Origin of the sequence: Dorea acetigenes, from assembly GCF_025567385.1 — a bacterium.
GTDB classification, from domain to species: Bacteria; Bacillota; Clostridia; order Lachnospirales; family Lachnospiraceae; genus Claveliimonas; species Claveliimonas acetigenes.
Genome location: NZ_JAOQJU010000011.1, coordinates 1 through 57,671 on the forward strand (window position 1 = coordinate 1; position 57,671 = coordinate 57,671).

Consider the following 57,671-nt stretch of genomic DNA (forward strand, 5'->3'; position numbering starts at 1 on the left):
CTGCACGGAAGAAACCGGAACTGCCGTCAATGTTACGGCCGCCGCCATAACAATTGCCGTAAAACCCGCAAATGCAGATTTTACTTTTTTCATAAGTTTCATTCTCTTTCCTTCTTTAAAAATAGGTAATCGTTTACCTTTTATAATAAAAATACGTATATATACGTATTTTTATTTCAGCTTATACAGTACTTCTTTCCATAATCTCATACGGTAATATCATATCTGTTAATGGGATTTTATTCTCTATATATCCAATCAACATACTTGCAGCCTGCTTTCCCATTTCATAGGCATCTTGTCTGACTGTGGTAAGTTCTGGATTTAAGTATTTTGAAATATATATGTCATCAAACCCTATGATTTTTATATCCCCGGGTATTTCTTTTCCCAATTTCTGACATGTACTAATTGCCCCAATTGCAATTGAATCATTTCCACATACGATACAATCAATTTCGGGATCTCTTTGTAACAAAACCATTGCTCCTATATTCCCCGTCTCTACAGAAAAATCCCCCAAATAATGGAGTTTTTTATCAAAATCTATTCCCATTTCTTTTAGTCCCGTTATAAATCCTTCATACCGTTCTTTACTCGGAGACATTAAAACATCAGATGTAATATACGCAATTTTTTTGCATCCTTTATTAACAATATATTTTGCTACATCACGCATTGCCGAAAAGTTATCAATTCCAACACTTCCCATATTCTGGTTCTTATCAATTTTTCTGTCAACAGCTACAATTGGAATAGATATATCCCAAAGCAACCTTTTACTTGTTTCATAATCAGAACTAACATATATAATGCCATCTACCATTTTAGATTTTAATATATTTAAAAATTTTTCTTCTTGTATCGAATTATTATCTGTACTGCAAAAGAACATCGTATATCCATGAACAAATGCCTCATCCTGTGCACCTTTCGCCATTTCCGGAAATGCATGACCAATATCTGGTATTACCAACCCTATTGTTCTTGTGCTTGCCTCTTTTAAACCTTTAGCCATACTATTGGGGATGTATTCCAAATTCTCGATTACTTCAAATACTCTCTGACGAGTTTCCTCTGAAATATGCTTATCTTTTCCATTAATAATCTTTGACACTGTAGCAATTGAAACATCTGCCTGCATAGCAACATCTTTAATTGTGACACGATTCCTTTTTATCATTATGACGCCCTTAGTTAAACGATTACCTTGTTTTCTTTACTATACTAAAAAACAACTAGTTTGTCAATATTTCCATCAACTCTTTGACCTGTACTATAAAAGTCAACTTCAAAATCCACCACAGGTAGAAGCAAAAAAAGAAGCCCCACAGCCTTTTTGCTGCAAAGCCTCTTCTTTTTTCTAATAATAATCCGTCTTACGCCTCTTTTTTCTGTTTTGCCATGGTTTTTATACCATCTACAGCAAGTACAACAGCCAGAACAACCAGAAGCGCTGCAATAATCGCACGCACATAGCACCATGTCACGCCTGCGCCTCCTGCTGCAATTCCCGCAATGTTTGACTTCAGCGTAAAGCAAAGTGATGTAATCGTTACCACCAGCATAAATGCCATTGGGAACAGGAACATCTTGTTATTCTTTCCTGCTTTTCCAAGCCAGGTTGCAACCGCCAGCAGACCAAGAGCTGCAAGAAGCTGGTTGGAAGCGCCGAAAAGCGGCCAGATATTCGCATATCCTGTAAGTCCAAGACCAATTCCCAGTACAACCGTTATCAGCGTTGCTACAAATGGATTGGTAAGAACCTTCTTATATCCTGTCACATCCTTGTAAGTCTCGCCCGGCTCAAGCCAGAATTCCTGGAACATGTAACGTGCAAGACGTGTCGCTGTATCCAGAGATGTCAGACAGAATACGGATACCGTAAGTACCAGTAATGTATAAGCAATCTCCTCTGTCCCTGCAAGTCCCGGAATAGAACCAAGCATCTTAGAAATACCTGTTGCAAATACAACGGTAGGCGTTACCGTCTCGCCTGATGCATAATTTGCCCAGATATATCCAACTGCGCACAGAGAAATAATTGCCAGTGCACACTCAATCAACATACCGCCGTATGCAATCGGCTGAGCGTCCTTCTCATTATTCAGCTGTTTTGCCGTTGTTCCAGAACCAACCAATGAATGGAAGCCTGAGATAGCACCGCAGGCAATCGTTACAAACAACGCCGGGAACATATAGCCAAGAGAAGTGCCTGTTGGCGCCAGCGTATCCTTAAAGCCTGTAAATGCCGGAATATCCATATGTGCTCCACCTGTAAAACCACATCCGATGATTCCCACTACAGCAACAATCATCATAAAGTAAAGCAGGAATGAACTTAAATAATCCCGAGGCTGAAGCAAAATCCATACCGGAGCCACAGATGCCGCCAGGATATAGATTCCCACAATAATCATCCACGCCGTATTGCTCAGGTAAATCGGATGCCAGTTCATACCAATCACCATGCAGGCAATAATTGCCACAACACCGATAACAGTGGAAACACCCAGGCCTGCATTTCTTCTATATACCAGAAAACCAAAGGCAATCGCAATAATGATGAAAAGAATAGAAATCATCGCTGTGGTTGCATTTGCAGCGCTGGCTACCTTATCCACCGCACCACTCTCTGTATAAGTTGCCATGAAAGTATTTGCCACGATAGAACCGAAAGCCGCTACAACCAGAATCAATGTCAGGTAAGAAAAGATGATAAATAATTTCTTCGCCTTGGATCCCATGGTTGTGGCAATTACCTCGCCAATAGATTGTCCCTTATTACGGATGGATGCAAATAATGCACCAAAATCATGAACCGCCCCAAAGAAAATACCACCAATCAATACCCACAGAAGTACCGGAACCCATCCAAACACTGCCGCCTGGATCGGACCGTTAATCGGACCTGCTCCTGCAATGGATGAAAAATGATGTCCCATCAGCACCGGAGCTTTCGCCGGAACATAATCCACACCGTCCTCTTCCGTATGGGAAGGTGTCTCTCTTGAAGGATCAATCCCCCACTGCTTGGAAAGCCATCTGCCGTATGTAAGATATGCAACGACAAGAATCGCAATTCCAATAATCAACACTGCTACGCCATTCATACAAATTCCTCCTCTTTCTCTAAATGTAATCATGTATATTGCTAGAAAGGTTAGAAAATTCCAGCCTTTGAGTAGCCCTTCACCATCTCTTTCGCCGCCCGGTTTCCAAGAATTTTCCGATTCTTCACATCGAACACCAGCAGACGGGCTTCACTGTATCCCCGGAGTCCCATCCGGTAATTCTTAAAATATTTGAAGTTCCTGATTTCCTTTGCCGCATCATCCGCCACACCACCGTCACAGATGAAAATTCCCGTCATATACGAATACATATGATCCTTCTCCGTACACTTCCTGCCACCGCGCACAAGTTCTGGCTCAATGTAAGACACGATCTGCTTCCTGAACCGTTTCAGATCTTCCCCGTCCAAACGATCTAAACAACGAAAAAACGTATGCTCAAAGCAATTCGCCCGCCATAACTCTGCCGTTTTCACAAGGACATATTTCGCGCTGGTTACACAAAACTTTGCATACGCATCGTAGATGTCCCCATCGACATCAAAAGGTCTTTCTATATCGTAGCTGGACTTATGGAAATCAAGCAGCCGCTCTAATAGATCTTTTCCTTCCATATATAATTATATCTCCTTACTATCACTTTACTTTGATAAAGTAATTATAAAAATACTATAAAATAATACCACCATTAAATAGAAAATGCAATAGTTTTAGAGCACGCTCTGTTATTTTTTGTATCAGTTCAGCCATAAGTCGGATTGTGGGTGAATCATGCTTGCATGAATGAACACACGATCCGGCTTATGAGCGGAACGCCATTTTATGAGCAAAAATAGCTGCATAGCAGCGGAGAAGCATCGTAGATGCGTTTTGCGAATGGCGCGGGCTGAACTGTTACATTTTTTCATTGACTCTTTAACCGGTACTATATAAAATATTTTTAGTGTTAATGTCAAAGGAGAGTTTCCAATATGAAAAAAAAGATTTTACTGATTGCCACAGGCGGCACCATAGCATCCCTTCCTACCGAAAACGGGCTGGCGCCGGCCCTGACTTCGGGGGAGCTTCTTGCTTATGCGCCGGATATGCGCATCCCCTGTGAGATAGATTCTATTCAGATCTGCAGCATAGACAGCACGGACGTCACGCCTGAGATATGGCTCCTGATTGCCCGTACAGTAGAACAGCACTACGAAAACTACGATGGTTTTGTGATCTGCCACGGAACCGACACCATGGCATACTCTGCGTCTGCACTTTCCTATCTGATTCAGGATTCCGCCAAACCGATTGTATTTACCGGGGCACAGAAACCCATCAGCATGGAAATCACCGATGCCAAAACCAACCTGCGGGACAGCATCTTATACGCCTGCCAGGAAGATTCCCACGGAGTATCCTTGGTCTTTGACGGCAAGGTCATTGCCGGAACCCGCGCAAAGAAAGTCAACTCCAAAAGCTACCATGCCTTCGCCAGCATCAACTATCCCGAGCTTGCCGTTATCCGCGATGAGCGCATGATTCGCTATATTCCGGTTCCTGCCCCGGCAAAACCGGTAACCTTCTACCACAATATGAAGGAATCCGTATTCCTGTTAAAGCTGACTCCCGGCATGTCCGCAGATATCCTATCGGCTATTTTTGAAAAATATGACTGCATCATCCTGGAGAGCTTCGGCGTGGGCGGCATTCCCCACGGTCTCCTGGACGAATTCTACCGGATTCTTCACTCCTGCCCGGCAGGTGAGAAAATTGTAGTAATGACAACCCAGGTGGTCGGCGAAGGCAGTGACGTAGGCATATATGAGGTAGGACAGCGGGTAAAACAATCCATCGACTGCCTGGAAGCCTATGATATGACACTGGAATCCGTTTTCGCAAAAATGATGTGGCTTCTGGCAATCCCCGGACTCACCTGGGAGGAACGTAAAGAGCGGTTCTACCAGACCATAAATTACGATATAGCACCTCCGATGTAACGCACATAACCCCAATACAACAATACCTAATTTACTCAGCAAGGGCAGGTGTGGCTTATATGCGTCACACCTGCCCCTGAATTTTATACCGTCTATTTATTTTCCATAAACCGCTGTATAATAGCAGCGCACTCTGCACGATTCAGGTTCCCCTGCGGCCTGAGCATTCCCTGGTCGCCTTTAAGCAATCCTTCTTCCACAGCCCATCTTACCGCATCTTCTGCAAATCCGCTTACAAGATTACTATCCGGGAATCCTTTCAGGCTGTCCCTTCCGGCAGTATCCATTTCCTTGGCAGATGCATACCGATACAGCATTGTCACCATCTGCTCTCGGGTTATACTATCCGCCGGTCCGAAGTATCCTTTCCTGTCGCCGCCAGTATATCCGGTAACAATTCCCTGTTCACTCGCCCACATAACTGCATCTGTATAGAATTCATTGCGTCCTACGTCCTTGAACACGGTCTTATACTCCGTTTTCGGGCTTCCTTCCATTCGATACAATACAACCGCAAACTGCGCACGGCACAACTCTTCCGCCGGTCCAAAGCGCAGCGCCTCCATTCCGGTCATGATTCCTTTCTGATATACATAGCGTACATATGTTTCGTACCAACTGCCAGCTCCTACATCCGTAAATGGAAGCTCTTTAGGCGGATCCGTCGGGTCATCTGTGGGGTCATCCGCAGGATCGTCTGCCGGGTCATCCACAGGATCGTCTGCCGGGTCATCCGCAAATGCAGCACACATCAGCAGATAAGTGTCCGCAGCCGACACATTCTGTGCACCATCGGCATAATCGGTTTCCGTGAGCGCTTGAATCTGATACCCTGTGCTCTTCAGATTCGTAAGGGACAACATCCCCTCCCCTGTTGATGCCAGTACCACCAGATAGGAACCGTCATCATAGGTCTTACATTTACTCAGATCAATCTCATAATACATCGCCGTATGCGTCTTACATGAAATCACCTGTGGTTCCGCTCCTTCTGACAGAACCGTAAGCTGCGCCGTCTTATCCTTTTCATCCGCCGCTTTCTTTACTTCCGCCTGTAGGGTAAACGGCACATCATCATCTGCGCCGCCCACCGGAACTGCGCAGAATGCAATCGCATTTCCCTTCCTAAGATATACTTCATTGTTCGGTCCGTTTTTCAGAATCTGCTCTAAGTCCCCGGTTCCATCAGCAGAGCCTTCCACCATCACAGTCCCGCCATGGTAAATGGAGATTCCCTGCGCTGAATCAAACACCGCCAGAGATACAGATGCTTCCTTTGTCGTGTCATTCGACGGTTCATCGTTCTCATCCTTCTTACCGGTCAGTATCTCATCCAGGTTTTCAAAATGAACCTTGCCAAGCAGAAGCTCCCGAATCTCTGCAATATCTGCCTTCGCTTCCTTCTCCTGATAATACTGGCCGACCTCTGCCTTTAACGATTCTCCTACTCCGGCCGGGTGATAGATGCGGATACCGTCAATATAGACCACTGAACGGACTGCCTCTTTAGTTCCTGCCCGCATTGCTCTTATGGTAGCCGTATAGGTTCCATATTCCAGATCCTTCACACTGATAATCGGGAGCTGATACAGATTGCCATTCTGATAAACAGTATCTACAATCTGGCTCTTTACCACCTTCTTATCTGCATCCCTTACTACCAGTGAAATTCCCGCCGTATCTGCGGTACTTCTTCCAACCACGTCAAAGCCCGTTCCATTAAAGGTAAATGTCATCGTGCCGCGGTCAGTACTGTCAGCCTCAAGCCGCGTGCTTCCGCCCGCACTGTCCGGTGTCTCTTCTCCATATACCGCATCATACCCATATACATCCTTCTGATGATTCGACTGGAGCATATCTTGGGTAGTTCCTTCTTTTCCGGAAGCCCCGCTCACTGTTATTGCGGAGAAATCATCTTCATAATAGACAACGGTTGCAGGCACAACGGTAAGCGACGCCCCGACTGCCACGCCGTCTTCTGCTGTACGTATCTCGGTGTCTGCATTCTTCTTTACTTCCACCTGATACTCATAGACATCTGCATCCTCCATAAATGCTGTTGGCGTATAGAGAAGCTTCTCTTCCGTACATTCCAGCACGGCGCCATTTGCATCTACTTTCATCTGCCAGTCATCCTGTGTGCCAGACACGCGAAAACCTTTCAGAATTGCCATATCTGCAGTTCCGGATTCCGCATCCGCCTGCGCAGGAAGATTTATACCTGTCATGCCATAAGCATTTGTTCCAGCTATCCGGTACAGGCCAAACGCATCCTCCCCAGACGCATTCAAGTCTGCCGTCAATCCGTAATCCAACACATACGCTTTATGATCTGCAGCGTAGACATTGACGTGAATGGTAACCTGTTCTCCGTTTGTTTTCTCATAAACAACTGTAAATTCTCCGCAGACATTTCCCGTAAATGTAATTGCATTTTCTGCTGCTTCACAGACCGCACCGTCATCCACCGAGATAATCCGCTGTATCTGCTGCGCCGGAATGCTTGCCTCTATCCCCCGTGCTGCATAAAATTGTACCGGAGTCTCCTTCTCATCTTCTACTACAATCGTCAATGACACATCTTTTGTACTCAACTCTTCTGACAATGTCATATTCAGAATCGGCGTCCCATCTGCCGCAAAATTCAATGACTTTGCCCGGGCGTGGCGGCATGGATCACTCAGGGCATCGTCTCCCCTGCTTACATACTCACAAGTTCCGAAATTACCGTCAGCATCTACCGCATTGGAACAATTCATCGGTCTTGCATGGTATACGATTACAGGATTTCCATCTTTATCATAGGTAAATGAATTGTGTCCCGGGCCACACTGCGGGTCATATCCATCCACCTCAAAATCTTCGCTTTTCAGAAGCGGCGTCGGATATTTTGTCCAGGAATCCGGATTCAGAAGATCTGCGCCTTCCTCGGCCGTCACCATTCCTACACAGTAAGTATAATCAACCGCCGCCCCTGAGAAGCATAAGTGAATCTTTCCGTCATGCTTCAGCACTGCGGGTCCTTCATTAATAATCGTTCCTCCTTCCCACTCCCACGCGAAATCAGGAGTGGATACCAGCATAGAATCACTGATTAACTGCCACGGTTCATCCGGATTGATCTCTGCCAGATATATTTTGGAGATTCCACCCGGCTTCTCCGCCCATGCCACATAATGTCTTCCTGCACTTTCAAAATACGTCATATCCAGTGAAAATTCTGAGAATGCACTTCTTCCGTCCATTCCCGTATCCCCGGCTTTTGCCGTCACCTGATGGAGGTTCGACTCATCCGCCGTCTTCCAGCTATCCGGATTCATGGGATCATCACCCACACATTTCAGCATATGCGGACGGATATCCCATACCGTACCGGTCGAGCGGCTTGCCGTAAAGATCATATACCAACTTCCACCAATATAGTGCATCTCCGGCGCCCAGATATAACGATGGGCTTTTTCTGATTCTGACGCAGACCAGATCGTCACTTCTTCTGCATCCGCCAGCCCCTCTATTGTATCTGCGTGGCGAAGAATAATTCTGTCATATCCGATCCCGCTGTCTCTCTCCGTATATCCGCAGACCGGATAGGAGGCTGTAAAATAATAACTTCCATCTTCTGCTTTTACCACATACGGGTCTGCTCGCTGTTCTACCAGAACATTTCCGTAATCCGGCTGTCTGAGCGTTCCCCTCACCGTATACGTTCCGGGTGTGGATGTATCCACATTCGCCCAGTCCGTCTCGTTCCAGTCTATCCCAAAATCTTTCGTGGTTCCGTCGCTGTAGGACGCCGTCGCTTTGGACGGTCTGCTAATTGTTGTCTTATCCGTCCCTATCTGCACCGTAACCGTCTCGAATGCAGAGACAGATGTATTTACCACACGGCTGTACTTCTTAAGAATTGCATCGTATTCTTCTTTTGTTACCTCGAATACACCGCATTCAATCGCACCTTCAGGAAGCTCTGCATTTACCGCCGCCTTCTGATATATCGTCTCTTCCGGCTGGGTAAATTTCTCAAAGTCTGTTGTGTATACAACGTAAGATTTGCCATCACTTGCTTCATAGCAGAACTCATAAGCATTTCTTTCTTCATTATAAATACAGTTCACATTCCAGATATTCTTTCCGCTTGCATCCAGTCTTACATAACGTGAGTTTGTAAAGCTAGTCAGATTATCCGAATCATAAAGAAATACATACCCGCTGCTGTGGTTATCATCCGCTATGACCCCGTAAGTTCCATCCGCTTTGCGGAAGAATACCGGACTTCCCATCATCTTTGTTCCTTCAGAAGGATAGAGAATTGGTTGGTTGTTATAAAGCGCCTGATAGCTCTGTCCCTTATCCTCACTATAACCGATATGAAGTGCGTCTGTGCGGTCCGTATTGCCGCTTCTTACATAAGTAAGGATTCTTCCATAGGGTTCCTGGGCGACTGTCAGGTGAAATACTTTCTCCCTCGTTACGCCCTGATAAGTTACAGAAGCAGTCAGAGTTACCGCCTTATCTCCGGTTCCATTGTCCGGTCTTGTTACCTTCCCTTCTTTTGTCAAAAGGGCTTCATTATCCGACGACCATGTAACTGCAGCGCCGTCTCCGATACTGGACGGAAGTTCGATGTCCGCCGTCAGGGTTGTCGGACTGATATTCAATCCTTCCATATAATAGGTAAGCCATCCGTCCGGTGTATCTGCCAGAACAGTTAAAGGAAATTCTTTGGTTACCGTTTTCCCGCCAAGCGTCAATGCTGCAGTCAGTGTTACCTCCTGGTTCTGATTTGTTGGAAGCGTTACCTTCCCCCTCGCATCCAGATAATCACTGTTACTGCTGCTCCAGGTGATTTTGGCACCATTGACTCCGGTTGTGGGAAGGCTGATATCTTCCATCACATATTCATATGGAAGTGTCAGACGATCCACATCCTCCTGCAGAGCCTTATCAAGCGCTGTCTCATCCCCAAGACCTTCATAATAAATATTCGCAACACCTGCTTGGTCCATACTATAGGTATATACCCGGACATCCCGGACGCCGCCCTTATAAAACGGGTCGGGATACGTGGACTTCCCGATATAAGATACAAGATTCTCGCCAAAATCACTCACATTCCGGCTCGTTTCTACCGTACCAATCAAGGTATTATTATAATATGCCGTAATGCTTCCCGGCTGAATAATCGTCGTATATAACGCCCACTGCGCATCTGTCGCCGGACCTTGGATGCCCTGCGCGGCAATGGTCGGGCTGATGCCATACTCTGTATGATACGGTGCTCCTGTATTCTCTGAATTTGTAATAACAGACTTATAATACCCGGCAGGATTACACGGATTTAGAAGCCAGTAATTGGAAGCATTTCCAAAGAACATTGCCGAATAATTGCCGGCCCCGGTTTCATTTTTAAGCCACAGGGAAACCGTCAGTGTATTCCGGTTATCAAAAGTCCCCGACGGAATCTCCACATACGAAGCCTCGCTATTCACGGAGCCTCCCGGCAGCGTCAGCGCATCGCCCGCAATGCTGTAGCCGGTTCCCCGGATCGTTCCGTCATGTCCGTTTCCTGAGATGTCAGTAACCGTCGTTCCGCTGGTTCTGGAAAAATCATAATGCAGATAGGGCTTTCCGCCCTCTGCCGGAACGAATGCGGTAAAAACTTTCGTATCCGTTACATTCCCCAATGCCACTTCTGCCGTAAGGGTAACTGTCTTGTCTTCTGCCGCCGGGGTCACCGTACCGTCATTACGGATAACAGACGGTTCGGAAGATTCCCATGTAACCACGGTTCCGTAGCCTGCGGTATCTGCAAGCGTCAGATCTGATGTCACACCATTTAAGTTATCTACCGTCAGATTGTCAACAGCCGTCTGTACCACAATCTCTTTTGTATTGTCTGCCGGAGCCTCTCCCATAATCGTCCGGATTTCTTCTTCGGAAAGAGCGTCCCCGTAGATGCATACATCCTGGAAGCTTCCCTGAAATGTCCAGTCATTCATATAATTCGACCGTCCGATATAAGCGAAAAGATTTGTACCGAAATCTGACACCTGCCTGCTTTTCGCCGTTGTCCCAATTCTTTCCCCATTGATGTATCCGGTTATTGACGTGGGTGTAATGACAGTCGTGTAATGTGTCCAAACATTCTGGTACTGTTCCGTAGGAGTCTGATTCAATCCCGCTTCTGAGTTATAGGGCGCTCCTTCATTCACAGAATCTGTAAATACCGATTTGAAATTCTTCTGCGGACTGTAAGGATTAAACAGCCAGTAATTCACCGGCATATGATTCTTTGCTTCTGTGCCGAAGAAAAGCGCCGACCAATTTCCCGCGTTTACACCGGATTTTATCCATGCCGATATGGTCAGATACTCTTGTCCGGCAAACATTTCTCCCGGAATACTAACATAATTCGTATTACTATCCGTTCCTCCCGGAAGAACCATTCCCGCATCAGCGCCGCTTCCAAATGACACATTGCCCACACTGGTTCCGTGGCGCCCATTCCCTGAACGGTCCTGTACGTCTGTCAAAAGCTCGTACCGCGCCAAAAGCTTTTCCGCTGTTTCTGCCGCTTTGACCGGACTGCTAACCATCAGGCTTCCGGCCGCCAATGCAATAGTAAGAACGACTGCTAAAATTCTTCTTTTTCCTCTATTCCTCTTCATCCTCTTCCTTCTCCTGTTTTATAAGTCTGACATATTCCTTCGTTAATCTGCACAAATATTCTGGTTTTTCTTCCATATTCCCCTGTCCTTCCGCCTGCACAACCGCACCGCAGACAGCGCATACTTTCCGGTATTCACAGACAGAGCACGCTCCGGGAAGCCGAAATCCGCCGATTTTCTCCCCAATCTCTTTCCACCGCTCCGTGAAATTCTCTGCTTCCACTTTTACGCTCGGCTCTGTCATCATGCCGCAGCCCCGAAGCTTAAAATCCCACGTAATCCAAAAGACGCTTCTTCCTGCCATGCACTGCATCTTTTCATCTACCGGGCAATCTCCCCGCATCTCGGGGACTCCCTTTAAGACCCCTTCCTTCCGCGCTTCCCAGTAGCCTCCCCGGAAGCGGAACTGTTCGCTTCTCCACTGCAGGTATCCGGCTTTCTCCGGTGTCATGCGGCAATCCGCCGCCGGACAGTCCGTCTCTTTCTTTCGCACCGGCGGAAACATATACGAAGTGATTCTTGCCGGGAGGTCATGTTCCGCTATGAAAGCCTGGATTCTATCCTGCTCCTTTGCATTTTCTTCTGTGAAACTCACATTGATGCTGACATGGATACCCGCTTCCTTCAGCATCAGGATTGCTTCTGTCGCCCGCTGATATCCGTCCCTATAACCGCACAGTTCCCCGTACGCCTCCGCAGAACCGCCATACAAAGTAACATTCATCTTAGACGGCGGCATTTTTTTCAGCCATTCTACTGTTTCCCCGGTAATCATCGTTCCATTGGTGTTAATGGTAATCAAAAGTCCCATCCGGCACAGACCTTCATAGATCTCCCGGAAATCCGGCCGCAAAAATGGTTCTCCGCCGGTCAGCAAAAGAAACAACATCCCTGAATCCCTGCATACTTTTCCCAACTGAAGCCACTCTTTTGCCGTGCGAAGCTTGCCGGCCCGCTCCTGTTCTTCCTTAGACATCCGAATATAGCACATTTTACAATTCATATTGCAGCAAGGCGTCAACTCAAAGGTTCCCCCTATCGGAATATGCTTATATGCCGCTTTGGAATACAAATATTTTCTAATCTGTGGATTCTCCATTCTCTTCCCCTTCCGGCTCCTGCGTCTTCTTCATGCCTGTAATCTTGCTGGCGCCGTCCTTGTAATGTTCCGAAGTAATCTCCTGCGTCTCTCCTGCAGGGATTTCTCCCAGCGAAATCCTATATGCAATTCCCCCCGGATAGGCATAGCCGCCCAGCCAGTTCTTATAAATGATCTGCACACCGTTTACAGTATTCTCTCCCTGATTGGTTACATAGATTTTCCCATCCTTCTCCTCTGTATCCAGAACAGAAAGCTCTGTATCCGTTTCAAGGAAACCGAAATTATCTCCGACTACTTTATATTCCGCATCCTTCCGGAACGTCTTTCCTTCCAGTTCCTGAGCCAGAACCGTTCCGCCGGAGGGAAGCGCTGACACCTGGAAATGATACGTCTCTCCCTTTTCATCTTCAATCCAAAGCTGCATGACTTCCAGCGTGTCTTCTGCTATATTTGTCAAAATAAGGCTGAACACATCTTCCTTCTCCTGATCCCCGCCATCCTCATAAAACACACCGGCATAGCTTCCGGCATATTCAAGCAGAACTTCCGGATTACTGAGGTCGCCTTCCAATACTTTTTCCGCTTCCTCCCCTTCAAATCCCGGGAACAGATCTACGGTCATCGTTACCTCCGGTTTATCTGAAGATCCTGCCGTCTCCGTATCCTTCCTTCCGGCCATCTTCCACACAATCACAAGTACTGCCACACAGATAACACTTCCTGCAAGAACCAGAATCTTTTTTCGTCTTCTATTCTTTTCTGTCTTCAATGTTCCTCTCCTTCTCTTTCGATTTCCTTGCGCGCATTTTCCCGGTTATACTCCATCCTGCCGGAATCTTCTGCGCAAATCCTCCACTGCACTGGCGTCTTTCCTGCATTGAAAGGTATATACCGGGATCTTCTCTGCAGCCGAAAATAAAAGTTCCGCCTGCTTTTTTTTCATCTTCTCATCCATATAGGCAAATGTACTTTCCCGCATAAGCGGCAGAATACATCTGCTTTCCTTCAATTTCTGAATCTGATTCCTTTCTCCCTGGCTCAGAATAACAATCGCCCGCACCGGCGACTGATAATTCCGGTAGACGCCGGAAGAACCGGCGTAAGGAGAGCCTGCCGCAAAGATTCTTCCCTCCTTCTCATAAAGAACCGCCCGGTCGCCATTCATGGTAACGCCGCCGCCATACTGTTCCCACAATTGCGCCTGGGTAGATTTGCCGATTCCGGAAGGGCCTGAGAAAAGAACCGCGCCTTCCTCCGTCTCCACATAGGCGGCATGAAGCAGGATTCTTCCCCTGGTGTAAAACATTTCCTCAAACGCCATGTAAAAGCTCCAGTTCTTCGCTCTCTTAAAATCCTCCTGCACTTCTTTCGGAAGATAGAGCCGGTATTGGTCTGCACATTCCCGCCTCCGTACCAAAGTTACCTCTCTTTCTTTATGAACCTTACTGTAGGGAAAGGTACGGTAACGGTACTGTCCGTCTTCTGTAATCCGGCAGAATTCCCCTGCATATAACTCCCGCTCTCCCCTCCTGTCACGAGAAGGCCTGCCTGTAAGAACCTCATACAGAATCTCCGGTGTTCTCGGCTCTTCCAAAAGGAATGCCCTGTATCTTTCTTCTAACTCCAACGGCATCCCTGTTATCCAGCGAAATGAAATTCCCGCCACAGAAAAATCATACTGGTATTTCATCCTCTTCCCTCCAAAAAAGCAAAACGAAACAGAAACAAATCCTGCTTCTGTTCCGTCTTTCTCTTTAAATATTACGAAGTATATATTGCATTATCTGCGGGTCCGTGAAGACAGATACCATCGTATTCTTCATGGCTATATGGAATTTCGCATGAATCCGAAAAAATCCCTATCGAAAATGCATCCTCCATAAGCGGATTATTTGTTGATGTACATTGATTGTCCATCATCGTAACAATCGCCCCGCATCCGGACGCAGTCGCAATTATTTCACTAGCCGAAAATTCTTCAATCATAATCCTGGGTTTCTGATATGTTTTTTTCATAATTCTCACTCCTCCTCATCTGTCAGCAGACTCTGCCGCTCCTGGAACCGCTGAATGATTGCTGCGCACATTGCACGGTTGGTATCTCCCTGCGGATTGATCATACCATTATCACCTTGGATCAGTTTTTCAGAAACTGCCCACGCAACACCCTTGGCGGCAAATGCACTTACCTGCCTGCTGTCTTCAAAGCCTGACATATCAGAGGAAGCTTCCATACTCTCTCCCTTATACTGTGCATACCGATACATCATAACTGCAATCTGTTCACGGGTAATCGGGTCTGTCGGTCCAAAACAGCCCGCCCGGTCACCGGAAGTATAACCTGTGATTACACCGATATCCTTCTGGCTTGCCCATATAACTGCATCTGTATAGAACTGATTATCCGCAACATCCTTAAAGGTCTCCTTGTACGCTACCTTCGGACTGCCTGCCATACGGTACAAAATCACTGCAAACTGTGCTCTGCAGATGGTCTGATCCGGTCCGAAATACGTCTTATCCAGACCTGTCATAATTCCCTTCTTATACACATAGCGGACATAGGATTCATACCAGCTTCCGGCCGGGACATCCACAAAGGGAAGCGCCTTACTATCATCATCCGGTCTGATATCCGGCTTCGTATCCGGCTCAGCGTCCGGCTTCGTATCCGGCGTCGTGTCTGAATCTGCGTCCGGCTTCGTATCCGGCGTCGTGTCCGAATCAACGTCCGGCTTTGTATCCGGCGTCGTGTCCGGAGCAACATCCGGCTCCTCCGCTTTACTTACGAACATCGCCTTCATAAGACTATAGGTATCTGCCGCAAGCGTTGATGGCTCGTTCGGATTCTCTGTAAGATCAGAACCGGCAACCGGTGTCAACGTATAGCCTTTTACTTTCAGATTTGTAAGCGAAACCATACTCTCTCCCGTAGATGCCAGGATTACCAGATAGGATCCATCCGCATACCGCTTACAATTTGCCAGATCAATCTTATAATACATCGGTGTATAAGTCGTAAGTGTAATCGTCTGTGCCTTCTCATTATCAGCTGTAAGAACTTTTATTTCTGCAGATGATTTCTGATCATCCGCCACCTTCTTCGCCTCGATCTGTAAGGTTCTGTCTGCTTCTGGAATTGCACTGCCTGCTTCCGGAACCGCACGGAATGCGATTGCATTACCTGCGGCAAGATATACCTCATTGTTCGGTCCGCGCTTCAGTATTTTCTCTAAACTGTCAATCGCATCAATTGGCACGGTCGTATCCGGATTCTCAACCTGTGCATTTCCTGCATGGTACATCACCACTCCAAGTTCCGGATCCACTGCCACAAGAGAAACAGCAGAGCCACTTGTAGTCGTTGTTGTTCCTGTCGTACTGTCATCCCCGGAACTATCCATGTTCTTTAAAATTGCGTCCAGATTCTCAAACTTAACAGACCCAAGAAGGAGGTCTCTCACTTCTTTAATATCGGCCTTATATTCGGAGCCCAGATAATATTGGCTTACAGCTGTGTTCTTTCCGTCCTTTGTATTTGCAGGATCGTAAATACGGATTGCATCTATATATACATAGCTGTTGGTAACTGTCTCATCCGCCCTGTTCTTCGTCCTCATTGCCTTAATCGTCACATCATACTGGCCGTATGCAAGATCCTTGATGCTTACCATCGGAAGCTGATACAACTTACCATTTGCGTAAGAAGTATCTACAATTGTGCTCTTCTCAAGCTTGCCCGGAACACCTTCGGTATCCGAATGTTCTCTGACTATTACCGCAAGGCCTGCCGTATCTATCGTGCTTCTGCCTATCAGGTCAAATCCTCTTCCCCGGAAGGTAAATTCCATCGTTCCTCTATTGGCGGCATTAGACGCATCAAGCCTTGTGCTACCTTCGGCGCTGTCCAAAGTATTTTCTCTGCTCTCATAAAGAGTCTTTATTTCATCCGCCTCAAGCGCCCGGTCGTAGATACGCACATCGCGGACGTCACCTGCAAAATAGTCATCACCATTTCCTCTATAGGGAGATGTTCCAATATATCCCACCAGGTCTCTCTGCAAATCTGCAAGACTAATTCCTGTTGCCGGATTCTCAGCTACTTTCTCTCCATTACAGTAAAGAGTCATTTTATTCGCTCCAAGAACCACTGTATACAAGGCAAGTTCACCACGCTTGGCAGCAGCGGTTATGGTTTGTGGGTTGTTATGCCAGGAACCAAGTGTAATAACTGAACTTATATTGCTGCTAGAATCATCTGGCTTCAGCGACCAATAGTGTGTCGGCCAGTTCCCATCATTGCTTCCGATATACATTGCAATATAATTTCTTGTAACATCTGACTGATTCTTCATCCACACAGACACTGTCATATCCGTCTTATCATTCGTAAGCCCTGTCGGAAGCTCTACGTAAGCAGCATCGCTGCCTGAAGCTCCTCCCGGTAATGTCAGTGTATCGCCGCTTATCTTCGCTCCCGACTGCCTGATATATCCATTGTTACCTTTTCCGGAAATATCAGCCACCGGTGTATTTGCTGCAACCGTTCCGTCCGCATTCGCCGTCACAGTTGAGAAATCATAATGTACAAGCAAGTTCTCCTCAACAACCGAAGCATTCGTATTCGTGCTGTATACGGCATCATATCCATATACACCCGTCTGATCATTCGACTGCATAAGCTTACCGCCTGCTGCCTTCTGGTTATCTCCTGTCACTGTAATCGCCTGAAAATCATCCTCATAATATACTACCTCTGCCGGAACCATCGTTATCGTTCCAGCCATACGTACGCCGTCTGCAGAAGTTGCTTCCGGGGCGTCCATATCAGTATCCAATGACTTCTTTACATCCACACGATAATTGTACACATCCGCATTCTCCATAAATGCGGTCGGCGTATAGATCAGCTTTGTGCCATCCAACTGAAGCGTTGAAGTATCTGTATTTACCATTGTAGTATTTTTTCCATACGCATCCCAGGCGTCAGCCTGTGCATTGCCCTGGCTGATACCCATAAACTCATTCGCCGCTGTTACACCACTAATGCTCAGCCCGGTATCTCCGACAATTTCATATTTTCCTGCCGTGCTTGTCTCACGGATACCAACACTGCTTCCCTTCGCATTCAGATCTACCGGAAGGCCATAATCCAGTACATATGCATGGTTCTTCGGTTCATACACATGCACGGTCGCTCTGGCCGGGTTACCATTGACATCTACGTAATCAATGACTACATTTTCCTGCAGCTCGCCTTTAAATTTGATTCCACTATTGGCGCCTGAAGCATCCTTCTCAATATCTGCAGTACAATAAACAATAGGAGAGTTGGTAATTTCCTGTATTCCTGGAATCGGAAGGAACGTCTCATGATCCTTCCATGCATAAAACTCGCTGCTGCTCTTTGTCATATTTGAAATAACATCAACAGTCCCTGGTCTTATATCTCCATCAACTGTGCCGCTTATATGATCATTTCCTACCGTCTGGTATTCTTTCTCATAAGTTCCCGCCGCAAGATCTTCCCGGAACGTATAAGCTGTCAACGCCAGCGGTTGTATCATCTCCCTCGTAAACGGTATAATCTCCTACATAGACGAATGCCTCGCTTCCGGAACCAAAGAGATTGGACAGCGTCAGTTGGAACTTAAAGGTATCTTCACTTTGTTCATCCCCATACATCTCTTTTTTTATCGTAACAGCATTCGTCTTTACCGTATTAACATACGCTGCGGTTAAGTTGACAATTTCCACTCCGTTTTCACTCAGCGATACACTACCGTCTTTATCATACAGTGCAAACTGCCCTTCTGTGTTACCGTCATACGTTGATTTTTCGTCGTCAATAACGTACCCTTCACTGCTTCCAAGCACATTTTTATGTGAATCATACAAATTCCAACTGGTGGCATATTTCTCCGAATCCGCTGTCTGGCTTACCGCAAATAATGTTCCTGCTTCATCCAAAAACCCTGTTGGATTATCTTCTGTAGCCACTCTCTGAACCAGAAGAATGGAATCTTCTCCTTTCACCGTTATATGCCCCTCTTTGAGCGTGTCTGTGGAATAACGGGTCCCGTCATTGTATGCAACCTCTTCCCCATCTACCGGCTGAAGCCCTTTGCCACTTTCCTTATAATCAGAGGAAACGTCCAGTCCAAAGCTTTCCTGCTTGATAATCTCTGCCATCCGATCTTTCAGAGCGTCGTTGACGCCATCCGTATTTACCGTATTTGTAATGGCAATGGTATTTTCCTGCGGGAAGTTAAAACGAATCTTTAAGTTCCCTTCCAGCTTTCCTCTTTCCGTATAATAGATTACCGCTTTATGCTCGACAGACGGGTCAGAGAAATCCAGCCCAAGTTCTTCGAAAGTCTTCGTTACTGTACTGCCTGCCGGTCCTGCAGCATCATTTCTTCTTGTCACTGCTTCGTCATAAGTCTCAATAGTTCGTGCATAAGTAGTTACGGTCTGTTCTGCAAAATCAACCACACCTTCACATTCTCCGTGAGAACCGCCGATGTCAAGCGCTAGCTTCCCGTCGATATAGAGGAAGAAATCATCATCCCCATTGAATTCAAACCTGATAGGAACACGCTCTCCTGAACCATTTTTACTTGAAAGCTTTCCATCATATGTAGAACGGAAATTAAAAGCCATCTTTGCCGCGAATCCGCAATTCGCCACATCCTTGTCATCGCCATTTTGATTGAATGGAAGGAAGCTTATTCCGTCATGGCCGACATAGCCGTTTCTTGCATCATAACACCGGTTATCGGGAACCCATGTAACCGTATTATTAGGATCTTCTGAAATATGAATGGTTTCTTTTCCTGCATCACCGCTCTGGAACTCATAATAGTCAATCCCGGTTGCTTCATCTGTCACCGTTTTAAATGGCATCAGCACATTCTCATAAATGTTCATATAGACGCTTCCCTGCTCATCTGCCGCAAGTGCATCACTAACATCATTAAAATACGGCGTCAAAGCGTCATTCATAGTCAGCGTATCATTCTCTCCAAGATTCGGATCCATACTTCCCTGCGCCGCCAGCTGGGTATACTGGTGTGCATTATATCCCCATATTGATCCGTAGAAGTTTTCCCCATATTCTTTAAAGGAAACGCCTTCGCCCGGTTCGTACTGGTACTCCATCAGATGGGAATTATTATTCGGGTCTTCGTCATAATCTCTGTACGCTTCATCCAGGCTGTAGAAATCTCCCCAGTAAATCGGATGGAAATTATAAGATTTCAGATCTCCTGTAAGCGTAAGTTTCTCTTTCCAATACTTGTCAACCGCCTTATTGAACTGTACAAATTCAGACTCGCTGCTGACAATCTCTCCCGCTTCATTCCGTTTCATAACATAACTGTTAGAATTGTAATTTCCTTTTCCCTCTCGCTCCGGGTCTGACAGATAATCATACCACGTAGATTTTACCGTGAACATCTGCTTCCCGTTTTCATCGAGAACTTCCTTCTGTTGAGACTCGACAACATTGTATACGGAAATATCCACGGTCTGAGACTTCCCGCCATACGTAATGGTAACCGTCTGATTTCCAAGTTCTGACTTGTAGCCCGTCACTTCATAATCTTCCGGCGCAAGAGTCACGCTAGAACCATTCGCCAAAGTAACTTTCACATCCAGATACTCCTGCAGATGCCCGGCAAGTACCTTGATTCTGCCATCAGGAGCAACTTCTGCCCCTTCTTTCGGAGATACCGTCAACGCATTGACCTCCGGGTGAATTGCCTTGTCATAAATCTGAAAATTATCGATATATCCGCCGTAATATTCATAGATTCCGCCGGGATGTCCCCAGTTTGCTTTGCCAATCTGCGCAATCCCGCCGTTTTCTCCAATAATATCCTGCAGCGGGTAATAACTTCTTATCTCATCCTTCTTCTCGCCATTTACATATAAAGTCGTCTTTTCGCTGCTGATCACAAGATCAATGTGCCTCCACGAAGACGCAAGCCCGGCCGTATCTACATCGATCGAAGGCAGCCGGAATCCTGACGCTGCATTATCCCAGTAATGCACATACATATGCCTGCCGGCTTCCTGGATACCAATATATTTTTCTTTCAGATACTCCTGTGAAACAGTGTTTTCCGCCGCATAAAAAGACCACTTCCCGGTGGAAAGATCCACATAGGGTTTACTGTCATAGGAAATCGTAATCTCTTTCTGCCCTTTTAACGGAGAAGCCCCATTCTGCAAAAGATTCAGATAGGTTCTGTTCTTTTCTGCAAGAAACAGCTCCGTACTGCCGTCACCGTCCGTATCATAGACAAGGAAAGGCCTTGCAACCGCTCCCGCCCCTGCAAATCCTGTCTCTTCATCATCAAAAGTGAAGTCTGCAATTTTCTTGGCAGCCGTTGCTGCCTCTTTATTTCCATATACTGCCGACACCTCGTCCGCTGTCAGCGCACCGTCATATATACGGAAATTATCCAGCATACCATTATAGAATTCACCGTCTCCCCAGTTGGCGCGGCCAATCTGAAAGATCCCGCCGGATTCGCCAAGGATATCGGCCAATGTCGCTGCATTCTCTGCTGCTTCGCTGGCTTTCACCAATTCGCCGTCAATATAAAGCGAAGTACAATCCGCATCATACACCACCGCTACATTTTTCCATTCTCCCATAACCGGAGCCTGATTGGTACGCACATCAAGATCTGCCTTTCCGGAGTTCTGATCTGCCTGACGGATCACATCTGTTGAGCCACTATTCTCATCCACAGCTATATAATTCGGATTTCTCCAATCTTGAGCATCGATATCTTTCGCAGCGTAGAATGGCCAGTCATTTGTATAACTGTTGCCTTCAAAATAACTGTCGAATACGATTGTTGCCGTCGTAAGTCCATGAAGAACCGGCGTCCCATCTGCCTTCGTCACATACAGTGTCTGCTCTTTTCCGCGAAGGTCAAGAGCCTTACCATCTGTTTCCCTGATCTGCATGATTCCGTCGCTGTCGCCTGTTACAGAAGCCTTGGCAGCTCCGCCTGAGAAGCTGTCTCCTTCCATGCTTTCGAAATCAAAATCAGCGAGAAGCGGGATTTCACTTACATCCGCTGTACCTGCAACCTGCTCCGCTGTGAGTGCGCCATCGTACACCTGGAAGTTATCAATATAACCATTATAGAATTCTCCTTCACCCCAGTTCGCCTTTCCGATCCAAAAGACGCTGTTCTCACCCAAAATATCAGACAATGGTGTAGCGCCTGTATTTTCTGTTGTCGCAATCTGTTCACCATCCTGATACAAGGTAATGGTTGTTGCATCCACGACAACTGCTACCTTTTTCCACTGGTTCGAAGCAAGCGCTTTACCGCTATCCGGAAGCAGCAGCATAGAACCCGGATCTGTTCCCAGGAGGCCATCGCCGGTCTGGCGTCCGGCTCCATACCTTTCTACTCTGCTCACTCCCTCTATAATGCCAAGATAGTTTAAGTTCCCTTCCTTTACCGTACCTTTATCCCCCGTCTGTATTGGGCGTATTCGCATCACTGTCTGCACAGAATGCCCATGACTGTCCAGTTCCCAGGTAATAGCTGTCATACATAATCGTGACGGCATCTTTTCCGGTAAGCAGCGGGGTTCCATCTGCCTTCGTCACTGTCAAATACTTATCCTCGGTCAGATCCAGATAATGATCCGTTATTCTGTCTGTCAGCGTATAGCCGCCGTCCGTCATTGCCGCAGCTTCTGTGCCATAGGAATCCGTAAATTTTAAACCGTTCAGCGCCGTGCCCGTCACGCTGTTAAAATCCAGCGAAACCATCGGATTCTCTGTTGTGCCATCCGGCCCTTTGGGCGTCTGCGCCGCCGCCGGAAGCTGAATACTGGTTGAAAAAAGTGCCGTCGCCAACAATGCGGCGCCTATTCTCCGTCCTGCCTTCCTTTTTCTCTCCCTCACTTTAATCTCTCCTTTACTTTGCTTTAACATTTGTATATTTATTTTATTGTATCTTTTCTTCAGCAAAAAAGCTACATACTTTAGTATGCGATTTTTCACTGTTTTTTCTATTAATACAGATAATCCTGTATATTCTTTTTATTTTCTTCTATATTTATCTCCAGGACAGCCATTCCCTCATAATCAGCAAACTGATAAGTGCCCTCTGCGGGGACGCTGATCTGCTGCACTTTCAAATTCTCCTCTGCCAGTACTTTTTCTGCCATATCATAGATATCGGCAATTGCCATATTGGTCTTCACCTGCGTCATGCAGAAATTAATCAGGGAAAGAACTGCCGCCGGATCTTTCTCCTGCATCACCTTCCGGTAGATTCCGTTCAGCACGCTCCTCTGCCGCCTTGTCCTGCCGAAATCATTGTCAAGAGAGCGGTTCCTCGCATGTGACAGCGCCTGTGTTCCGGTGAGAAGATTTATCCCCTCCTGTGCATCGGGCATACCATTCGCACGGTAATACTCTGCTTCTTCCGCCGTAAAAGGCACTTCTATCCCGCCCAGATTGTCAATCACATTTACCAGATTATCAAAGCTGATCGTAATATAGTTCTGAATATCAAGACCGTACACCTTATTTATAGTATTAATCGTCAGCCCCACGCCTCCATAAGCGTAGGTATGCCCCAGCCTGCTCTTCCCATAACCGTCAATTTCCACCAGAGAATCTCTCAGGAATGACGCCAGCGTTGCCTTCTTTTCTTTTGCATTATAAGAAACCAGCATAATACTATCCGAACGTCCCATATCCGTATTAGGATCCCTGGAATCTGTTCCCACCAAAAGTACGTTAAATACTTCTTCGTCCTGTATCTCTTCCCTTGCAATCGCCACCTGAGAAGCCGTCGGGTCCACATCCTCCGGTTCCTTTACCGCTACGGAATCCTTGTAGATCTGCCGGAGCAAAAAAGCACACACACCGACAACCATCAGTATGATTGCCAAAAGTATCACGGCAAGAATCTTAATCTTCTTATGCTCTTTGAAAAACTTCACACTCTCTTCCTCCCGTTCTTTCCTGTAGCTTTTGCTTCGGCATACAGCGGATAAGCTTCTGATTCTTAAGTATCCGTCGTGGATTTTCTTCAAAAATCACCTGTAAATACTTCTCCGGATAATTTTCCTGCAGCATTTGGTACGTATCCTTCATGCAGGGTGTCCTCTGATAAGAACCGTGGGCGTCGCTTGCAATCACCGAGACCAGCCTTTCCTTCATCATATACTCTGCCGCCGCCCTGGCTCTCCGCCCAAAACGTCCATGAAAGCTTCCCTTATTCACCTGGATTGGATAGTGCTTTTCCCTCCATTCCTGCAGGATCCCGGGAATCTCCCGGACAAATTCATACCGCTCTGCATGGGCGATAACAGGAACCAGATTCATTGCCCTGATCCTGTCCAACACATCCCCTGCAAACCCCGGATCTTCGTCAAATGCAAATTCAACCAGCAGATACCTGCTTCCATTCAGCGTGAGTATCTTCCCATCCCGCAAAAGCTCCGGCAAATCCCAGGTGGCAAACACCTCGGCTCCCGGCAGGATTTGGATGGGAATCTCTGCCTGTTCTGCCGCTCCGGCCACACGCCGAAACAGTTCCCTGTACTCTCTGCCCGCATAATTTCCATTGCTTCCCGGAATATTGCAGTGGGGTGTTGCCGCAATTGCCGTTACCCCGGAATCCGCTGCCATCCTTGCCATATGCAGCGCTTCGCCTATGTCTGCCGCGCCATCGTCAATTCCGGGCAGTATATGTGCGTGTATATCAATCATTTTCTCCATCATCCCTCTTTAAAAATCCATCGCCATCTGTCCGGCTTCATCCTCTGACAGCTCTGTTATCTTTGTATCCATTACCCGGTACACTCTCCTGCACATACTCAGCACACTCGGCCGATGCGTCGTCACAATACAGGTTCTGCCGGAATCCCGACTGATAAGGTTCTTCAGTACCCTCCGTTCTGTCGCCACGTCCAGCGCTGAAGTTGCTTCATCTAACAACAGAACCGGACATTCCCGCAGCACGGCTCTTGCTATGGCAATCCGCTGCGCCTGTCCCTCCGAAAGACCTCTGCCTTTTTCCCCCACGCTGCTGTGGATGCCCTTCGGCAGTTTCTCCACAAATTCCCATGCACATGCAGTTTTCAGAGCTTCTATGATCTCCCCGTCCGTCGCATCCTCTCTCACCATTCGCATATTTTCAGCAATGGTTCCTGTCAGAATCGTATTTCCCTGTGGCACGTAGGCAAAAAGTTGTCTTGTATGCACACCCGCCTCTATCTGCCGCTCTCCGGACTTTATAAGAAAGACCTTTCCCGCTTCCGGGCGGATTAATCCAAGAATCAGACGAACCATAGTCGTTTTTCCCTCTCCGGAAGGCCCCACCAACGCTACGATTTCTCCCGGGCAGGCTCTGAATTGTGACTGTCCAATGACCTTCTTGCCCTGGACATAAGAGAATTCTACATTCTCCATTCGTACCTCTAGTCCGCCTGCCGTCCACAGGGGAACCTTCCATTCTCCCTCGCCGCACATTTCTTCCCATTCATGCCCCTTCGCATCTTCTTCCCTGGGAAGCTCCATAATCTCCCGGATGCGCCGGGCCGACACGGAACTGCTTAAAAAGCCCGGTATCAGTGACGCCATCTGATGAAATGCCGCCGATAGGCTGCTTCTTTGCTGCAAGAACAGAGTCATCGTCCCATAAGTAATATCCCGCGTCCACAGACGGAACAGGCAGTAACCGAATGCCACAAACTGTACCAGCATCCCTAACACCGACAAAGCCGCATTGGCCTTAATCGTAAAGAGGTTATATTTCAGGCTGATTTCTTTGAATTTTTCCTGCCATCCATGCATTTTTCCGTTATATCTGTCCGTAATTCCAAAGGATTTAATCGTATCCAGATTGTAGAAAGCTTCCGCCTCAAAAGTCATAAGATGGCTGCTCATCTCCCGGACTTCCCGCTGTAATCTCTCTGTTTCTTAATCAACAAACGGGAAGAAGCCAGCAGAAACGGAGCGCTTCCCATGGCGATGACTGCCATCACCCAGTCATAATGCAGAATCACAAAAAAAGTAGCCACAAACTTATAGATTGACAGAATAACTGTCGGGAGCCAGCTAATTGCATTACCGCTGACGGTCTTAATATCGCCGTTAAATCGATTCAGTAAATCTCCGTTGGTGAAATGGTTCAACTCCAGCCAGTCCGTGTCCATAATATGCCCGAAAACATCTGCCTGAATATCGTTGTTAATCAAGATACTCAGCTTTGTAGATACCCGGCTAATTAAACTGTCAAACAAGAGACTCAGCATGGAGCTGCCCGCCATAATGACAGCCAGTACAGCAAGCTTGCTTGTCTGATAACCGGTAATAATATCAATCAGATATTTTCCCGCCACACTTCCTGCAAGCCCCAGAGTAGTACTGAGTATTCCCAAAAGCACATAGACGGCTATCGCGCCTTTGTACCGGATACTATAATGGAAGCTCCATTTCCAGTCCTCTATGATTTCTGAAAATGTACCATTTTTCCAGTGGGAAATCAGCATAGCCAGAGAACTGCCTTCCGGATTCTTCTGTTCTTTCATTCTTGTCCGCATCCTTTCCCGCAGCTTCTAATCATCATTCAGAACACAGCCGATAATATGTACATTGTGCTCCGCAAATTGTTCCAGACAATTCAGGATGAAATCAGCCCTTGCGAAATCCTTCTTTACCACCAGTACGATTCCATCCACATACTGCGCCAGGATTCCTGCATCAGCAAGAAGTCCGATGGGCGCGCTGTCAAGAATTACATACTCCGCTTTATCTTTCAGAGAATCAATCAGCTCCTTCATCTTTGGGTTGTCCAGAAGCTCTGTACTGTCCGCGTCCGCATTTCCTCCGGAAACATACAGGAAATTCTCCAAATCCGAAAATCCCATCTTCTCCCCGTACTGTATGCACTCTTCTAAATCCAGTTCTCCCGTTAAATACTCTGCCAATCCCTTTTCTTTGCCGGCCTTTAATATCTCACTGTCTGAGGGATTTCTCAGATCGCAGTCAATCAGCGCTGTTTTCTTATGATTCTGCGCCAGGGACAAAGCCAGGTTGACCGCTGTCGTACTCTTCCCCTCATCTGCCAGCGCACTGGTAATCAGAATACTCTTCAGCCCATTTTCGTGGGCGCTGTATTCGATCCTATTGCGGATAAGCCGGAAAGCCTCCACAAATTCCTGACTGATTTTCTTGTCCATGATATTAGACGGCTGTTTCGTTCTCCTGCTCCTCGTTTTGCGGTGAAGCCTGGGAACCGTTCCAATACATTTCATATTGATCCGCCTCATACAGTCCTCTTCTCTCCGAACCGTCCTGTTAGCAAATGCCATAAATGCAGCCAGCAAAAGTCCCGCGCCAATCCCGGCGATTCCGCCTCTGGCTGCGTTTCTTTTCACATCCTTCGGTTTGTCCGCATGAGCCGGAATCCCCGTCTCATCCAGCATCTCCATATTCACTTTTCCCACAATCAATTCTGACACAGACGGGTAATTATTTACCACCGCTCTCAGAGTTCGATAGGCGCGCTCCGCATCCGTATCTGTCACAGAAAGGGTCAAAAGATTCGTATTCTCCACCACCGACGCCTTAATCCTTCCCGGCACTGCATCCACGGAAAGCTCTTTCGCCACCTTCCGCTGCAGCACACCGCTGGTAAGAATATGCGGAAACGTAGTCGCCATCTGCTCTGCCGCACTGTTGTCGAAGAAACTGCTGTTGGTATATGTCCCGTCCTCCTGCTCTTCGTAGATATTAATGGTAAATGTAGCGGAGGCCGTATATCTTGGCTGATATGTCATATTCACCCACAGGCCGGATACCAGAGCGCCAATTATTCCCAGTACGAGAACCATCTTCCACGTCCTTTTTAACATCTTAAGATAATCCGCTGCAAAGGCAGTCAGATCAATCATCTCTTCTTCCTTTACTTTGTGTACTTCATTTTGTCCGCCCATATCCCGACTCCCTCTTATCTGTCTCCCGGCGTGGAGAATCGTATTTCCCGTACCTGCCATACCCATAGCCATAGCCGTAACCGTAGCCGTAGCCATAACCAGAAACCAGCGAGCCTTTGCCGCTCATCACATCGTTAAACACACAGCCCAACAGGCCTTTGCCATAATCATTTAACAGATCAATTGCATCGTTAATATATTTTACCTGCGTCCCGTTCTGCTTCACTACAAGCAGGGATGCATCCGCATATCCGGCAAGGACTTCCGTGTCGGAGCGCTTGTATACCGGCGGTGCGTCTATAATAATCAAATCCATCTTCCGGCGCATCTGTGCGACAAATTCTTCCATTCTCCCGGAAGCCAGCAGCTCCGTCGCATGAACTGCCTTTGTCTGGTTCACCATTACGCTGTAACCGTACTTCTCCAAATAGCTGACCGCTTCTTCCGGATCGCCGCCTTCTGCCAGACATCCGCCCCAGTCAGCAGCCTGCTTTGGATTTAACGGCAGGCGCTTCAGCAGCTCACAATTCTTGATATCCCCCTCGATCAGAAGAATCTTCCGGGACTGCTTTGCCATCAAATACGCCAGATTCACTGCCACAGTCGTCTTGCCTTCTCCCGGCGCAGCGCTGGTAACCAGAATGACCTTGACATTCTCATACCGCACCTGATACAGAAGCTTCATCCGCATCTTCTTCATTGCCTCGGTATAGCCAAAGCTTACGGACGGCTCTGTAATCACTATTTTCTTTTTCTTCCTCTTCAGAAAATCCCTGATATTCCGATATTTTCTCTCATGGCACAGCACACCGAAAAGCGTGGTGTCCAGTTTCTCCGCAGCCTCTTTTTCATTCTTGACCGTGTCCTTCAGACAAGAAAGCATCGCCAGCAAAATCAGCATGACAGCCGTGCCAATGAGAAATGCTTTCTGCATAATCTCCTTCCCACGGAACACCTGATCCGGTGCCGCCGGATATCCGGGCTTTTCAAATATTTCCATTACCACTTCGCCCAGCACATTCCTGCCTACCTCTGGGTAATATTCCAGCATCCCCCGCAGAAGCTTAAGCGCAGTCTCCGGACTGTCCGCGGTCACAGACACCGATAACAGATTCGTCTCCGGCACAACCTTAATTTTCACCTTTCCGTCAAAACTGTCCATTCCCAGCCCGTCGCTTACCATCTTCTTCAATACGTTACTGTCCATGACAGACCGGAAAACCTCTGTCATCTTCTGCGTTTTCGTCAGATTTGCATATGCCCCCGTGCTGCCGTTCCGGGAAGAAACTACGAAAGTAGTTCTTGAAGTATAGGTCGGCTGATACAAAAGCCTGCCCCCTATATACGCAAGAAATGCCGCCGATATTCCGATAGCCACAGCCACCCACAAATCATGGAATACATCTCTGATTATACAATAAATATCAATCTCCTGTTGTCTCGTCTCTCTCTCCAAAATTCTAACCCCATTCCGCCTTAGTTCACGATTACGATCAGCCTGTTTTTTCCCATGTCTTTTTCGCCATATACAACGTAATCCACATAGTATACTCCCGGCGTGCTCACAACTACATTGGATTCGATCTGAAGCGTCCCTTCCTGATCTGCGCTGTCAAAATACTGTGCCGGATCAAAGCCCGTATTTGCTCCAATATAGATCAGGTATTCCTTAAGCTTCACCTGTATTTTTTCCGCCGACGCATTATATACCTCCAGCGGCAGCCTGAGTTCTGCAGTCCTGCCCGCGCTGTCCGTGACCCGGAGATCTACATACCGTATCCCCACCGTCTTTTCGTCAGAAGCATTCTTCATCGTATATTTAATCTGTCCGCTCAGATCTCCGTCAAGTAAGCTTTCTGCCTCCACCCTGTCCAGCACATTTAGCGTATCTCCTGCCTTGTACCGCAGAGAATCCTTAAGCTTAAACCAGGGTCCCTGATAATCGATATATTTCAGCGTGCGCTCAGCTCTTCCCACATTGCCCTTCTCATCAATCGCAGCATAGGTTATGGTTCGTTCATTCTCCTCTGTAATCTCTGATATCTGCTCCACTACCAGCGTACCGCTTACGTCGCCTGACAGATTATCCTCTGCTTTCACATCCGCAAGCAGTTTCTCTTCTCCATCTTCTACATGAAGCAGCAATTCCCCTTCCGGAAATGTAATCTCTGGCGGGACTCGATCCTGCCCCGTCTTCTCATATACCCGAAAAGCCACAAACATTACTGTTGACAGAAGCAGCACTACAATACTTATGATTCTGATCTTCTTCATTCGGCATCTCACTCCCTTTTCTACTGCAAAAGTCCCTTCTCTCTTCCCTTCACAAGCGCCTGGACTCTGCTGTTCACTCCCAGTTTTTTATACAGACTGTACAAATGTCCCTTTACAGTCGGTAATTTCAGATTCAGCTCCCGGCACATCTGTGCGTTCGTCATCCCAAGGCTGATATTCTGAAGCATAATCATTTCCATCATCGTAAGCTTTTCGTCCGTCTCCTGCGGCAATTCATGATAATATTTCCGGCTTTTACGGGCAAGACGTCTGAACGTTTCTATATAATCTGCCTCCGGCATCCGAAGGACATTTCCATAATTATATTTCTTTTTCTGCCGCCACCCTTCCTGAAAATTTGTACTCATCCATGCCGCATACTCATCCAGCGTCTCACAGCCGCAGATGCCATATGTTGTATAAAATCTCACGTACCGAAAATTCCCCGTTATTACAAAGGATTCTATCACATACCGCAGCGACTGGTTTTTCTTCCCTTCCTCCCTGTTTACCAACGCCAATAAAAACAAAGCTTCCGCCTGAAAGCGCGTACTATGATAGTTCTGGAAACAGGGCAGCAGCCTTTGCAGAATCGGTTCTGCCTTTTCATACTGATTCAAATGTACATAACATTTCGCCAAATACCACAATACAAGGTAATTTTCTTCGTTAATCTCAAGCACGGACTCACTGCGCATGTCATAGATCCATCTTAACACTTGCTCTCGTCCTTCTCCCTGTAGGGAATATACACTCATAACTGCTTCCATACTCTTCCTGCAAAGCGGATGATCTTCCCATCGCAGAATTTTCTTTTGCTGCTCAATAGCATCTGCCGTTCTCTCACCCGAATAACTTTCCCGAAGCATATATAAAAGAGACAGCTTTGCCAAGTCCTTCTGCCAGTTTTCTCCGGTTCGGACTGTAAAAAGATATCTCCAGTTTTCATCCTCAATATCATCCTGCCGGTTTATTTCAAAATAATACTCCATCTGCGCCAAAAGATAAAACGCCCATTCTTCCTCACCCAGGTATTCCTTCCAAATCCGGGCGCGTCTTCTTTCCTCTTTTTTCAGTACGCAAAATAAACCGGACAAATCTCTGATTCCACACAAGAAAGAACAGGAATTGCCAATCATATAGTAGATTCTCGCCCGTCCGTTCCTCTTGCCATAACTTTCCAGCTGTTCCAGCCAGTCTTCCAGAGTTTCTTCCGGATCCATATATAATAAATTCAAATAAACTTCTTCCGCTTTCTCATCGGTTCCTTCCGCCGCACGCCGCACTGCTCTGCGGAATCCTTTCATGTCCCGCCGGGCAATACAGTATACTGCCTGCAGGTAACAACACGCCGACGACAAGTCTTTCCACTCCATCACTTCCCCATACGATACCCCCAGGGAAGGAACCAGAGTATAATTTTGAAGCATACACCGTCTGTATTTCTCTCCATTTCCAGACTGCTTCAGACATTCCAACGCTTCTCTCACATAGCCATGAGAACCGTACCATTCTCCCAGACATTCTAATAGGAATTTGCTTTTACCCCCCCCGAGCCGAATCCGGAAGAGCATTGCTGAACGCACTGCCTAAAAACCGGCAGTATTTTCCACCGTTCTTTTCCTGTATCACACAGCAGAAATCCTTTTCGTCCTAATACTCTTAAGGATTCTGCAACTCCCTCAAGTTTCCACACATCCCGGCAAAGTTCCTCGTTAATCCACGGACATTGTGCCGCTCCGGTTAATATCGCTTTCTCCTTCGAAGAAAGCGTATCCCACATCTCCTGCCGGATATATCTATCTATCTCATACCGCTGCCTTAACTGCTCCACTGTCACATCTGCTGCATTCTCACCTTTTGAACCCAAAGACAGACGAATCATCATATCTACACAACCTGCCCATCCTCCGCTAACCTTATAGATTTCTTCCGCATCCAGCGAACTTCCCATATACTCTGCAAATCTACGTATCTCACCTATGGTAAACAAAAAGGATTCCGGCGGCAGCAGCTCCATTCTGCGGCTCCACAGAAGTTCCAAAAAGCTCTCTTCCATCTCTTCCCTGCTAATTACAACCATACGCCATGTGCGCGGAAGTCTGCCAATCAATTCAACCACATGCTCCCGGATCTGTTCCGGAAGTTCGCATGGTAAATTCTCCAATATCACCCAGATATTCTTCTCATCCATACGCTCTTCCAATTCCTTAAACTTCTCCGCACATCGCTTTGGATCCTTCACTTCTTCCTCCATCCGGAACAGGACAGGCACCACTTCCGTCCGTCTTGCCAACAGCATTTTCACAGCCGTCGTCTTTCCAGAGGCAGCTATGCCCTCCAGATAAACAGAAGGGAACCTTTCCAGTTCCCTTTCCAGCACTCCAGACTTATCTACATAATACTGTTTTTGCGATAAAGAACTATAATAGGTATCACTGTCTGCCATCTTCCGTCAGTATGCCTCCCTCAATCAGAGCATTTAAAAACTCCTGAATATCCTCTTTTGCAACTTCTTCTTCCACATCATATTCTTCCAGGACACCTGCAACCATTTCCTCTATCGTAACATCATTCTGAAGCATATTCCATAGAAAAACACCTACTTCATTCACCGTAATCAAACCATGAAATTCCAGCGACGTCTCTCCGGTTGGTATGATAATATAATCACCGGCAATCTCTCTGAGCATGAACTCTTTCCCTACCCTCATGAACTTCATCCCTTTCGTACTTTACCTCGACAAATTATCATTAGTATAGCATCAAAAAAAATAAAAAACAATATTTCAGCAATTTTTTCTCAACTACTCTTGGAGAGTTATTCACAATATTGCTTTAACTCATCAAGTCTGCGCCGGAACATTTCCCCTTCCTTTTCCATGCACATGTCCCGGAATATATTCATATCTATCTTACTCTTCTCTCTGAGCCCAATGTGCTTTACCGCTTCAATTGCTGCTTCCCGCTGCGACAAATGTCGTGGCAGGACAGTCAGGCAATTAGCTCCATCCAAATCATCATATTCTAAAAAACATCGATTAAAATCCATCAGCGGATACAGAGAAATACATTCATTATTACTATTGTCAACCAGGAATCCCCAATTTTCCGGATGACGGTCTGTATTCCCTGTCAGATAGTCCAGAATATTCATGCCATAATACGTAATCGGATCAATCTTTTTGCAGATATCAAGCGTATTCAAATCATGATTACAGGCATAAATATCAAAAGCCATCTTTGACACCATTGAATATTTTTTTGATGTCACAATCCGACTTTCCGACACACACTCTCCATCATATAAACATTCCCGATACTTAACCTGCGGCACATCAAAGCACTGACAAACCATACTCGCCAAAATCTCTTTTTTTACCGCCTCTTTCTCTCCGTCTTTTAAAAGATAGAAACCATCTTCCTTCCGAATCCAGGCTTTGGGAAAACATCCCCTAGTCGACAAATCCGGTGCCAATTCCTGATTGGTAACCGTCATCTGCCTGCCTCTAAGAGATATTTCCACAAGAGCCTCATCCAAAGGATTATCATATAAATTCAATCTGGCAAAAGTAATCTCTTCTCCCACACTTCTCACCCAGTATACGTCTGTTAATGAGACACAATGATAAGACAATGCAATATCCGCTCTGTCTTTATCCGTAACTGCCTGAGTCACTCCAATACTATTTAGTATTTCTTTCGCATATTTTCTATCCAGTGAAAGCATTCTTGATGCACACCAATGATTAAAATTCAGAATATTATTAATCATTGTATCAATGTCCAAACTATCATCTTCTAAATACAGGTCATAGGGCATAAACTTTTCTTTAAGAATCGTCGCTTTTCCATTCGACGAAAGTTCCGCCACAACTTTATCCATATGCATAATCTGATAAATAACAAGATCGCTCTTCTTCATCGGCTCATCTCCCTATTGTTCTATATTTCCCCATATATCATACCATATCTTTCTTTCATTTGACAGCAGCTCTTTTGACACCCTGAACCACAAAAAAACCGTTCCATGCATTTAAGCATGAAACGGCTTTTTATATTTCATTCACTTAATCCAATACGCTTATGGAAATTACTCAATAATCTCCTTAACTACGCCTGATCCTACTGTACGTCCGCCTTCACGGATAGCGAAACGAAGACCCTGCTCCATAGCTACCGGGTGAATCAGTTCGCATGTCATCTCTACGTGGTCACCAGGCATACACATCTCTGTTCCTTCCGGAAGACCACAGATACCTGTTACGTCCGTTGTTCTGAAGTAGAACTGTGGACGATAGTTGTTGAAGAATGGAGTATGACGTCCACCTTCATCTTTTGTCAGTACGTAAACCTGAGATGTGAATTTGTGATGGCACTTTACAGAGCCTGGCTTACACAGACACTGTCCTCTTTCGATCTCTGTTCTCTGAACACCACGAAGAAGAGCACCGATGTTATCACCAGCCTGAGCCTCATCAAGAAGCTTACGGAACATCTCAACACCTGTTACAACTACTTTACGGTTTTCTTCTTTAATACCAACGATTTCTACTTCGTCAGATACATGAAGAACACCACGCTCTACTCTACCTGTAGCAACTGTTCCACGTCCTGTAATAGAGAATACGTCCTCTACAGGCATAAGGAATGGCTGATCTACTGCACGCTGCGGATCCGGAATATAGCTGTCTACTGCATCCATAAGTTCCATGATCTTGTCGCCCCATTCTCCTGACGGATCTTCAAGAGCCTTCAGAGCTGAACCCTGGATAATCGGTGTGTCATCTCCCGGGAACTCATACTCGTCTAACAGTTCACGGATTTCCATCTCTACTAATTCAAGAAGTTCTTCATCATCTACCATATCACATTTGTTCATGAATACAACGATGTAAGGAACACCTACCTGACGGGAAAGCAGGATATGCTCTCTTGTCTGAGCCATAACACCATCTGTAGCAGCAACAACAAGGATAGCACCATCCATCTGAGCTGCACCGGTAATCATGTTCTTAACGTAGTCAGCATGTCCTGGGCAGTCTACGTGAGCATAGTGACGCTTCTCTGTCTCATACTCAACGTGAGCTGTGGAAATTGTGATACCACGTTCTCTTTCTTCCGGAGCCTTATCGATGTTCTCGAAATCTACAGCAGCGTTACCAGCTACTCTCTCAGCAAGAGTCTTGGTGATAGCAGCTGTAAGAGTTGTTTTACCGTGGTCAACGTGACCGATTGTACCAATATTACAATGTGGTTTTGTTCTTTCAAATTTAGCCTTTGCCATTTTGAATAATCCTCCTTAATTAAATCGCCATATCTGGCATTCTACTAATATTAACAATTTACTCAGCTAGTTCTGATTATATTTCAAATCAACCCGTTTTTCAAGCCTTTTTCATACTTTTTAGCATAAATTACATAACAGTTCAGCTTGCGGTTAATTTTTTCCGGATAATACTTTTTCCTGTACAGACTTCGGAACCGGTTCATATTTCTCAAAGAACATAGAGTAATTACCACGTCCCTGTGTTCTGGAACGTAAGTCTGTTGAATAACCGAACATCTCTGAAAGCGGTACGTAGCCACGTACAATCTTTCCGCCGCCCAGGTCATCCATACCTTCGATACGTCCTCTCCTGGAGTTAATATCGCCGATGATATCTCCCATATACTCTTCCGGCATCGTTACTTCTACCTTCATAATAGGCTCAAGCAGTACCGGAGCAGCCTTCTTCATCGCATCCTTGAATGCAAGAGAACCTGCAATGTGGAATGCCATTTCGCTTGAATCGACTTCATGGTAAGAACCATCATATACATTAGCCTTAAGGCCGACAACCGGGAATCCTCCAAGGATACCGGATTTCATTGCTTCTTCAATACCCTCGCCGACAGCCGGGATATATTCCTTCGGAATTGCACCGCCGACAACAGTAGACTCAAACTTAAATACTTCCTCGCCATTGACATCCATTGGCTCGAATTTAACCTTACAGTGTCCGTACTGTCCACGTCCACCGGACTGCTTCGCGTACTTGCTGTCAACATCAACAGCTTTCGTAAATGCTTCCTTATAAGCAACCTGAGGAGCACCTACATTAGCTTCTACCTTAAACTCACGAAGAAGTCTGTCTACAATAATCTCAAGATGAAGCTCACCCATACCGGCGATAATAGTCTGTCCTGTCTCCGGATCCGTATGCGCGCGGAATGTCGGGTCTTCTTCTGCCAGTTTCGCAAGAGATTCACCAAGTTTACCCTGGGAAGCCTTGGTCTTCGGCTCAATCGCAAGCTCGATAACCGGCTCCGGGAATTCCATGGATTCCAGGATTACCGGATGCTGTTCGTCACAGATGGTATCTCCTGTTGTCGTAAACTTGAATCCAATTGCTGCCGCAATATCACCGGAATATACTTTATCAAGCTCCTGTCTCTTATTTGCATGCATCTGCAGGATACGTCCTACACGCTCCTTCTTGCCCTTCGTTGCATTCAGGACATAGGAACCTGAGTTACAGGATCCGGAATACACACGGAAGTAAGCAAGCTTACCTACAAATGGGTCTGTCATAATCTTAAATGCCAGCGCTGAGAACGGCTCTTCATCTGAAGAATGTCTTACAACTTCATTTCCATCCTCATCCACACCTTCGATCGGCGGAATGTCTGTCGGAGCCGGCATATATTCAACGATTGCGTCCAAAAGCTTCTGAACACCTTTATTTCTATATGCTGTACCACAGCAAACCGGAACTGCCGTACATTCACATGTCGCCTTACGCAGAACTCTCTTCAGGTCATCTACAGACGGCTCCTCGCCCTCCAGATATTCCATCATAAGATCATCATCCAGCTCGCAGATTTTCTCTACCAGCTCTGTATGATACAGTTCCGCATCATCTTTCATATCTTCCGGAATCTCTACAACGGAAATGTCATCACCCTTCTCATCATTGTAGATGTAAGCTTCCATTTCCATCAGGTCAATGATTCCCTTAAATTCATCTTCTTTACCAATTGGCAGCTGAAGACAGATTGCATTCTTACCAAGTCTGGTTTTAATCTGCTCTACTGCATTGTAGAAATCAGCTCCCAGAATGTCCATCTTGTTGATGAAAGCCATTCTTGGTACGTTGTATGTGTCTGCCTGACGCCATACATTCTCTGACTGCGGCTCAACACCACCCTTAGCACAGAACACGCCGACAGCGCCGTCCAGTACACGGAGTGAACGCTCAACTTCAACAGTAAAGTCAACGTGTCCCGGAGTATCAATAATATTGATACGGTGTTCCAGGGCACCTGCCTTCGGTTTTGTGTGATCTTCCAAAGTCCAGTGGCATGTTGTAGCTGCAGAAGTAATCGTGATACCTCTTTCCTGCTCCTGTTCCATCCAGTCCATGGTAGCAGTACCCTCATGAGTATCACCAATCTTATAGTTTACACCGGTATAGTAGAGAATACGCTCTGTCAGCGTAGTCTTACCGGCATCAATATGCGCCATAATACCGATATTTCTGGTTCTCTCTAATGGATATTCTCTTCCAGCCATTGTTGCCTCCTAAAATTAGAAACGATAGTGAGCAAACGCCTTGTTTGCTTCTGCCATCTTGTGCATATCTTCTTTTCTCTTTACAGATGCACCTGTATTATTTGCCGCATCCATAATCTCATTCGCCAGTTTTTCTTCCATCGTCTTCTCTCCTCTTTTACGAGAAAACATAGTAAGCCAGCGAAGAGCAAGAGCCTGTCTTCTGTCAGCTCTTACTTCAATCGGCACCTGATATGTTGCTCCACCGATACGTCTTGCCTTTACTTCCAGCAATGGCATGATGTTATTCATTGCCTCTTCAAATACTTCGATTGCCGGTTTGCCGGTCTTTTCTGCAACTCTGTCAAACGCTCCATATACAATCTTCTGAGCTACACCTTTCTTACCATCTAACATAATGTTATTGATAAGCTTTGTAACCACTTTATTATTGTATAATGGATCTGCTAATACATCTCTTTTTTGAGTATGTCCTTTACGTGGCACGGTCCTTCCCTCCTTAAACATTATTGATTGCCAGGAAAAATCTTCCTGCAAAAATTTAATTCATCGGTACTCACATGTGTCGTTCTGATGATACTGTGTAGTGCACAGGGCATACCTTCTATAATCATAACCCTGCAACTTACTTTCTCATAGTTCTGTTTGTGAATATTCAATTCAATATGGTAGTTCTTCTTACTAGGCTCGAAAACTACTTCTTAGCGTCTTTTGGTCTCTTAGCGCCGTATTTAGAACGAGCCTGTCTTCTCTTCGCTACACCTGCTGTATCCAGTGTACCTCTGACAATGTGGTATCTTGTACCAGGAAGGTCTTTTACTCTTCCTCCACGGATCAGAACAACGCTATGCTCCTGAAGGTTGTGTCCTTCTCCCGGGATATAGCTTGTTACTTCGATTCCGTTAGACAGACGAACTCTGGCGATCTTTCTAAGAGCTGAGTTAGGCTTCTTAGGTGTAGCAGTCTTAACAGCTGTACACACGCCTCTCTTCTGAGGAGCAGAAGCATCTGTCGCTCTCTTTCTTAAAGAGTTGTAACCTTTCTGAAGTGCCGGAGCTGTAGATTTCTTTACAGAAGTCTGACGTCCCTTTCTAACTAACTGATTAAATGTTGGCATCTCTTTCACCTCCTATGATGTAAAATAAGTTACTGGTTAAACAAATCTTGTTTAAACGCGCACAAAAAATGAATGCATCTTACATGCACGCTAGACTATTTTATTATGTTTAAATCTAAAAGTCAAGGCATTTTTCCGGGTTTTAGAAAAATACAGCGCAAAAGACTGTTATCCCTATAATCCCAGCACATCGGAAATAGCGCCCATTTCTTCCAACGCCACATCAATCAAATCATCCAGGCTGAGTCCCGTAAACTCGATCACTTCCATATAATCACGGTTTGCTCCTGCCGCGAATCTCATTTCATTAAACCGCTTCATTACGGATTTGTGCTTCACACTGGCAATTTTCTTATCCGGATAAATCTGAGCAACCGCTTTTACAAAGCCACTCATCGGATCTGCCGCCAGAACAGAATACTGCAGCTTTGTCTTTGCTTTCATACCACATTTAGGATTGTGCGCCTTGATTGCGTCAAACAACACTTTGTCATCGATTCCTTCTTTTTTCAAAATCTCTACAGACGTAGGACCATGAACACTCAAATCATGCTGCCAATCACACTGCTCTTCATCCAGATCATGCAGAAGACCTACGATTCCCCAGTATTCCACCTCGTCGGGAGCAAGCCTCTTAGCAAGCCCTTTCATGATTGCTTCCACAGCATAAGAATGTGTGATATAATTTTCACCTTTCATGTACTTCATTAAAATCTCATGTGCCTGTTCTCTGTTCACTTTTATTCCCTCCTGCTTTAAATCCACCTATACTATATATGTACAGTAGTTTACCATACTCCCGACAAAATGTGAATCCTTTTGCAAACGGTACTCTTTAACAGTTTCAGTGGCAAAAAAATCCGCTTAGCAGTATTCCAGCTAAACGGATTCCTGTTTCTATTATTTAATTTGCTTATCCTTTACATATATTATTACTATTATTCTTCCGGTACTACAATCAAATCCTTTGTAAAGTGATTCAATACTTCACATCCATCTTCTGTGATAATCACAAGGTCTTCAATACGAACGCCGATGCCTTCATCCGGAAGATAGATTCCCGGCTCTACAGAAAAGCACTGTCCAACCTGAATAATATCTTCATTTACAGAAGACACATCGCCAAACTCATGGTCTTCAAGACCGATAGAATGACCGGTTCTGTGTGTAAAGTATTTCCCATATCCCTTCTCTTCAATATAATTTCTTGCAGCAAGGTCAACGTCGCACATTCTGTTACCGGGCTTTGCCGCCTCAATGCCGCGTCTGTTTGCTTCCACTACAATATCATAGATTTCCTTCGCTCTGTCAGACACTTCGCCGATAAATACCGTTCTTGTCATATCAGAAGCATAATTATCCTTAAATCCGCCGATATCCAGGATGACACAATCGCCGCGTTTTCCCTTGGAATCATCTGTTACATGATGCGGATCCGCCGCTCCCTTTGCATAAGCCGTAATCGGGTCGAAGGATACATCCTCACAGCCAAGTTCCTTGTAAATGTCACGGATTTTCTGGTTCAGTTCTTTTTCCGTAAGTCCTTTTGCTACCCACGGGATCAGCTTTTCCATAGCAATATCATTCAATCTGGAGGATTCGCGCATTAACTCCTGCTCTTTTTCGTCCTTTACCATACGGATATAGTCAACGATCGGAGAACCATTGACAAACTTACTTCCTCCGCCCAGCTCCTGAAGACGGATTAAGAATCTTGCCGGCCATGTCTTGTCGATACCCATAACCTTGTCCTTCTCTACAAAACGGCTTAAGATTTCAACCCCGTCCTGAATATCGTTGTACCATACCAGTTCAACTCCCAGATCTTTCTCCTGCGGGAAAAGTTCATTGATTACAAGCTTATGATTCCCGTTTACATTCAGGTAAAGAGCAAGAAGCCTTTCCCCCGGAATAATCCACTTGCCTGTCAAATAAAAAATAGCAACCGGGTCGGAAATAATCATCTGCGGCACGCCATGCTCTTCCATTGATTTTAAAATTCTTGATACTTTTCCTTGATCCATCGTTTTCCCCAACCTTTCATTAGTCATTACTTGAAACCGGCTCTCTGAGTGCCGATTTTTCTTTCTTCAATTATAGTATCTTCCCTTATAAAAGTCAATCGGAGAGACAGGGTATTCTCCATCTCTCCGAATAAAACTTGTAACCACTCAGCCGGAGAAGGCTTATAGCCTAAGCCTGTCCATCTGCCTGATCCACAAGGCAGATCTCTAACTGCATTCCCATGCTTGCCGCCACTCTCGCCAGCATATCCACTGTGGGGCTGTGCTTACCTCCCTCAAGCCTCGCAATATTCGGTCTCTTCACGCCTGATACGTCAGCAACCTGCTGCTGCGTCAGCCCCTTATCCTTGCGGGCCTTTGCATACTGTCTTCCCACCGCCTCGCTGAGCTTCTCCTGATATGCTCTTACTACATATCTGTTATCCTTCATCTCCACCATCTCAATCTCTGCATTCTCACGCTTCATATCCCATCCTCCATGGTCCGTTTTTTTAATAGTATCAACAGCGTTACTTGTTGTCAAGTCTTTTTTAGAAAAATTAGGATATGCCGGAAAATTTCTGTCATAAAGACTGTAATTTTCCGGCATATCTTAATCATACCCTATTGATTCTATTCTTCTATTTCTACTACTTCTTCAGCATCAGGCATCTCGATCTCTTCATCAAAGGACAATTCATCATCCATATCCAATTCCGTATCCAGCTTCACATCACGGTACTTTCTCATACCCGTACCTGCCGGAATCGGCTTACCGATAATAACATTCTCCTTCATTCCTACCAGATGGTCAACCTTGCCCTTGATAGCTGCTTCTGTCAGAACTTTCGTAGTCTCCTGGAAGGATGCTGCTGACAGGAAGGAATTCGTTGCAAGAGACGCTTTGGTTATACCAAGCATTACCTGTGATCCGGTTGCAGGCGTAAGTCCTTCTGCTTCCAGTTCTTCATTCTTATCCTCAAATTCCAGAATATCTACCATTGTTCCCGGAAGGAATCCGGAATCTCCGGCTTCTTCAATATGAATCTTCTTCAGCATCTGACGTACAAGCACCTCGATATGCTTATCGTTAATATCAACACCCTGAAGACGGTAAACTCTCTGAACCTCACGCAGCATATAATCCTGCACCGCGCGCAGTCCCTTAATCTTCAACAGATCATGCGGATTTACACTACCCTCTGTCAGCTCATCGCCCGCTGCCAGAACCGCTCCGTCCATAATCTTGATTCTGGAACCATATGGAATCAGATAAGCCTTAGATTCGCCGGTCTCATTATTGGTCACAATAATCTCGCGCTTCTTCTTTGTATCGTTAATTGACGCAACACCGCTGATTTCCGTAATGATTGCAAGTCCCTTCGGCTTTCTCGCCTCAAAAAGCTCCTCGACACGGGGAAGACCCTGTGTAATATCATCACCGGCAACACCGCCCGTATGGAAGGTTCTCATGGTAAGCTGTGTACCCGGCTCGCCAATGGACTGTGCCGCGATAATACCAACAGCCTCGCCCACCTGTACCGGCTCTCCGGTCGCCATGTTAGCTCCGTAGCACTTCGCGCACACGCCGTTATGCGATTTACAGGTAAGGATGGTACGGATCTTAATCTTCTTCGGCGTTTCTCCATTTTCATCCACACCATATTTCATAATTCTCTCCGCACGTTTTGGAGTAACCATATGATTTGCTTTTACGATAACATTACCGTCTTTATCATGAATATCCTCGCACAGGAAGCGTCCTGTAATACGTTCCTGAAGGCTTTCAATCTCTTCATTTCCATCCATGAATGCCTCAACATACATTCCGGGGATTTCTTTCCCATCTTTACGGCAGTCAACATCATGAATAATCACGTGCTGGGAAACATCAACCATTCGTCTGGTCAGGTATCCGGAATCGGCAGTACGCAGAGCCGTATCTGACAGACCTTTTCGTGCTCCGTGCGCAGACATAAAGTATTCCAATACGTCCAAACCTTCACGGAAATTGGACTTAATTGGCAACTCAATAGTACGTCCGGTCGTATCCGCCATCAATCCACGCATACCTGCAAGCTGTTTAATCTGTTTGTCAGAGCCACGGGCTCCTGAATCTGCCATCATGAAAATATTGTTATATTTATCCAAACCGGAAAGCAGCGCCTCTGTCAGGGCATCATCTGTTGCCTTCCAGGTTTCTACAACTTCTTTGTAACGCTCTTCTTCCGTAATCAGACCACGCTTATAGTTTCTCGTAATCCTGTCTACAGTTTCCTGTGCCTTCGCAATCATTTCCGGTTTCTGCGGCGGTACCGTCATATCCGAGATAGATACGGTCATAGCCGCCCTTGTGGAGTACTTATAACCGGTTGCCTTAATAGCATCCAGCACTTCCGCCGTCTTCGTCGCACCGTGGGTATTGATTACTTTCTCAAGGATCTTCTTCAGCTGTTTCTTTCCTACATGGAAATCAATTTCCGGAAGAAGCTCATTGCCTTCCACTTCACGGTCTACGAATCCCAGATCCTGCGGAATGATTTCATTGAAAATGAACCGTCCCAGCGTAGATTCTACCGTTCCTGTCTTCACAGTTCCATCCGGCATGGTCTTAGACACACGGACTTTAATCCGGGAATGCAGAGTCAGCGCCTCGTTTTCATATGCAAGAATCGCTTCATTCACGCTCTTAAATATCTTACCCTCGCCAAGTGCTCCCGGCCTCTCCTGTGTCAGATAATAAATACCAAGCACCATATCCTGAGAAGGAACGGCAACCGGTCCTCCGTCAGAAGGCTTCAGAAGGTTATTCGGTGACAGAAGCAGGAAACGGCATTCTGCCTGTGCCTCAACGGAAAGAGGAAGATGTACAGCCATCTGGTCTCCGTCAAAGTCTGCATTGTAAGCCGTACATACCAATGGATGAAGCTTAATCGCCTTACCTTCTACAAGGATGGGCTCAAATGCCTGAATACCAAGTCTGTGGAGCGTAGGGGCACGGTTCAGCATAACCGGATGCTCTTTGATAACATCCTCCAGCACATCCCATACCTCCGGCTGCCATCTCTCCACCATCTTCTTCGCATTTTTAATATTGTGCGCAATTCCATTCTGCACCAGCTCTTTCATAACAAAAGGCTTGAACAGCTCAAGCGCCATCTCTTTCGGAAGGCCGCACTGATAAATCTTAAGCTCCGGTCCCACGACAATAACCGAACGTCCGGAATAGTCAACACGCTTACCCAGCAAGTTCTGACGGAAACGTCCGGATTTACCCTTCAGCATATCAGAAAGGGATTTCAGCGCTCTGTTTCCGGGTCCTGTTACCGGACGGCCGCGGCGTCCGTTGTCAATCAGGGCGTCCACTGCCTCCTGCAGCATTCTCTTTTCATTTCTTACGATAATATCCGGCGCGCCAAGCTCAAGCAGGCGTTTCAGACGGTTATTTCTATTAATAATTCTTCTGTACAGATCATTCAGGTCAGAGGTTGCAAAACGTCCGCCGTCAAGCTGGACCATCGGACGAAGATCCGGCGGAATCACCGGGATATTCGTCATAATCATCCATTCCGGCTTATTTCCGGATTCACGGAAAGCTTCCACCACTTCCAGACGCTTCACGATTCGCGCGCGTTTCTGTCCGGTCGCGCCTTCCAGTCCTGCCTGAAGTTCTTCGTATTCTTTATCAAGGTCAATGGCTTCCAGAAGCTCTTTGATGGATTCAGCGCCCATACCTACACGGAAGCTGCTGCCCCATTTCTCTCTTGCTTCCTGATACTCCTGCTCAGACAATACCTGTTTGTACTGTAAATCCGTGTCGCCCTTATCCAGCACGATATAAGACGCAAAATACAGCACCTTCTCCAGTGTTCGCGGAGAAAGATCCAGAATCAGTCCCATACGGCTGGGAATCCCCTTGAAGTACCAGATATGTGACACCGGAGCTGCAAGGGCAATATGCCCCATACGCTCACGTCTTACACTTGACTTTGTTACTTCTACACCGCATCGATCGCAGACTACGCCCTTATAACGGATTTTCTTATATTTACCACAATGGCATTCCCAGTCCTTGCTTGGACCGAAAATCCTCTCACAGTAAAGACCGTCCTTCTCCGGCTTCAATGTTCTATAGTTAATAGTCTCCGGCTTCGTTACCTCGCCTCTGGACCACTCTAATACTTTTTCAGGTGATGCCAACCCGATTTTGATTGCATCAAACGTCATTGGCTGATATGTTTGTTCATTAGTATTTGGCATACTGGCACCCCTTCCTATTCATCATCTGACAATTCATCAAATTCAATCATGAAATCATCATCGTCCGGCTCATCGAATTCGTCAAATTCATCGTCGTCCGGCTCATCTACGTCAACAAGTTCCTCTCCCTCGAATTCCTGAGCTGTATAGCCATGCTCTCCGAAGTTCTCATCATCGGAATAGTGTCTGTCTCCTTCAATCAGAGAATGGAAATCTGTCTCACCCATGTCAACCGTCTCCATAATCTCCACTTCTGTATTATCATCACGGAGCACACGTACATCCAGACCCAGTGACTGCAATTCCTTAAGAAGCACCTTGAAGGATTCCGGAATTCCCGGTTCAGGGATGTTCTCGCCCTTAATAATCGCTTCATAAGTCTTCACACGTCCGGTCACATCGTCAGATTTGATCGTCAGGATCTCCTGCAGCGTGTAGGATGCACCATACGCTTCCAACGCCCAAACTTCCATCTCTCCGAAACGCTGTCCGCCGAACTGGGCTTTTCCACCCAGAGGCTGCTGCGTTACCAGTGAATATGGTCCGGTAGAACGGGCATGGATCTTATCGTCTACCAGATGATGCAGCTTCAGGTAATGCATGTGTCCAATGGTTACCGGACTGTCGAAATACTCTCCGGTACGACCGTCACGCAGGCGGACTTTACCATCCCTTGAAAGCGGTACTCCCTTCCACAGCTCCCTGTGATCCCGGTTGTCATACAAATACTGCATAACCTCCGGAAGAAGTTCTTCCTTATGCCGCTTCTCAAACTCTTCCCACTCCAGATTTACGTAGTCATTCGCCAAATCCAGCGTATCCATAATATCATTTTCATCAGCGCCGTCAAATACCGGCGTTGCAATGTTAAATCCTAATGCTTTTGCTGCCAGTGACAGATGGATCTCCAACACCTGTCCGATATTCATACGTGAAGGTACACCCAATGGGTTCAGAACAATATCCAGCGGACGTCCATTGGGCAGGAACGGCATATCCTCAACAGGAAGCACACGGGAAACAACACCCTTGTTACCGTGACGTCCCGCCATCTTATCACCCACGGAAATCTTTCTTTTCTGGGCAATGTAAATGCGCACGCACTGGTTTACGCCCGGAGAAAGTTCATCACCATTTTCTCTGGTAAATACCTTCGCATCTACAACAATACCATACTCACCGTGAGGTACTTTCAAAGAAGTATCTCTGACTTCACGCGCCTTCTCACCAAAGATTGCACGGAGAAGCCTTTCTTCTGCCGTAAGCTCTGTCTCTCCCTTCGGAGTAACCTTACCCACCAGAATATCTCCGGCACGAACCTCCGCACCAATGCGGATAATTCCCCTGTCGTCCAGATTCTTCAGCGCATCATCGCCGACACCCGGAATATCTCTTGTAATTTCCTCCGGCCCAAGCTTGGTATCACGTGCTTCTGCTTCATACTCTTCAATATGAATAGAAGTATATACATCATCGCGGACCAGTCTCTCACTCAAAAGAACTGCATCCTCGTAGTTATAGCCTTCCCACGTCATAAAACCAATCAACGGGTTCTTGCCAAGCGCCATCTCTCCGTTAGAAGTAGATGGTCCGTCTGCAATTACCTGCCCTGCTTCCACCCGGTCTCCTTTAAAGACAATCGGCCTCTGGTTGTAGCAGTTACTCTGATTACTGCGGAGGAACTTGGTTAATTTATATTTCTTCAACGATTTATCATCCTGACGAATCGTAATTTCCGTAGAAGTAGAACGCTCAACAATACCGCCCGCTTCTGCAATGATGCAGACGCCGGAGTCCACTGCTGATTTTTCTTCCATACCTGTTCCTACTACCGGAGCTTCCGTCAGCATAAGCGGTACCGCCTGACGCTGCATGTTGGATCCCATCAGCGCACGGTTCGCATCGTCATTTTCCAGGAAAGGAATCAATGCTGTAGCCACAGAGAACACCATCTTCGGAGACACGTCCATGTAATCAAACATGGTTCTCTCATATTCCTGCGTCTCTTCACGGTAACGACCGGATACATTCTTATGGATGAAATGTCCTTCCTCATCCAACGGCTCATTCGCCTGTGCCACATGGTAATTATCTTCTTCGTCAGCAGTCATGTACACTACTTCTTCTGTTACCACCGGGTTCTTTGGATCGTCATGATTAATCTTGCGGTACGGAGCTTCTACGAAACCATACTGGTTAATTCTCGCATAGCACGCCAGAGAGTTAATCAAACCGATATTCGGACCTTCAGGCGTCTCAATCGGGCACATTCTTCCATAATGAGAATAGTGAACGTCTCGAACCTCGAATCCGGCACGATCTCTTGACAGACCGCCGGGGCCAAGGGCGGAAAGACGTCTCTTGTGTGTCAGCTCACCCAGCGGATTGTTCTGATCCATGAACTGTGACAGCTGGGAAGAACCAAAGAACTCCTTCACCGCCGCCGTAACCGGCTTAATATTAATCAGGGACTGCGGGGAAATTCCCTCCAGATCCTGTGTTGTCATACGCTCACGGACAACCCTCTCCAGTCTTGACAGACCGATTCTGTACTGGTTCTGAAGAAGCTCACCGACAGAACGAATACGCCGATTGCCCAAATGGTCAATATCGTCATCATTTCCCAGGCCATATTCCAAATGAATATTATAGTTTACAGAAGCCAAAATGTCTTCCTTCGTTATATGTTTCGGAATCAGGTCGTGGAGATCCCTGCGGATCAAACGCTTCAGCTCATCCACATCTCCGGCAGATTCCTCCAAAATTCCTGCAAGAACCGGATAATATACCTGTTCCGTAACCCCTACTTCCTTCGGGTCAATATCAACAATTGCCTGAAGATCCACCATCATGTTAGAAAGAACTTTAATATTTCTCTCTTCTTCCTCACGCTCAATCCACACGAAAGGAGCAGCCGCATTCTGAATCGCGTCCGCAATTTCTCTGGTAATCTTCGTCCCTTTTTCAGCAATCACTTCGCCGGTAAGCGGGCTTGCCACATCTTCAGCAAGAACCTGACCAGTAATTCGGTTTTTAAGGGCCAGCTTCTTATTAAACTTATAACGTCCGACCTTCGCCAGATCATAACGTCTCGGGTCAAAGAACATACTTGTAATCAAGCTTTCTGCACTGTCTACGGCAAGCGGCTCGCCCGGACGTATTTTCTTATATAATTCCAGAAGTCCTTCCTGATAATTGGTGGCAGCATCCTTTTCAAAGCTTGCCAGAATCTTCGGCTCCTCGCCGAATAATTCAATGATTTCAGGATTCGTACCGATACCAAGCGCACGGATCAGCACAGTAATCGGCACCTTTCTTGTTCTGTCTACACGAACATAAAAAACGTCATTGGAGTCTGTCTCATATTCCAACCATGCGCCACGGTTCGGAATAACGGTAGATGAAAAAAGCCTTTTTCCAAGTTTGTCATGCGCAATTGCATAATAAATGCCGGGCGAACGAACCAACTGGCTTACAATAACACGTTCCGCACCGTTAATCACAAACGTACCAGTCGCCGTCATCAACGGCAGGTCACCCATAAAGATCTCATGCTCATTGATCTCGTCTGTTTCTTTGTTGTGAAGTCTTACCCTCACCTTCAGCGGCGCCGCATACGTCGCGTCACGCTCTTTACACTCTTCAATCGTGTACTTCACATCATCTTCACACAAGGTAAAATCCACAAATTCCAGGCTCAAATGACCGCTGTAATCGCTAATCGGAGAAATGTCATCAAATACTTCTTTTAATCCTTCATCCAGGAACCACTGGTAGGAATCTTTCTGGACTTCAATCAAATTAGGCATCTGAAGCACTTCTTTTTGTCTGGAATAGCTCATGCGTGAGCTTTTTCCGCTTTTGATAGGACGAATTCTGTTTTTCTCCATATGACGTTTCACTCCTTGTATATTTTTTGTAAGGTTTTACCGAAGAAACCTTCATATTTCCCAGATTTACTCACGTTTTTATGGCCTATAATGCCATAATAGCGTACTATCAACTATACCACAAAGTCAAGAAATTTGTCAAGCAAAAAGTTAATTCAAGACGTAGTAAAGTGACACTTTACTACGTCTTGAATTAACTTTTACCCTGTACCCAATTGAACGCAGGGGTGTCCCTCAATGAAAAGTATTCCCAGATTTACCCATTTCAATCACAAAAGGAACCCCACATACATGGGGTTCCTTCCACTCATTTCACAATTCACATTCCATTCAGAATTATTTAAGGTTAACTTCTGCGCCTTCGCCTTCAAGCTTAGCCTTGATTTCTTCTGCTTCTGCCTTAGAAACACCTTCTTTTACTACCTTCGGTGCTCCGTCTACTAATTCCTTAGCTTCCTTCAGACCAAGTCCTGTAATCTCACGTACAGCCTTGATTACTTTTACTTTAGAAGCGCCTGCTGCAACTAATTCTACGTCAAACTCATCTTTCTCTTCTGCTGCAGCAGCTCCATCTCCAGCTGCTGCTGCAACTACAACGCCTGCTGCTGCAGATACACCAAATTCTTCTTCACATGCTTTTACTAAGTCATTTAACTCTAATACAGATAACTCTTTGATAGCTTCAATAAATTCTGCTGTTGTTAATTTAGCCATTTTATTTTCCTCCATTTTTCAATTATTTTATTTGATAACTATTCCTACTCCTCTGTTGCCGGAGCCTCTGCTGCTTCCTCTGCCGGAGCTTCTTCTGCTGCGGCCGGAGCGCCTCCCTGCTCTGCAATCTGATTAAGTACACGAGCAAGATTGGTAATTGGTGACTGTAAGCTTCCAAGCAATTTGGACAGAAGTTCTTCTCTTGACGGAATCTTTGCAATCTCTCCAAGAGCTTCTGCGTCATATGCCACGCCTTCAACCACACCAGCTTTTAATTCAAGAGCCTTCGCATCTTTTGCAAATTTGCAAATAATTCTTGCCGGAGCTGTCGCGTCATCCTTAGAAATCGCAATTGCGCTCGGTCCTTCCAAGTGCTCGTCTAAAGCAGCGAACTCAGTTCCTTCAAAAGCTCTCTTCATCATTGTGTTTTTACAAACCTTGTAAATGATTCCCGCTTCTCTTAACTGTTTACGAAGCTCTGTATCCTGAGCAACCGTCAGTCCACGGTAATCAACCAGCACGATTGACTGTGCGCCCTGAATATCATCTACAATAGCCTGTACGATAGGTTGTTTTAATTCAACTTTTGCCACGAATGGTGCACCTCCTTGTTAGATTTTGGTTTTCGCACCGCCGATAGATAGAACAAAGCGGACAGGTCCGCTTCGAACACCCTGTATCCCTCAATCCTTGCGGGACTTGCTCCGCTTTGCGGCGCCGATGTGCGGCTGCTGCAAGCAGCCTTCCTTTGCACATCGTGCGCATCCCGCGGAGTTTTTAATGATATAGGAAATTCGAAGAAATTTCCTATATCATTAAAAGCCTCTGCATCCAAAGACGCAGAGGCTCATAAATTCATACACATTGTATCAAATCTATCCTTCCTCGGTAGGCGTTTCTATCCTTACGCTTTTACAGCACCTACTGTCTTCGGCAGTTACTTGATTAAAATAGCATACTTTTCAATACATGTCAATATTTTTAGAATAAAAAATTTGTTTAAAAAGTAACAGTTCCGCCCGCGCCATTCGCAAAACGCATCTACGATGTTTCTCCGCTACTATGCAGCTATTTTTGCTCATAAAATGGCGCTCCGCTCATAAACCGGATCGTGTGTTCATTCATGCAAGCATGATTCACCCACAATCCGGCTTATGGCTGAACCGTTACCTAAAAAAGGAGTATCAGGCCAAAGCCCAATACCCCTTTTATTCTATTCGATGTTATTAGCCTAATTTAGCCGGATTAATCTTCACTCCCGGTCCCATGGTAGAAGTAAGTACCACGCTCTTTAAGAACTGGCCCTTTACTGCTGCTGGTCTGGCTTTATTAATCGCATCGATAAGCGTCTGGAAGTTGTCTGCAAGCTGCTCTTCGGTAAAGGATGCTTTACCTACCGGCACATGAATAATATTTGTCTTATCAAGTCTGTACTCAATCTTACCAGCTTTGATCTCCTGAATCGCCTTTGTTACGTCCATCGTTACAGTACCGGCCTTCGGGTTCGGCATAAGTCCTTTTGGTCCAAGTACACGACCGATACGTCCTACAACACCCATCATGTCTGGTGTAGCAACTACAACGTCAAATTCAAACCAGTTTTCCTTCTGGATCTTCTCGATCAGTTCCATTCCTCCAACGTAATCTGCTCCTGCTGCCTTTGCTTCATCTGCCTTGGCATCCTTCGCAAATACCAGGATACGAACCTTCTTACCCGTTCCGTGCGGCAGTACAACCGCTCCACGGATCTGCTGGTCAGCGTGGCGTCCATCACAGCCTGTTCTGATATGAGCTTCAATTGTTTCATCAAATTTAGCTACTGCTGTTTTCTTCACTAATGCAACTGCTTCATCTCTATCATAAAGAGTTCCTCTGTCAATCGTTTTAGCAGCCTCAATATATTTCTTTCCTCGTTTCATTAAAAAATACCTCCTTGTGGTAATGTCGGGATAACCCTCCCACTTTTTGCTTCATTAAAATTCAGTTGCTCCCGGTCTCCTAATCAACTACAGTTACTCCCATAGAACGGCAAGTACCTGCAATCATACTCATTGCCGCTTCTACGCTTGCCGCGTTAAGATCCGGCATCTTTGTCTCAGCGATTTCCTGCAGCTGAGCTTTCGTAATTGTTGCAACCTTTTTCTTATTCGGAACGCCTGAACCGGATTTAATCTTGCAGGCCTTCTTAATCAAAACTGCTGCCGGTGGTGTCTTTGTAATGAAGCTGAAACTTCTGTCATTATAAACCGTGATAACTACAGGGATAATCATATCACCCTGATCTGCGGTTCTTGCATTAAACTGCTTTGTAAATTCAACGATATTCACGCCATGCTGTCCAAGTGCAGGACCAACCGGCGGAGCCGGAGTTGCCTTGCCGGCAGGAATCTGCAATTTAATATAACCTTCTACTTTTTTTGCCATGTCTAATTACCTCCTTGTGGTAATGTCGGGAACGTCATACACGCCCCTCCCACTTTTGAATCTGTTACATTTTTTTCACTTCAGCGAAACTTAATTCCACTGGCGTTTCGCGGCCAAATAGCTCAACATTGATTGTAAGACTCTGCTTTTGCATATTCATTGTCTGGATAGTGCCGACAGTATCTGCCCATGCACCGGAAATCACCTGGATAGTATCTCCGATTTCATAATCCACAACAATGTCCTCCTGTCTGATACCCAGTCCGGCCATTTCCGCATCCGTAAGCGGAACCGGCTTGGAGCCTGGTCCGACAAATCCTGTCACACCTCTTGTATTACGCACCACATACCATGTGTCATCATTCATAAACATATGGATCAGCACATAACCGGGAAACATCTTCTTCTGTGTCGCCTTCTGAACGCCGTTTTTCAATTCCACGACATCCTGCATCGGAACACGCACTTCCAGAATCTGATCTTCCAGATGTCTGTTCTCAATTGTCTTATCAATGTTCGCTTTCACCTTGTTTTCATACCCTGAATAGGTATGAACTACATACCATTTTGCCTCTGACATAAAATCACCTTTCTTGCATGCAGTTTATCAGTTATCTTACTAATAAATCTACACCGTACTGCACCAGGAAATCAACGATTGCAATAATCACTCCTACTGCTACAGTCACAGAAACTACTGCCGTTGTCTGCTTTGCAAGTGTCACTTTATCTGGCCAAATGACTTTCTTAAATTCTGCCTTCATTCCTTTGAACCAGCTTTTTTTCTGAGTCTTCTGATCACTCATGAAATTCACACTCCTTCTTGACGACTATTTCGTTTCTTTGTGCAATGTGTGTGATTTACAGAATCTACAGTACTTCTTGGTTTCCATGCGTTCCGGATGTTTTTTCTTATCCTTGGTCATGTTGTAGTTACGCTGCTTGCATTCTGTACATTCTAATGTAATTCTAGTACGCACAACTTCCACCTCGCTTCATATTTGTAATATTAACGTGTTACTCCCGACAGCTTGCAGGGCTGCCGGATTTTAGGCATAAAAAAAAGACCTACTTCCATCGCCACAATACTATATCATAATACCCACAATGAAGTCAAGCCTTTTCTCTTCTTCTATTCTTTCTCTTCCGGCTCGTACCGGTAATACTCTCCGTATCCTTTCTTACCATAACTGGCGCCGTAATATTTATTGTAATAGCCGCCCTGTTTTTTGCGGTCCACCTTATTCAGGACAACTCCCATAACGGTACATCCTGCATTCTCCAGCTTCTCTTTTACATTCTGCGCCAAACGGTATTTCGTCTTCGCAGATTCTACCACCATGATTGCACCGTCGCAATTCTTCGCAATAATCGCAGCATCAATTACCATACCAAGCGGCGGAGAATCAATAATAATGTATTCATAAACTTTACGCAGTGACTCTATCATACTGCGGAAACGCTTTGTAGACAACAGTTCCGTAGGATTCGGAACCAGTGGTCCGGCAAGCATTACATGCATCTTCGGCACATTTGTTTCTATCACAATATCCGCAAGAGAACACTGTCCGGACAGGAAATGGGACAATCCTTGTTCCACGCCCTGAATCTGAAGTCTGGAAACCATCACCGATTTGCGCATATCCGCATCAATCAGAAGTACCGGTTTATTCAACTCTGCGAACGTATATGCAAGCTCAATCGCACTCCGGGTCTTTCCTTCTCCCGGCACGCAGCTCGTCACAAGGATTACTCTTTTATCATCCCCACAAAATTGAACATTGGTACGCAATGTCTTCAACGCCTCTCTTGTTGCATATGCCATTTGTCGAATTTCAATCTTTGCCTTTTTCATAACCCTCTCCTGCTTTAATAATATTAAGCGGGTTTTTCACAAAAACCCTGTGGACATACTCCCGTCCATATCTGCGCTCCACATATGCGGAGCACTTTCCCAAATTCGGCTTTCTTCTTTTTCCGTCATGTGCGTCCGACGCAATGAAATCCACCAAATCCTCATCCATAAGACCTTTTATATATTTCTTTGTCTTTCTGCCGCTGCCTCCCAGAACCGCCCCTGCATTCACCTGAATATAAGCTCCTAATTCTCTTAGTTCCTGCACAAGATCCGGCATCCTGCAGCAGTCATATCTTTCTATGTGCGCAACAATCGGATTATAGCCCCGCGCAACAAGCTCATATATATGATTTCGTATCGTCAGGAAGGTATCATCCGGAGCGAATTCTATCAAAACATAATCCGAACCCGCCATCAACGGATGTTTCCCAGCCTCAATATCTGCGGCCATCTCTGCATACCGGTAAAATTCACACCCCAGATACAGACGAATCCCTTTCGCTTCCGCCGCCTTCTTCATAAGCTGATAATACTTTTCTATTCGCTCCGCCGGAGCTTCAAACATATGCGGCCGGTAATGAGGAGTTGCAATTGCGACGCGCACACCCTCATCATACATGGCGGCGAGCACTTTTCCTGCCTCTTCCACCGTCTCCGGTCCATCATCTACTCTGGGAATCAGATGACAATGAATATCTACTAATTTCATAATGAGGTTTCCTTCCAAAAAAAACTCTTCTCACGGAGAAGTCTCCCAGAAGAGTTTTCTTTCTAATCCACTCAGACTATCTTAATACAGATTTTTTCTTCAGTCCGCACAAAGCAACTACCGCAACGATTCCCATCAACGCAATCGCCGTTGATGAAGAAGCGCTTGTCTTCGGAGAAACAGTAGTCGTAGATAAAGTTGTCTTATCTACTACAAATGCCAGCAAAGATGCGCTGTTAATTGTAAATGTAACCGTTCCGTTTCCTACCGTCACTGCTAACTTCTCCCAGGCACTTCCGTTCCAGCAAAGTACATACACCTTGCTTCCCTCTGTAACGCCGGGCATATTAACCGTCATCGTTACCGGGAACTCAACATCGCCCTCTGCCTTTGTATATTTGACATCCGTAACAATCATATTCGCATTCCAATCTGAACCCATAGCATTTTTCAGGCCGTCTTCTGTCCTGATCTCAGCCGCCGGTGCCTGATATTCTTCCGGTATTGAAGAATCATCCGTATCTACCAGAGAAATCTTACTGGTAACATCCTGTCCGTTTGCATCCAGGGCACGCGCAACACCGCGTACACGGAATACAGTGCTTCCGCTCGGGCTGTCTGCCGCGCATACGGACATTCCCAAACACATCACAACCGCCATTGTCAGCGCCATTATTCTTGTTAATTTTGCTTTCATTTTTATTTCCTCCCTACACATCATCATCACAAAATCATTTTTTGCTGTACTACTTTATAATATAACACTTTTATACTTCTTTGTAAAAGTATTTTACAAGAATTGTTTTCATTTCTTCCGCATTAACAACAAATTGCGCATACCCGTCCTTTTCTGTCACCTCTCCCGGAAGCTCCAGCATGTCCTCTGCATATTTATATTCCGCAAGATCTGCCAATTCATCCGCTGTCATGTTCGTAGTTACATAAGGTTCTATCTCCTGATACATAGATACATATTCCTCTTTTTCCAGAGAAAGATTCCTCATTTTCTGTATCAGCGCTCCCATAAATTGAGACTGTCGTTCCATTCGCTGATTATTGCTGTCCAGGCTCTGCACGTCTCTGCTCCGCACATATTTTTCCGCCATCCCACCATCCAGCGTAACTTCGGCGCCCGCATAAAACGCCGGGTCAATCTCCGTATAATCCTCCGGAACCGTAAGCGTCACGCCGCCGATAACATCCGTCGCAGCCGCAATCCCATCCAGCGACAACGCTATATAGGAATCCACTTCTATTCCTCCCAGCAGCTCGCTCACACGCTCACCCGTCAGACGGCAGCTCCGGTTCTTTCCGTCACCAAACGCATACTGGAGCGCGATCTGCCCTTCTGTCGTCATCAGCAGCTCATTATTGGTATCGTAAATATCCAAATCTACTACCGTATCCCTGGAAATCTGTATGATCTTCCCTTCTTTGGTTTCACGGTTCATTACCAACAGATTCAGGCTATCTGTCTGTCCCGCATCACCAGGCTGATTTCCAACCTCTGCCTGCGCTTCCTTATCTACACCCATAAAAAGCACCGTATAGATATCCGGATTCCTCTTATACTTCTTGCCATTATACGTAAGATATTCTTCCTGATAATCCTTTTCTTCCGCCGGCTCCTTCTGACTTTCTTTTCCCTGATAGACCGTGTAGCCGACACCACACAACAACGCCAGGCAAACCAGCCCCAATAAAACCAGAAGTATATTTTTACTTTTCATCCACTAACACTGCCCCTAACAAAAATCTGTGATGCGGTTCCGACTCCAGGCAGGTACTCAGTGTAATAATCCGATCCTCTGGCGTAACCTCCACACCTTCCGCAAATTGATTCCGCACATCCTCAGATGCATATAGGGAATCCAGAAATGCCTGCCGTCCTGATTCCGCCGAGAAATCAAAGGAAACCGGAATCAGTCTATCATCATATACCACCGCTGCAAACACTTTATAGCTCCGTATATGGTCTCTTGTATAAACCGTTATATTCTGATGGCTCTTTAGGTAATCCATATCCATATAATTGTGGACATCGTGAAACATCGTCTCATTGCCATTTCCCATTCTATGTCCATAAATCACTGTATTATAATCCGTAAAATCAGCCGCATTATACGTCTGTATAAAAATAGCCCCCGCCGGAGAATAATTTCCTTCCCAGGAATGCTCCAGATAGAATTCTTCATCCGTTCTGCTTTGGACGATTGGATAATCAATATGTGTATCTTCTATTCTTATCCATGCACACACTTCCGGATTCTGCGCCTGGAGCGAAGCAAAATCAATAGGAATTTCCACAGGCTCCGCCGCTTCCGGTGTCTCCTCATTACTTTCTATCTTATACTCTTCATACTCTTCTGCTGTCCCCATATTTTCCCGGGGCATCCAGATATAATACCAAATAAGATATGCACCGCAGAGCACAGCAATCAGCGAAAAAACACCCATCAATATCTTGCGTATTCTATCACCCAACTATTTACGCCTCTTTTCCAGCGGCATCGCTGCAAGTGTATGTAAACCGAGATATTTTCGCACATCTTCTTCCGTCTGGATCGTGTCATTCATCAGATACTGAACCAGAATAAGCAGACACGCCAGCGCTGCGCCTGCCAGACCGCCCATCAGCACATTCTTCTGAAAATTCGGGCTTGCAGGACTTGTGGGTTCTACCGCTCTCTCTGCAATATTAGGCTTATCCGTATTCATAATATCCGCAACCTGCTCCGTCATAACCTCAGCGTAGGCATTAGAAAGCTTTGCTGCCGTCGCAGGATCCGGATCGGTTACTGTAAGCTTCAGCATATGTGTCTCTGAAGGATTTTCCACGTTCATACGGGATACCAGCTCCGAGTAGGTCAAATCCATCCCCGATGTTTCAATTACTTCGTTCACCACAGTTCGGCTCTTAGCAAGCATCTGAAAATCCGCCGTCAGCTGTGTGCCAAGCTGTAAATCAGTCACAGACGTGATACTGGTCGTCTTGGACAAAACATAAATCGTAGATGTAGCAGAATACTGGGGCGTTATCAAAAGCTTGGTAT

The 57,671-nt window shown here is 46.0% G+C and carries 45 protein-coding genes and 1 other annotated feature (1 of these 46 running past the window's edge); of the genes, 1 reads left to right on the forward strand and 44 read right to left on the reverse strand.

Features of this window, described 5'->3' with window-relative positions; genetic code table 11:
• Positions 1-181: 181 nt before the first annotated feature.
• The 3 genes from OCV99_RS10100 to OCV99_RS10110 all read right to left on the reverse strand — a co-directional run bounded on the left by OCV99_RS10100 (position 182) and on the right by OCV99_RS10110 (position 3,688).
• Complete coding sequence (locus tag OCV99_RS10100) at positions 182-1,183, reverse strand: LacI family DNA-binding transcriptional regulator (protein ID WP_158370288.1); 1,002 nt, start codon at positions 1,181-1,183, stop codon at positions 182-184.
• A gap of 196 nt (positions 1,184-1,379) precedes the next feature.
• Positions 1,380-3,113: a carbon starvation CstA family protein gene (locus OCV99_RS10105; protein ID WP_158370290.1), complete on the reverse strand. Its 1,734-nt coding sequence runs from the start codon at positions 3,111-3,113 to the stop codon at positions 1,380-1,382.
• A gap of 50 nt (positions 3,114-3,163) precedes the next feature.
• Positions 3,164-3,688, reverse strand: a complete 525-nt coding sequence (locus OCV99_RS10110; protein WP_158370292.1) for a DUF8052 family protein — start codon at positions 3,686-3,688, stop codon at positions 3,164-3,166.
• 357 nt (positions 3,689-4,045) lie between these two features.
• On the opposite strand from OCV99_RS10110, the gene OCV99_RS10115 reads away from it, so the two are divergent.
• A complete protein-coding gene (locus OCV99_RS10115) occupies positions 4,046-5,053 on the forward strand; it encodes an asparaginase (RefSeq protein ID WP_158370294.1) in 1,008 nt (335 codons plus the stop codon).
• A gap of 92 nt (positions 5,054-5,145) precedes the next feature.
• Here OCV99_RS10115 and OCV99_RS10120 read toward each other — a convergent pair whose 3' ends face one another.
• The 41 genes from OCV99_RS10120 to OCV99_RS10320 form a co-directional block, all read right to left on the reverse strand.
• A complete protein-coding gene (locus OCV99_RS10120) occupies positions 5,146-11,721 on the reverse strand; it encodes an immunoglobulin-like domain-containing protein (protein ID WP_158370296.1) in 6,576 nt (2,191 codons plus the stop codon).
• Entirely contained in the window at positions 11,708-12,820 is a 1,113-nt protein-coding gene (locus OCV99_RS10125; protein ID WP_158370298.1) for a radical SAM protein, read from the reverse strand. Before OCV99_RS10125 ends, OCV99_RS10120 begins: the two co-directional genes overlap by 14 nt.
• Positions 12,801-13,592 (reverse strand): hypothetical protein, encoded by a 792-nt coding sequence (locus OCV99_RS10130; RefSeq protein WP_158370300.1) that lies wholly within the window; start codon positions 13,590-13,592, stop codon positions 12,801-12,803. The genes OCV99_RS10125 and OCV99_RS10130 overlap by 20 nt, the downstream gene beginning before the upstream one ends.
• 45 nt (positions 13,593-13,637) lie before the next feature.
• Positions 13,638-14,513, reverse strand: coding sequence for a hypothetical protein (locus tag OCV99_RS10135; protein ID WP_158370302.1), 876 nt, complete (start codon positions 14,511-14,513; stop codon positions 13,638-13,640).
• Positions 14,514-14,584: 71 nt separating this feature from the next.
• On the reverse strand, positions 14,585-14,839 hold the full coding sequence (locus OCV99_RS10140; protein ID WP_158370304.1) for a hypothetical protein: 255 nt from the start codon (positions 14,837-14,839) through the stop codon (positions 14,585-14,587).
• Between the two features lie 5 nt (positions 14,840-14,844).
• Positions 14,845-18,390, reverse strand: a complete 3,546-nt coding sequence (locus OCV99_RS10145; protein WP_158370306.1) for an S-layer homology domain-containing protein — start codon at positions 18,388-18,390, stop codon at positions 14,845-14,847.
• Complete coding sequence (locus OCV99_RS10150) at positions 18,326-22,405, reverse strand: LamG-like jellyroll fold domain-containing protein (protein WP_262575364.1); 4,080 nt, start codon at positions 22,403-22,405, stop codon at positions 18,326-18,328. The genes OCV99_RS10145 and OCV99_RS10150 overlap by 65 nt, the downstream gene beginning before the upstream one ends.
• Positions 22,320-22,763 carry a hypothetical protein gene (locus OCV99_RS10155; protein ID WP_262575366.1) on the reverse strand — a complete coding sequence of 148 codons (444 nt, stop codon included), beginning with the start codon at positions 22,761-22,763 and terminating at the stop codon, positions 22,320-22,322. Before OCV99_RS10155 ends, OCV99_RS10150 begins: the two co-directional genes overlap by 86 nt.
• Positions 22,764-22,873: 110 nt before the next feature.
• Positions 22,874-23,812, reverse strand: a complete 939-nt coding sequence (locus OCV99_RS10160; RefSeq protein ID WP_158370310.1) for an LCP family protein — start codon at positions 23,810-23,812, stop codon at positions 22,874-22,876.
• Positions 23,790-24,593, reverse strand: coding sequence for a tyrosine-protein phosphatase (locus OCV99_RS10165; RefSeq protein WP_262575368.1), 804 nt, complete (start codon positions 24,591-24,593; stop codon positions 23,790-23,792). The genes OCV99_RS10160 and OCV99_RS10165 overlap by 23 nt, the downstream gene beginning before the upstream one ends.
• Positions 24,594-24,602: 9 nt before the next feature.
• On the reverse strand, positions 24,603-25,763 hold the full coding sequence (locus tag OCV99_RS10170; RefSeq protein ID WP_262575370.1) for an ATP-binding cassette domain-containing protein: 1,161 nt from the start codon (positions 25,761-25,763) through the stop codon (positions 24,603-24,605).
• The gene (locus tag OCV99_RS10175; protein WP_262575371.1) at positions 25,760-26,407 is read right to left on the reverse strand and encodes an ABC transporter transmembrane domain-containing protein; all 648 of its coding nucleotides are present in this window, start codon (positions 26,405-26,407) and stop codon (positions 25,760-25,762) included. The genes OCV99_RS10170 and OCV99_RS10175 overlap by 4 nt, the downstream gene beginning before the upstream one ends.
• 27 nt (positions 26,408-26,434) lie before the next feature.
• Positions 26,435-27,910 carry a tyrosine-protein kinase domain-containing protein gene (locus tag OCV99_RS10180; RefSeq protein ID WP_158370314.1) on the reverse strand — a complete coding sequence of 492 codons (1,476 nt, stop codon included), beginning with the start codon at positions 27,908-27,910 and terminating at the stop codon, positions 26,435-26,437.
• Positions 27,798-29,270 (reverse strand): tyrosine-protein kinase domain-containing protein, encoded by a 1,473-nt coding sequence (locus tag OCV99_RS10185; RefSeq protein WP_158370316.1) that lies wholly within the window; start codon positions 29,268-29,270, stop codon positions 27,798-27,800. Before OCV99_RS10185 ends, OCV99_RS10180 begins: the two co-directional genes overlap by 113 nt.
• Before the next feature lie 20 nt (positions 29,271-29,290).
• Positions 29,291-30,088, reverse strand: a complete 798-nt coding sequence (locus tag OCV99_RS10190) for a hypothetical protein (protein ID WP_158370318.1) — start codon at positions 30,086-30,088, stop codon at positions 29,291-29,293.
• 20 nt (positions 30,089-30,108) lie between these two features.
• A complete protein-coding gene (locus OCV99_RS10195; RefSeq protein WP_262575373.1) occupies positions 30,109-31,566 on the reverse strand; it encodes a response regulator transcription factor in 1,458 nt (485 codons plus the stop codon).
• A 47-nt stretch (positions 31,567-31,613) separates the two neighbouring features.
• Complete coding sequence (locus OCV99_RS10200; protein WP_158370322.1) at positions 31,614-32,537, reverse strand: MalT transcriptional regulator family protein; 924 nt, start codon at positions 32,535-32,537, stop codon at positions 31,614-31,616.
• On the reverse strand, positions 32,524-32,802 hold the full coding sequence (locus OCV99_RS10205; RefSeq protein WP_158370324.1) for a PqqD family protein: 279 nt from the start codon (positions 32,800-32,802) through the stop codon (positions 32,524-32,526). Before OCV99_RS10205 ends, OCV99_RS10200 begins: the two co-directional genes overlap by 14 nt.
• 107 nt (positions 32,803-32,909) lie before the next feature.
• A complete protein-coding gene (locus OCV99_RS10210; RefSeq protein WP_158370326.1) occupies positions 32,910-34,013 on the reverse strand; it encodes a hypothetical protein in 1,104 nt (367 codons plus the stop codon).
• A gap of 168 nt (positions 34,014-34,181) precedes the next feature.
• Entirely contained in the window at positions 34,182-35,375 is a 1,194-nt protein-coding gene (tuf, locus tag OCV99_RS10215; protein WP_158370328.1) for an elongation factor Tu, read from the reverse strand.
• 153 nt (positions 35,376-35,528) lie between these two features.
• On the reverse strand, positions 35,529-37,643 hold the full coding sequence (gene fusA / locus OCV99_RS10220; protein WP_158370330.1) for an elongation factor G: 2,115 nt from the start codon (positions 37,641-37,643) through the stop codon (positions 35,529-35,531).
• A gap of 15 nt (positions 37,644-37,658) precedes the next feature.
• Complete coding sequence (gene rpsG, locus OCV99_RS10225) at positions 37,659-38,129, reverse strand: 30S ribosomal protein S7 (protein WP_227192687.1); 471 nt, start codon at positions 38,127-38,129, stop codon at positions 37,659-37,661.
• A 208-nt stretch (positions 38,130-38,337) separates the two neighbouring features.
• Positions 38,338-38,760 carry a 30S ribosomal protein S12 gene (rpsL, locus tag OCV99_RS10230; protein ID WP_158370334.1) on the reverse strand — a complete coding sequence of 141 codons (423 nt, stop codon included), beginning with the start codon at positions 38,758-38,760 and terminating at the stop codon, positions 38,338-38,340.
• Between the two features lie 174 nt (positions 38,761-38,934).
• Positions 38,935-39,498 (reverse strand): HD domain-containing protein, encoded by a 564-nt coding sequence (locus OCV99_RS10235; protein ID WP_158370336.1) that lies wholly within the window; start codon positions 39,496-39,498, stop codon positions 38,935-38,937.
• 200 nt (positions 39,499-39,698) lie between these two features.
• Positions 39,699-40,784, reverse strand: a complete 1,086-nt coding sequence (locus tag OCV99_RS10240; RefSeq protein WP_158370418.1) for a M24 family metallopeptidase — start codon at positions 40,782-40,784, stop codon at positions 39,699-39,701.
• 169 nt (positions 40,785-40,953) lie between these two features.
• Positions 40,954-41,250, reverse strand: coding sequence for a helix-turn-helix domain-containing protein (locus OCV99_RS10245; RefSeq protein WP_227192685.1), 297 nt, complete (start codon positions 41,248-41,250; stop codon positions 40,954-40,956).
• Between the two features lie 146 nt (positions 41,251-41,396).
• Positions 41,397-45,023, reverse strand: coding sequence for a DNA-directed RNA polymerase subunit beta' (gene rpoC / locus OCV99_RS10250; RefSeq protein ID WP_158370340.1), 3,627 nt, complete (start codon positions 45,021-45,023; stop codon positions 41,397-41,399).
• 14 nt (positions 45,024-45,037) lie between these two features.
• Positions 45,038-48,913, reverse strand: coding sequence for a DNA-directed RNA polymerase subunit beta (gene rpoB, locus OCV99_RS10255; RefSeq protein WP_158370342.1), 3,876 nt, complete (start codon positions 48,911-48,913; stop codon positions 45,038-45,040).
• Positions 48,914-49,249: 336 nt separating this feature from the next.
• A complete protein-coding gene (gene rplL / locus OCV99_RS10260; RefSeq protein ID WP_158370344.1) occupies positions 49,250-49,627 on the reverse strand; it encodes a 50S ribosomal protein L7/L12 in 378 nt (125 codons plus the stop codon).
• 44 nt (positions 49,628-49,671) lie between these two features.
• Positions 49,672-50,220 (reverse strand): 50S ribosomal protein L10, encoded by a 549-nt coding sequence (gene rplJ, locus OCV99_RS10265; RefSeq protein WP_158370346.1) that lies wholly within the window; start codon positions 50,218-50,220, stop codon positions 49,672-49,674.
• A gap of 214 nt (positions 50,221-50,434) precedes the next feature.
• Positions 50,435-50,579: a sequence feature (ribosomal protein L10 leader region), on the reverse strand.
• 274 nt (positions 50,580-50,853) lie between these two features.
• On the reverse strand, positions 50,854-51,546 hold the full coding sequence (gene rplA, locus OCV99_RS10270; protein WP_158370348.1) for a 50S ribosomal protein L1: 693 nt from the start codon (positions 51,544-51,546) through the stop codon (positions 50,854-50,856).
• A 79-nt stretch (positions 51,547-51,625) separates the two neighbouring features.
• On the reverse strand, positions 51,626-52,051 hold the full coding sequence (rplK, locus tag OCV99_RS10275) for a 50S ribosomal protein L11 (protein ID WP_158370350.1): 426 nt from the start codon (positions 52,049-52,051) through the stop codon (positions 51,626-51,628).
• Between the two features lie 64 nt (positions 52,052-52,115).
• A complete protein-coding gene (nusG, locus tag OCV99_RS10280) occupies positions 52,116-52,631 on the reverse strand; it encodes a transcription termination/antitermination protein NusG (RefSeq protein WP_158370352.1) in 516 nt (171 codons plus the stop codon).
• A gap of 31 nt (positions 52,632-52,662) precedes the next feature.
• Positions 52,663-52,857, reverse strand: coding sequence for a preprotein translocase subunit SecE (gene secE, locus OCV99_RS10285; RefSeq protein WP_158370354.1), 195 nt, complete (start codon positions 52,855-52,857; stop codon positions 52,663-52,665).
• 24 nt (positions 52,858-52,881) lie between these two features.
• Entirely contained in the window at positions 52,882-53,031 is a 150-nt protein-coding gene (gene rpmG / locus OCV99_RS10290) for a 50S ribosomal protein L33 (RefSeq protein WP_158370356.1), read from the reverse strand.
• A gap of 152 nt (positions 53,032-53,183) precedes the next feature.
• On the reverse strand, positions 53,184-53,906 hold the full coding sequence (locus OCV99_RS10295; protein ID WP_158370358.1) for a CpsD/CapB family tyrosine-protein kinase: 723 nt from the start codon (positions 53,904-53,906) through the stop codon (positions 53,184-53,186).
• Positions 53,887-54,618: a CpsB/CapC family capsule biosynthesis tyrosine phosphatase gene (locus OCV99_RS10300; RefSeq protein ID WP_158370360.1), complete on the reverse strand. Its 732-nt coding sequence runs from the start codon at positions 54,616-54,618 to the stop codon at positions 53,887-53,889. Before OCV99_RS10300 ends, OCV99_RS10295 begins: the two co-directional genes overlap by 20 nt.
• Positions 54,619-54,694: 76 nt before the next feature.
• A complete protein-coding gene (locus tag OCV99_RS10305; RefSeq protein ID WP_158370362.1) occupies positions 54,695-55,315 on the reverse strand; it encodes a hypothetical protein in 621 nt (206 codons plus the stop codon).
• 70 nt (positions 55,316-55,385) lie between these two features.
• Positions 55,386-56,348, reverse strand: a complete 963-nt coding sequence (locus OCV99_RS10310; RefSeq protein ID WP_158370364.1) for an LCP family protein — start codon at positions 56,346-56,348, stop codon at positions 55,386-55,388.
• Positions 56,338-57,102, reverse strand: a complete 765-nt coding sequence (gene srtB, locus OCV99_RS10315; RefSeq protein WP_158370366.1) for a class B sortase — start codon at positions 57,100-57,102, stop codon at positions 56,338-56,340. Before srtB ends, OCV99_RS10310 begins: the two co-directional genes overlap by 11 nt.
• Positions 57,103-57,671 carry the 3' portion of a YveK family protein gene (locus tag OCV99_RS10320; protein ID WP_158370368.1) on the reverse strand. The gene runs 133 nt beyond the window's last position, so only the last 569 of its 702 coding nucleotides appear in the window; its start codon lies off the right edge, out of view — the gene reads right to left on this strand; it ends in the stop codon at positions 57,103-57,105.

What these genes read in the sequence shown, in the direction of transcription:
- OCV99_RS10240 (WP_158370418.1), bottom strand. Translation starts at nt 40,784, where the DNA reads ATGGATCAAGGAAAAGTATCAAGAATTTTAAAATCAATGGAAGAGCAT.
- OCV99_RS10110 (WP_158370292.1), bottom strand. Translation starts at nt 3,688, where the DNA reads ATGGAAGGAAAAGATCTATTAGAGCGGCTGCTTGATTTCCATAAGTCC.
- OCV99_RS10205 (WP_158370324.1), bottom strand. Translation starts at nt 32,802, where the DNA reads ATGAGGGTAGGGAAAGAGTTCATGCTCAGAGAGATTGCCGGTGATTAT.
- OCV99_RS10180 (WP_158370314.1), bottom strand. Translation starts at nt 27,910, where the DNA reads ATGGCTACGGCTACGGTTACGGCTATGGCTATGGGTATGGCAGGTACG.
- OCV99_RS10135 (WP_158370302.1), bottom strand. Translation starts at nt 14,513, where the DNA reads ATGAAATACCAGTATGATTTTTCTGTGGCGGGAATTTCATTTCGCTGG.
- OCV99_RS10175 (WP_262575371.1), bottom strand. Translation starts at nt 26,407, where the DNA reads ATGAAAGAACAGAAGAATCCGGAAGGCAGTTCTCTGGCTATGCTGATT.
- rplA (WP_158370348.1), bottom strand. Translation starts at nt 51,546, where the DNA reads ATGAAACGAGGAAAGAAATATATTGAGGCTGCTAAAACGATTGACAGA.
- OCV99_RS10245 (WP_227192685.1), bottom strand. Translation starts at nt 41,250, where the DNA reads ATGAAGCGTGAGAATGCAGAGATTGAGATGGTGGAGATGAAGGATAAC.
- secE (WP_158370354.1), bottom strand. Translation starts at nt 52,857, where the DNA reads ATGAGTGATCAGAAGACTCAGAAAAAAAGCTGGTTCAAAGGAATGAAG.
- OCV99_RS10145 (WP_158370306.1), bottom strand. Translation starts at nt 18,390, where the DNA reads ATGATACAACCGCTGGCGTTGACAGCTTATACGTTCCGGGAAGATCTT.
- OCV99_RS10140 (WP_158370304.1), bottom strand. Translation starts at nt 14,839, where the DNA reads ATGAAAAAAACATATCAGAAACCCAGGATTATGATTGAAGAATTTTCG.
- rpoB (WP_158370342.1), bottom strand. Translation starts at nt 48,913, where the DNA reads ATGGAGAAAAACAGAATTCGTCCTATCAAAAGCGGAAAAAGCTCACGC.
- rplK (WP_158370350.1), bottom strand. Translation starts at nt 52,051, where the DNA reads ATGGCAAAAAAAGTAGAAGGTTATATTAAATTGCAGATTCCTGCCGGC.
- rplL (WP_158370344.1), bottom strand. Translation starts at nt 49,627, where the DNA reads ATGGCTAAATTAACAACAGCAGAATTTATTGAAGCTATCAAAGAGTTA.
- rpoC (WP_158370340.1), bottom strand. Translation starts at nt 45,023, where the DNA reads ATGCCAAATACTAATGAACAAACATATCAGCCAATGACGTTTGATGCA.
- OCV99_RS10105 (WP_158370290.1), bottom strand. Translation starts at nt 3,113, where the DNA reads ATGAATGGCGTAGCAGTGTTGATTATTGGAATTGCGATTCTTGTCGTT.
- OCV99_RS10120 (WP_158370296.1), bottom strand. Translation starts at nt 11,721, where the DNA reads ATGAAGAGGAATAGAGGAAAAAGAAGAATTTTAGCAGTCGTTCTTACT.
- OCV99_RS10300 (WP_158370360.1), bottom strand. Translation starts at nt 54,618, where the DNA reads ATGAAATTAGTAGATATTCATTGTCATCTGATTCCCAGAGTAGATGAT.
- OCV99_RS10150 (WP_262575364.1), bottom strand. Translation starts at nt 22,405, where the DNA reads ATGACAGCTATTACCTGGGAACTGGACAGTCATGGGCATTCTGTGCAG.
- nusG (WP_158370352.1), bottom strand. Translation starts at nt 52,631, where the DNA reads ATGTCAGAGGCAAAATGGTATGTAGTTCATACCTATTCAGGGTATGAA.
- OCV99_RS10125 (WP_158370298.1), bottom strand. Translation starts at nt 12,820, where the DNA reads ATGGAGAATCCACAGATTAGAAAATATTTGTATTCCAAAGCGGCATAT.
- OCV99_RS10200 (WP_158370322.1), bottom strand. Translation starts at nt 32,537, where the DNA reads ATGGCAGACAGTGATACCTATTATAGTTCTTTATCGCAAAAACAGTAT.
- tuf (WP_158370328.1), bottom strand. Translation starts at nt 35,375, where the DNA reads ATGGCAAAGGCTAAATTTGAAAGAACAAAACCACATTGTAATATTGGT.
- OCV99_RS10295 (WP_158370358.1), bottom strand. Translation starts at nt 53,906, where the DNA reads ATGAAAAAGGCAAAGATTGAAATTCGACAAATGGCATATGCAACAAGA.
- OCV99_RS10310 (WP_158370364.1), bottom strand. Translation starts at nt 56,348, where the DNA reads ATGAAAAGTAAAAATATACTTCTGGTTTTATTGGGGCTGGTTTGCCTG.
- OCV99_RS10100 (WP_158370288.1), bottom strand. Translation starts at nt 1,183, where the DNA reads ATGATAAAAAGGAATCGTGTCACAATTAAAGATGTTGCTATGCAGGCA.
- OCV99_RS10305 (WP_158370362.1), bottom strand. Translation starts at nt 55,315, where the DNA reads ATGAAAGCAAAATTAACAAGAATAATGGCGCTGACAATGGCGGTTGTG.
- OCV99_RS10210 (WP_158370326.1), bottom strand. Translation starts at nt 34,013, where the DNA reads ATGAAGAAGAGCGATCTTGTTATTTATCAGATTATGCATATGGATAAA.
- fusA (WP_158370330.1), bottom strand. Translation starts at nt 37,643, where the DNA reads ATGGCTGGAAGAGAATATCCATTAGAGAGAACCAGAAATATCGGTATT.
- OCV99_RS10115 (WP_158370294.1), top strand. Translation starts at nt 4,046, where the DNA reads ATGAAAAAAAAGATTTTACTGATTGCCACAGGCGGCACCATAGCATCC.
- OCV99_RS10190 (WP_158370318.1), bottom strand. Translation starts at nt 30,088, where the DNA reads ATGAAGAAGATCAGAATCATAAGTATTGTAGTGCTGCTTCTGTCAACA.
- OCV99_RS10165 (WP_262575368.1), bottom strand. Translation starts at nt 24,593, where the DNA reads ATGGAGAAAATGATTGATATACACGCACATATACTGCCCGGAATTGAC.
- rpsL (WP_158370334.1), bottom strand. Translation starts at nt 38,760, where the DNA reads ATGCCAACATTTAATCAGTTAGTTAGAAAGGGACGTCAGACTTCTGTA.
- OCV99_RS10170 (WP_262575370.1), bottom strand. Translation starts at nt 25,763, where the DNA reads ATGAGCAGCCATCTTATGACTTTTGAGGCGGAAGCTTTCTACAATCTG.